This is a genomic window from Streptomyces sp. NPDC086554 (genome assembly GCF_040686095.1).
GTDB lineage: Bacteria > Actinomycetota > Actinomycetes > Streptomycetales > Streptomycetaceae > Streptomyces.
Genome location: NZ_JBFBJK010000008.1, coordinates 260,536 through 317,164, shown reverse-complemented (window position 1 = coordinate 317,164; position 56,629 = coordinate 260,536). Strand labels below are relative to the sequence as shown.

Genomic DNA, 56,629 nt, shown 5'->3' with positions numbered 1-56,629 from the left:
CTGGAAGAACCCCAGGAGGATCGCCGTCGCCGTGACCTTGCCGTCCCGTTCCGGCCGCCACTCGGTGACCGCTCGCCGCAGCAGGGCGATGCCCCGGTCGCAGCCCGCCGCGTCGCCGCGGGCCGCGGCCCGCTCGTAGAGCAGCCGCCCGAAGCCGTCGAGGAACTGCGGCAGCAGCTGCTCCTTCACCCCGGGCCTTGCGAGGAGCGTCTTCAGTTCGACCTCGCCCGCCGCCGCGTGCGCGTGGTCCTGCCAGGAGGTCCAGATCAGGATGCGGGCGAAGACGGCGTTGCACTCCGCCTCCCGGACCCACGGCGGTTCCTCGCCGGTGCGCTGCCGTGCGTCGCGGACCGCCGTGCCGAACGCGTCGCGGGCCTCCTCCAGTTCGTCCCGGTCGACGGTAAGACGACCGTGGATGAGCAGGACGACGCCCAGCCTGTGCCGGACGAGCGGCAGGTCGATGGAGGGCGGCGCGGCTTCGAGCACCGCCCGGCAGTGGACGGCTGCGGCCACCGCGTCATCGGCGCCACCGCCCAGCAGGCAGCGTTCGAGCCGCAGGCGGCTCAGCGTCTCCCACAGGTTGACGGCCTGTTCACTGCCCGCCTCCAGGACGCCGTCGGCGTCCGAGCAGCGGCGCAGGGCCTCGTGCAGCAGCTCGGCCCGCTCCTCGCGGGGCGCGTCCTGCGGGGCCCGCGTGTACCGCTCGGTCGCGCAGAGGGCCAGCAGGTGGGTCCCCAGGACGCGGACTTCGTCGTACGCCGGATCGTCGGCGGACAGCGACCCGGTGCCGGAGAGCAGCAACTCCCAGCAGTCGTCGATGAGTTCGCGCGACGGCTCGATGTCGTACTGGAAGGCCCGCACGTGCGCGTACACGATCCGCCAGGCGGGCCAGTCGCCGTCCGTGCCCGGTGCGGCGAAGGCGAGCCCGAAGGCGTCCGCCGCGAGGTACAGGTCATCCGTTCCGGAGGCGCCGCCGGAAAGCAGGTGGATGCGGTAGCTCAACTCACCTGCGTACGCACACAGTTGGGGTGCGCCGGGGTCGTCGGACGCCAGCCCCGCGAGATGGTCGAGGAGCTCGGTGCGCTCCGCTTCGAGCTCCGCCAGGGTGTTCTCTTCGGGCACGGGGAACCTTACGTATCGAGAGGGCTCAGGGTGCAAGTCGCGCATGGTACGGCTGCAGAACGGAGTTGAGCCACTGCTCGCCCTCCGCCGTGCCGAAGTCCACGCCGCTCTCGTCGACGGGCTCGACGGCTCCCCGCGGGCACCGGTCCCCGAACAGCAGCACCGTCCGGTCACCCGGCTCCCGCTTCGACGACCAGACGAAGCCCTGCGCCCACGGGTCGGTGTGCCGGCGGATCCAGTGTGCCCAGTCGCGCGTGTACGCGTAGTCGATCGCCTCGGTCTGCACGAGCCAGCTGTCCTGGTGGACGGCGGCCAGGTCCTGCGCGGTCATCAGCGACACCACGGTCACGTCGGTGGTGAGCCGGAGCGTCGACAGGCGCCGCCCCTCGACGCTCACGCGCGGCAGCAGCCGAGGGCCGCCCGCCGGGTCGAAGGGGAGGGAACGCAGCAGGGTCTCGCAGACCGCGGCCGCCGGGCTGAGGCCCGCGTAGAGGTAGCCGTAGGGGTCACAGGCCGTGCCGTCGAAGCGGCCGCCGCCGTAGAGGCAGTGCGCGGGGTGCGGGTTGAAGGCGGCGGCGTCCCGGTGGGACTTGTGTACGCGGTGCAGGAGCGTGCCCCGCGCGAGGGTGACCTTGGCGGGGGCGCCGTTCATGGCTTCCGGCGGGCGGTAGTTGGGCACGGTCACTCACCCTCCATCAAGAACCGCGCGGTGTCCGCGAGTTGGCGGTCACGCCCGGAGCCGAGGAGCTTCGCGGGTGGCGTGCCGAGCCAGGCGTTGGCGGAGAGCCACCAGTCGGCGGCGCCCCACGGGTCCCGGTCGGCGGCGAGCAGCGCGTTGACTTCAAGGACGACCAGCCAGGGCATCGCGTCCTCGGAGAACTGGAAGCTGGGCAGGCGCGGCAGGCCGCCTGCGCCCGGCAGCCGGATCAGCTCGGGGGCGAACGGATTGCCGCCGTGCCGAAGCACCGTGTCGGCGTCCAACGCCGGTGCCGCGAGCAGGCGTTCACGGACCGGGCCGAGCACGGGGCCGACCATGCGGTGCCCATCGATCAGGAGCACGGCGAGGTCCTCGACGCGGAACCCCTGATAGCTGAGGCCATCGCCGGTCATCCCTTCGAGCTCGGCGTCCAGGGTGAGCCGCGCCTCTCCCCCGGCCCCGAACTCCTCCGGCAGCCGCTCACGCAGCAGCGCCGCCGCCCGCTCTGCCGCGTCCCGCCGGGCGTCGTCGTCCGTGCCACGGCCGCGTACGACGTCGAGGTACGCGGCGAGGCGGTCGCGCAGCGGCTGGTCGAGCCGGTCGGCGATACGGTCCCAGAGCGCGGCGGCGGCCGCGAGCACGGCGTACGGATTCACGGGTTCCCCCTGTCGTCGTGGACACCCCCGGCGTCACGGACACCCCCGGCGTCACGGACACCCCCCGCGTCACGGACAGGCCCAGCGTCACGGACACCCCCCGCGTCACGGACACCCCCCGCGTCGCGGACAGGCCCGGCGTCACGGACACCCCCGGCGTCGCGGACAGGCCCGGCGTCACGGACACCCCCGGCGTCACGGACACCCCCGGCGTCGCGGACAGGCCCGGCGTCACGGACACCCCCGGCGTCGCGGACACCCTTGCCGCTGTGGACACCGCTGCCGTCGCCGCCGAAGCCCCTGCCGTCCCCGACACCCGGCCTGGCATACCCGGCAAGGAGGCGCTCGATGAGGTCGGCGCGCGCATGGCGGCGTACGACGAAATGGATGTCCCATCCGGCGCCGCGGGCGAGTTCCGCCTCCACGGCCGCCCACAGCGCGCCGAAGCTCTCCAGCGGCGGGAGGCCGCCGCGGCCCGCGCCCAGCAGCGGCAGGCAGATGGAGGTGAGCGGCGGGTCGCTCGCGCGGGACTCCTCGGCGAGCAGTGCAAAGGCGCGGGCCACGCCGCGGGTCACATCGGCGGGCTGTACGTCGTAGTCATTGGTCTCGGGGCGGGGCACGGCCACCGCCACGTGGTAGATCCGCCGCACACCCTGCCCTGCCAGGGCTCCGGACGAGGTGGCGACGACGGTGCCCGGCAGGGCCGCCCGGCCCGGTGCTCCGTGCCGGGCGGCCCACCCCCGTAACTCATCGTGGACATGGTCCTCGACGAGTCCCCCCGCCGGGTCCTTGAGGGCGCCGGCCCGCCGCAGCGTCGCCGAGACCGACGACTTGTAGGCGGCGGGCAGCGCGAAGTACGTGTTGGACGGCGAGACGACGACGTCGACGTCCCGCAGCAGGTCCACGGAGTGGACGTGCACGGTGACGGTGACGGCGCGGCCGTGCAGCGCGAGCCGCAGCTCGCGGTGGGCCGCGGGCAGCCGGGACGGTTCGCCGGTCGTGGTGTCATCGCGGACCCGGCCCGCGATGCCGACGAGCTGCTCGGCTATCTGCCCGAGCACCATCAACTCGTGGTGTTTGCGGAAGCGTTCGACACTGACCCCGTACACCTGGGCCGCGCGCCTGCGCCGGTCGGCGGCCGGCCAGTCGCGGGTGCCCTGGGCGAGTCCGAGGCTGTACTCGGCGGCGGTCTGGAGGCTGCCGCCGCCGATGCCCGCGACGGCGGTCCGCAGCAGCCGCTCGACGGCACCGGCGGACAACTCGCCGTTGGCAGCGGGCAGTTGACCGGCGATGCGGATCAGCTCGGGCGTGTCCGTCTCGCGCAGTCTGACGATTCCGGCCCGCCGCACCTTCCTCACCTCCTCCAGTACCAATCCGTGATCGGGCATGTGAGGAGGGGGTGACATGGCGGCAAGGATCGCACCGGCGTCACACCCGTCACAAGCCCGTTCGGTTCTCCCCTCGCCTTCCATTGCACAGCGGCGGCCGGTCGGACTCCGGGCACGCGCAGGGCGGAAACCGGTCGTGCGGGGGCTTCGCCCAGGTGCGGTGGCGGCGGAAAAGGACGACGATGGACCTTATAGAGGCCGCGACGCGATCACCATCCCTGAGGGGGCATGGAGATGCGTCATGCGCGTCCACAAGGTTCGCCCCGACATCAGCGCCCTGAGCGACAGTCTTGAAGTACCGGGGATCGGACACATCCCCGTCAACGCCTTTGTGCTGCACGCCTCCCAGCCCGTGGTCGTCGACACCGGCCTCGGGCTGCCCGACCGGAACTTCCTGGAGTCGCTCGCTACCGTCATCGATCCCGCCGACGTCCGCTGGATCTGGCTCACCCACCCGGACCGGGACCACACCGGCGGGATCTTCGATCTGCTCGTCGCGGCGCCCAAGGCACGGGTCGTGACCACGTTCGCGGGCGCGGGGATCATGTCCTGTGAACGTCCGCTGCCGCTCGACCGCGTCCATCTGCTCAACCCGGGGCAGTCGCTCGACGTCGGCGACCGCACCCTCACGGGGTTCAGGCCGCCGCTCTTCGACAACCCGGCCACGGTCGGCTTCTTCGACAGCAAGTCAGGGGTCTGCTTCAGCTCCGACTGCTTCGGCGGGCCGATGGCCAGCGAAGAACTGGCACAGGCCGACGACGTCCGCCAGGTCCCCGTCGAGGATCTGCGGGCCGCGCAGCTGCTCTGGGCGACGGTCGACAGCCCCTGGGTGCAGGTCGTGGACCCGGTGAAGTTCCTGGACAGCTTCAAGCCGCTGCGGGACGGCGCACCCGACCTCATCCTCTCCACCCATCTGCCGGCGGCCCGCGGCATCTCCGGGACGATGATGGACACCCTGGGCTCGGCGGCCGGCGCGGCACCGTTCGTGGGGCCCGACCAGGCGGCTCTTGAGCAGATGCTGGCCGGATTCGAGCCCGCGGGCGGGCACCCGGTCGCGACGTGACGGGCAGGCACCCGGTCGCGACGTGACGCGTCATGACGAGGGCGCTGCTAGACGAACAGACTCACCACAGCCGCCACCGCGAACCCGGCCACCGAAAGCACCGACTCCAGGACCGTCCACGTCTTCAGCGTGTCCCGCTCCGAGATGCCGAAGTACTTCGCCACCATCCAGAAGCCGCCGTCGTTGACGTGCGAGGCGAAGATCGAACCCGCCGAGATCGCCATGATGACCAGGGCCACGAACGCCTGGGAGTGGTCGCCCTCGGAGAGGAGGGGGGCCACGATGCCCGCCGTCGTGACGATCGCGACCGTCGCCGAGCCCTGAGCGACGCGAAGGACCAGGGAGAGCAGGTAGGCGAGGACGATGATCGGCAGGCCGACGTCCTGGAAGGTGTCCGAGAGGGCCGCGGCCACGCCGCTCGCCTTGAGGACCGCGCCGAAGACACCGCCGGCGCCGACCACCAGGAGGATGTTGCCGACCGGCTTCAGGGACGAAGTCGACACCGTCTCAAGGGACTTGCGGGACCAGCCGCGCCGGATGCCGAGCAGGTAGTACGCCATCAGGAGCGCGATCGTCAGGGCCACGAACGGGCTGCCGAAGAACTCGATCACCGAGCGGAAGGAGTGGGGTATCCCCTGCTCGGAGCTTGTCGAAGAGCTTGGGGAAGGGTCGAAGGCGATCGACGAGAACGTCGCGAGGAGGATCAGGAGCAGCGGCGTACCGATGATCGCGAAGACCGTGCCGAGCGGCACCGGCTTCTCGCGCGGCTCGACGCCGGCGGCGCGCTGCTCGGCGACGACCGCCGCCTTCGCCTCGTCGGCGGCCTCGACCATGTCCTGCGGGACGGGCACGAAGATGCGCTTGCCGACCCAGGCGGAGAAGACCCAGGCGGCAAGGACGGCCGGGATGCCGCAGACGATGCCCATGAGGATGACCCAGCCGAGGTCCACGTGCAGGAGTCCCGCTGCCGCCACCGGGCCCGGGTGCGGGGGCAGGAACGCGTGCGTCATCGACAGGCCCGCGAGAAGGGGGAGGCAGTAGAGCAGGATCGACTTGCCGCTGCGCTTGGCCGCCGCGTAGACGATGGGGGCCAGGACGAAGATGCCTACGTCGAAGAAGACCGGGACGCCGAAGATCAGGCCGGTCAGGCCCATGGCCAGGGGCGCGCGCTTCTCGCCGAACATGCCGAGCAGGCGGGATGCCAACACCTCGGCGCCGCCCGACACTTCGAGGATCGCGCCGAGCATCGTGCCGAGGCCGATGATGATCGCCACATGGCCGAGGATGCCGCCCATGCCCGACTCGATGACCGAGACGGCGTCGGACTTCTGGACGGTGCCGAAGAGTTCGGTGACGGAGAGTCCGGCCGAGAGGCCGACGACTATGGAGACCGCAAGCAGCGCGACGAAGGGCTGCAGCCTGACCTTGATGATCAGGAAGAGGAGCAGGACGATGCCGAGCGCGGCGACGGTCAGCAGGCCTGCCGTGCCGTCGATCAGGGTGAGGATTCCGCCGGTGTGGGGTGGGGGCTCGGCGGGGGCGGCGGCCGCGAGAGCGGCGAAGGGGGACGGGGACATCTTTGACCTCGTAAGTGCATACGGCTTTCAGGGCAGGGGGGATCACGGCGCGGCGCCTTGGGGGGAGTTGGCGCCGCGCCGTGAAGACGTACGGCTTGCGGGATGCTCAGAACGTCGGGCGGATCAGCCCAGGACGGCGAGCGCGTCGATCTCGATGAGCAGGCCCGCCGGGAGACCGACGTAGACCGTCGTACGGGCCGAGGCGGGGGCCTTGAGGCCCTGCTCCTCGAAGTACTCGTTGTAGATCTTGTTCATCTCCGCGAAGTGGTCGACGTCCGTGAGGTAGACCCGCATCATCATCACGTCGTCCCAGGTCGCGCCGCCCTCTTCGAGGATCGCCTTGACGTTGGCGAACGTCTGGAGGGTCTGCTCGCGCAGGGTCGGGCCCGCGGGGGTGGGGGCCTTGCCCTCCTCGGCGGGGAGGAAGCCGACCTGCCCTGCGACCTGAAGGATGTTGCCCTTCTTCACGCCGTGGGAGAACTTCGCGGGCGGGGTGGTGTGGGTGGCCGGGGTGAGGGCTGTCTTCACGGTGTTCTCGGTCATGGCTGGTTCAGGCTTCCTTGAGGGGTGACTTGCCGGAGTACTCCCGGCTGATGGCGTCCGCCGTACGGCGCACCAGCGGGAGCAGCGTGAGGAGTTCCTCGGCGGTGACGACGACATTCGGCGCGGAGACCGACATGGCGGCGACGACCCGGCCGTCCGCACCGCGGATGGGGGCCCCGATGCAGTTGATGGACTCCTCGTGGCCACCGAGGTCGGTGGCCCAGCCCTGTTCGCGCACTTTCTCCAACTCCCGCAGGAAAGCAGCGGCGTTGGGCGTCGAACGGGACGTGTACGTGGGGTAGTCGAGCTTCTCCGCGATGGCGCGGCGCTCGGCTTCGGGGAAGTCGGCGATGAGGAGCTTGGCGACGGCGGCGACCGTGATGGCCACCGGCTTCCCGATCCGCGAGTACATCCGCACCGGATAGCGGCTCTCGACCTTGTCGATGTAGAGGACTTCCTGCTCCTCGTAGACCGCGAGGTGCACCGTGTGGCCGCACTTCTCGTTGAGCGCGAGGAGGTGGGGGTGGGCGATCTCGCGTACGTCGAGGTTCTCGACGGCCTCCTGGGCGAGCGCGAAGAGACGGGCGCCCAGGCGGTAGCGCTGGTCGGACTGGCGGTAGACCAGGCCGTGTTCGTGGAGCGTGCGAAGGAGCCGCAGGGCGGTGGACTTGTGCACGTCGAGGCGTTCGGCGACCTGGCCGAGGTCGGCGGGGCCCTCGGCGAGCAGCGGCAGGATGGACAGGGCGCGGTCGACGGTCTGGCTCATGACGTAAGTACCTCCTGCGCGACTGCGTGGGCGGCGGCTGCGGTCCAGCCGGGGCCGAGGTGCAGTCTCTCCCAGGCGGCGGCGTCGAGGGCGGCGAGGTGGTCGGCGTGGTCCCGGGAAGGGGGCGTGGCGAGGTCGCCGGGGACGGTGAGGGCGGCGGCGGCCATGAGGTGGCCGTGGCGCAGCCGCTGCCCGATGGGGAGCTTGCGGAGTGTGGCGGAGAGGAACCCGGCGGCGAAGGCGTCCCCGGCCCCGACGGCCGCGACGACGTCTACGCGCGGCGCGGGCTCCTCGTAGCGGGTGCCGTTGCCGCCGAACGCGACGGCGCCGTCGGCTCCCCGCTTGACGACGAGGAGTTGCGGCTCGGGCAGGGCGGCGCGGATCGCGTCGGGGCCGCCGGTGATGCCCCAGGCCTCGGCGGCCTCGTCCTCGCCGACGAAGACGACGTCGGCGTCGCGCGCGAGGTCGAGGAGCACCTCGGCGCCGCCGTCCGGCCACAGGCCCGGGCGGTAGTTGACGTCGAAGGAGACGCCGTCCGCTCCCGTCGCGGCATCCGTCAGCGCGCGCAGCAGGTCCAGGCAGTCCGCCGAGAGCGCGGCGGTGATGCCGGACAGGTGCAGGAGGCACCCGGAGCGCAGTGCGGCCTGGTCCACGTTGGCCGTGGACATCGCGGATGCGGCGGATCCGGCGCGGTAGTAGAGGACCTCGTGGGCGTCGGTGTCGCGGTCGTCGGCGGTGCGGAAGTAGATGCCGGTGGGGCGGTGCGGGTCGCGGGCGACTGCGGACGTGTCCACCCCATAGCGGGCGATCGCCTCGACGAGATGGTCGCCGAAGCCGTCGGCGCCGACCCGGCTGACCCAGCGGGTGCGGTGGCCCGCGGCCGCGAGCGCGCAGACGACGTTCGACTCGGCGCCGCCGATTCCGCGATCGAAGGAGGGGACGTCGGCGAGGCGGCCCGCGCGGGTGGGCAGGAAGGTGACCATGGACTCGCCGAGCGCCACTACATCGACGGCGCCGGCGCCGGTGCCGTCCGCGTAGCCCAGTTCTCCGTGTGCGGTCACTTTCGTCCAAGCCCCTTGCTGCTCCTGATCGGCTTTCCTGATCCGTTGACCCGGTGTTGGCTGGGATGTTAGACAGCAGTAAGCGACATACGCAATGACCGTTGCACATCCTGCAACGCACCTTTTCGAGGAGGCGCACATGGCCGCCGACAACGCCGACAGCACCGACAGCACCGTCGAAGGGGCGATCTCCCGACTGACCGCGGAGCTGGACCGGCTCACCGAGGAGCGGGTCGACCACCGCTTCAAGGCGCTGCCGCCGGACGCGGACGGCCTCACGGTCGGCGAGCTCGCGGCCCAGCGCCGCAACCTCTTCACGGGCGGCTTCACCACGCCCGTCCTCGCGCTCTCCGCCGAGCGCCTCGAGCACAACCTCGCGCTGATGGAGACGTACTCGGAGCGGCACGGCCTCGCCTTCGCCCCGCACGGCAAGACGTCCATGGCGCCGCAGCTCTTCGCCCGGCAGCTGGAGCGCGGCGCGTGGGGCATCACGCTCGCCGTCCCGCACCAGGTGCGGGTCGCGCGCGCCTTCGGCATCGAGCGGATCTTCCTCGCCAACGAACTGGTGGACGCGGCGGCGCTGCGCTGGCTCGCGGCGGAGCTGGACTCCGACCCCTCCTTCCGCTTCATCTGTTACGTCGATTCCGTCCCCGGCGTCGCCCTGATGGACGCCGCCCTTCGCGAGGCGGGTGCGACGCGTCCGGTCGACGTCGTGGTGGAGCTCGCCGCGGGCGACGGCGCGCGGACCGGCGTACGGACCGAGGACGAGTGCTTCGACATCGCCAACGCCGTCGCGAGCGCGGACACGCTGCGGCTCGTGGGTGTCGCCGGGTACGAGGGCGAGGTGCCGGACGCCACGCCGGAGCGGGTGCACGCATGGCTGCGCCGGCTCACGTCCCTCCTGGCCGAGTTCGACAAGACGAACCGGTTCGCCGATCTGGACGAGGTCGTCGTCAGTGCGGGCGGCAGTGCGTGGTTCGACGCGGTGGCGGACGTGTTCGCCGAGATCCCCGAACTGTCGGTGCCGGTCCTCAAGCTGCTCCGCTCGGGCGCGTACGTGTCGCACGACGACGGTCACTACCGCCACCTGACGCCGTTCAACCGCGTCCCGCAGGAGGGTGCCCTTGAGCCCGCCTTCCGGCTGTGGGCGCAGGTGGTCTCCCGGCCCACGCCGGAGCAGGCGTTCGCCAACGCGGGCAAGCGGGACGCGGCGTACGACCTTGATCTGCCGGAGGCGCAGGTCGTACGCCGGGACGGTGCGGACCGTCCCGCGACCGGCGTCACGGTCACCGGGCTCTCCGACCAGCACGCATGGATCCGAACGGACTCCTCGGCGGAGCTCTCCGTGGGCGACTGGATCGGCATGGGCCTGTCGCACCCGTGCACGTCCTTCGACAAGTGGCAGCTGATCCCTCTGGTCGAGGCGGACGGAACGGTCACGGACTACATCCGCACCTATTTCTGACGTGGGCGTCTAGGGGGCTCTCATCCCGCCCACCCGCCCATTACCCCGGGTGATGGGTGGGTGGGCGGGAAAATCCCGCGCCGAAGGCGCGGAAAGCAGACCACGGCGGAAAGCCGTCGACGGCGAACCACCCACACAAGAGAGAGGCACCCCCATGGACCTGGTCATCCAGGACGCCCGCGTCATCGACGGCACCGGGGGTGCCTCTTACCGCGCCGACGTCGGCATACACGAGGGCAGGATCAGCGTGATCCAGACGGAGGGTGGTGGCCCCCGCCCCTCGGGGTCCACCACCCTCGAAGCCCAGGGGCTCGCCCTCGCGCCCGGTTTCATCGACATGCACGCCCACAGCGACCTCGCCCTCCTCCGCGACCCCGAGCACACCGCGAAGGCCGCCCAGGGCGTCACCCTGGAAGTCATCGGCCAGGACGGGCTGAGCTACGCCCCGGTCGACGACCGCACCCTCGCCCAGGTCCGCCAGGCCATCACCGGCTGGAACGGCGACGGCAGCGACATCGACTTCGACTGGCGCACGGTCGGCGAGTACCTGGACCGCCTGGACCGCTCCCACGGCGGCCACGGCATCGCGGTGAACGCCGCCTACCTCATCCCGCAGGGCACCGTCCGCATGTACGCCCTCGGCTGGGACGACCGCCCCGCCACCCCCGCCGAGCTCGACCGCATGAAGCAGCTCGTGGCGGAAGGGATGCGGGAAGGCGCCGTCGGCATGTCGTCCGGCCTCACCTACACCCCCGGCATGTACGCGGACGACTCCGAACTCACCGAACTCTGCAAGGTGGTGGCCCGGTTCAACGGCTACTACTGCCCGCATCACCGCAGCTACGGCGCCGGCGCGCTCCAGGCGTACGAGGAGATGGTGAACCTCACGCGCACCGCGCACTGCCCCCTCCACCTGGCCCACGCCACGATGAACTTCGGCGTGAACAAGGGCAAGGCACCGGACCTGCTCGCCCTCCTCGACGAGGCCCTCGCGCAAGGGGCGGACATCACGCTCGACACGTACCCCTACACCCCCGGCTGCACAACTCTCGTCGCCATGCTGCCCAGTTGGGCCGGCGAAGGCGGCCCTGACTCCATCCTCGCCCGCCTCCAGGACGACGAGACCGCCGAGAAGATCCGCCACCACATGGAGGTCATCGGCGCCGACGGCTGTCACGGCGTACCCATCGAGTGGGACACGATCGAGATCTCCGGGGTCAGCGATCCCGGCCTGGCCTCCTGCGTGGGCAAGACGGTGCAGCAGTCTGCGGACGCCCGCGGCGAGGAGCCCTGGATCACCGCCCGCCGCCTGCTCATCAACGACAAGCTGGGCTCGACGATCCTCCAGCACGTCGGCCACGAGGAGAACGTCCAGGCGATCATGCGCCACCGCGTGCACACCGGCGGCAGCGACGGCATCCTGCAGGGCTTCAAGCCGCACCCGCGCGCGTACGGCACATTTCCGCAGTATCTCGGGCGCTACGCACGGGAGTTGGGCGTCATGTCCCTGGAGGAGACCGTCGCCCACCTCACCTCACGCCCGGCCGCCCGCCTCCGCCTCCCCGACCGGGGCGTCGTCCGCGAGGGCTACCGCGCCGACCTCGTCCTCTTCGACCCGGAGACGGTCGCGGCGGGCTCCACCTTCGACGCGCCCCGCACCCTGCCCGCCGGAATCCCGCACGTCCTGATCGACGGCAAGTTCGTCATGCGGGACGGTCGGCGCACGGACGTCCTCGCGGGCCGCGCGGTACGCCGCACTCCCTGAGGTCGATCTTGCTGTCTAGGCCGCGTGCCCTTCGAACCAGAGCGAACCGAGGTCGTGACCAGGGGTGAGGCGCACGTCCGAGTCGAGGGCCGCCGCAAGCAGCCTGAGCAGCTCCAGCGTCGGAGCGGTTCCGCCCTCTTCGATGCACTCGATGTCGTCCTGCTCCATGCCGGTGCGTTCGGCGAGCTGCGCCGAGCTCCACCCGAGCTCGGTCCGGCGGTCGTAGAGAGCCTTGCCGAAAGCCAGCGCCTCACGAATGGCAATCCGCTCCGGATCTTGCGTCTCGACGCCCGACGGAGTCCAACGGCTGTGCTGCCCGACCATCACGCCTTCCTCTCATACGTCGCGGTCACCGGTCCATGATGCTCGCTCTCACAGACTTTCTGGGCACGCACGGCCCGTCACACGAGGTGCCACATCCCGCAATCGAAGGCGCAACTCCCAGACTGGCCCTTCGAGATGATCGGCCCAGGGGCCACCCAACGCGGGCCCGAGCTCCGCCAGCAGTCCGACCGTCTCATCCACACGCTTGAAGTCATGGTCACTGAGACTGTCCAGCCACGCTCGCACCTCTGGCTCGATCTCGAAGCCGTGCAGGTCACTCATGCGATGAGCAACCCGGAGACGAGGGATACGTCACGCACGGCAGCGCCAGCTCGATCCACACCGTCTTGCCGATCCCGTACGGCCGGGGGTACGACCCCCACGCGTCGGCCAGCAGCTCCACCAGGGCAAGGCCCCGACCCGACTCGTCGTCCGGCCCCGCCTGCCTCGGGCACGGCAGCACGTCACTCGCGTCCGCCACCTCCACCCGGAAGACGTTCCCGTCCAGCACGCACCGCGCCCCGACCTCACGCCCCGCCGGGACTCGCCCATGCCGTACGGCGTTGGTCATCAGCTCGCTGAGCAACAGCACTGCCGTGTCCGCCACGTCGTCCGGGACCTTCCAGGCCCGCGCCTGCTCGGCCAGCAGTGACCGTGACCTGCCGACGCTGCGCGGATCGCGCGACAGCCGCCACTCAATCTCCCTCGGTAGAGGGGAAGTTGTGCGTTCCATGCCTCATACGCTGCCGGTCCGGGCATAGCCTTCTGGAGTATCGACACGGGTACAGAACGTAACCGTACCCACCGTGCACCAGAGGGGCGGGCGCGATGACCGAGGTGAACTCACAGCCGCCGATGGCCTGGCGTTACTGCGGCAACCAGGTCAAGCGGTGGCGGGAGCAGGCAGGGGTCACCCGCGAAGAGCTGTGCAAAGAGACCGGCTACCACTACGAGTACGTCAAGTCGATGGAGAACGGCAGACGCAAGCCGACGCTACGTCTGCTCCAGATCGCCGACGAGATGTGCGATGCGCATGGGCTGTTGCTGTCGGCGCAGGACTATCTAAAGCCGGAGCCGTTTCCGGCGCGGTCGCAGGAGTACATGCAAGCGGAAGCGGAGGCGATCGCTCTGCACTTCTACGCACCGCTGCTGGTTCCGGGACTCCTACAGACCGAGGAGTACGCGCGTGCACTGATCGCCGCGAGCTGTCCACCGCTCGACGACGAGACCATCGACGCCAGAGTGAGCGCCCGGCTCATGCGACAGGAGGCGTTCGCGCGGAGGCCCACCACCGCGTTCGGATTCGTGATGTACGAAGCGGCGCTGCGCACTTTGGTTGGAGGCCGCGATGTAATGCAGCGTCAGCTCCTCCACCTTCTGGAAGTGGGGGCACTGCGCAATGCGTCGATCCAGGTGCTACAAGTCGACCGGTGCAGTGGCCCCGCACTCAACGGATCTTTCGCACTGCTGGAGACCATCGATCACGAGCAACTCGCCTACGTCGAGGCGCCCGAGACCAGTGCCCTCTACTCCGATCCCGCCAAGGTCAGTGAGCTGAGTCAATCGCATGGCATGATCCGAATGCAGGCTCTCGGAGTCGAAGATTCGGCTCGGTTCATCAAGGAGTTGGCGGAGGAACTATGAGCGTTCGACTTACGTGGTTCAAGTCCAGCTACAGCGACAGCCAGGGCGCGGAGTGCGTCGAAGTAGCCCTGGAATGGCACAAGTCCAGCTACAGCGATGACCAGGGCAGCAACTGCGTAGAGATAGCCGCCTGCCCCCACACCATCCACATCCGCGACTCAAAACTCGGCGAAACCAGCCCCACCTTCGCCGTCCCCGCCACCGCATGGGCTCACTTCACGGCCGAGCTCCGGGACGCGGGATCCGAGCGCCTTTTCTGAGGAATGGGCGGTGGGTCTCGACCCACCCTCCCTCCCAAGTACCCCGCTCGCCACGGGAGATGACTTTTCGTGACCGGCTTGCCACGCGCCGTCGCCAAGCTCTAGCGTTCGGATAACGAACGACCCCGGCCGGTGCTACCAACACCAAACCGGGGTCTGACCTCCAAGATCGCAGGAGCCGATCTCGTGGCTATTGAAGAGCCTAACCCTGCCCTGCCCACCCCCGCGCACCCCCTGGCCAAGCCCGGCTACGGCAAACACTCCGTGCCCGGCCAAGCCCGCCGCCGCGAGGGCGACTTCGCTCATCTCCCCGTACGCGAGGCCTACCTCGCCGCGTACATCGACCGGCTGCCCGAAGGCGCCGCGATCGACATCAAGACCCTCGCCAGGGAGCAGCCCCGCTACGGCCAGCAGGCCGTACAGACGGCGCTCAACTCACTTACCGCCGCCGGTCATTACCGGCGCGTGCGCGTACCGCTCGGGGACGCGCTGACCCAATGGGTATTCCGCACGTACTTCAGCCGCACCGCCCGCGACGCCGAGTGGTGGACCCGGTTCCTGACCGGCGACGTACCGGATGGTGATACCGATACCGTCCCCGATCCGTCGGCACGGAAAGTGCGTTCGGAGGCGTACGACGCGCTCGCCCGGCTCGGGACGGCCGACAACCGGCTGACGCTCTCGGCGGCCGAATGCGCCGCCCTCGAAGAGCTCGCCGCGCAGTGGCTTGCGCGCGGGGCCACGCGGGAGGGGCTGACGCGCGCCCTCACCGCCGGGCTGCCGGATCAGGTGCACTCCCCCGGCGCGTTCGTCCGCCGCAGGCTGCGCGACAAGCTGCCGCCGCAGCTCGCCGCCCGGCGTCAGGTCCTCGTGGAGTGCACGGGCTGCGGCGTGCCGGGCCTCCCCGAAAGGCTGCCGTACGGGCTCTGCAAGGGCTGCCGGGGGCAAGGCGGCGGAACCGGGCTTGAGCAGGGCCCCGCCACCGCGCTGCCGCCCCACGAGGTACGGCGTCGAGTGGCGGCACTCAGAAGCCGTACAAGGCTCTAGGATCCGCGATTTCCCTAGCAATGAAGGAAATTGGTCAGCAGTGGGTCAGCACTTCCGCCCTCTCGTTGCCCGCGCCGAAGGTCGAGCGCGGCAGCGACTTTGGTCGACGGGTGCGAGGCCTTCGGCCGATACGCCGCTGACCGCATGCCGTACAGGCTGGCGGTATGACACCAGCACCGATCGCCCGCCGGACCCTGCTCGCTGGCACCGCGGCTCTTGCCACCGCGGCCCTGGGCACCGCTTGCGCCGCCGACCACGCGCGTGCCCGTACGACGTCCACCGACGCGGCGGCGTCGCCGCGGACAGCCGGATCGCTCACCTACAAGGGAGTCAACTTCGATACGGACCGGGATGTCTGGCGCACGGAGTACGTCCGCCGGGAGATTGCGGCCATCAGGGAGCAGCTGCACTGCAACGCGATCCTGCTGCTTGGCCACGACCTCGACCGGCTGACGGAGGCCGCATCGATCGCGGCCGCGCACGGCCTGTTCGTCTGGTTCGAGCCGCGGCAGTTCGACAAGGACGCGGAGCAGACCCTCGCCTTTCTCGGCTCGGTGGCGCGCGCCGCCGAGCGGCTGCGCACCCGACACCCCGGCGTGGGCATCGCGCTCGGCACCGAGCTGACCATCTTCATGTCGGGCCTGGTGCCGGGCAAGGACTACAGCGAGCGCGGCCAGGCCCTGGCGCGCCCCGAGTCGGCCGGCTACCAGGAGCGGCTCAACGCCTTTCTGGACCGGGCACTGAAGACCGTACGGCCGTTGTTCCAGGGGCGGGTCACGTACAGCTCGGGGGAGTGGGAGGAGGTCGACTGGCGCGGCTTCGACGTCGTGGGGGTCAATCTGTACCGGAACGCGGACAACAAGGCCACCTACACCAAGAAGCTGCGCGCCCTGCACCGGCACGGCAAGCCCGTCGTCATCACCGAGTTCGGCTGCTGCACCTTCACGGGGGCCAAGGAGCAGGGCGGGGCGGGCTTCAACGTGGTGGACTGGGAGCGGGTACCGCCGGTGGTCAAGAACGGCTATGTGCGTAACGAACGGGAACAGGCCGACGAGGTCGGCGAGTTGCTGGACCTCTACGCGGCCGAGCGGGTGCACGGCGCGTTCGTCTACAACTTCATCGCCCCCGACTCGCCCTACTCCCCGCAGCGCCGCCACGACCTGGACATCGCCAGCTTCGCGCTGGCCAAGACCTTCCCCACCGGGACGCGGCGCGGCTACGCGGAGACCGGGCAGTGGGAGCCCAAGCGGTCGTTCCACACGGTGGCCCGCCGGTTCCGGTGACACCTGTCGTGAACCCTACAAAGCCTTCCGTCCGTCTCGTACAACTCTTCGACTCCCTGGAGTGTCTATGGCACCGTCAAGCACAGCTCCAAGGAGTGAACCCTCATGCCCCTGCCCTTCCGCACCGTCGCCGCCGCCGCGGCCGTCACCGCGCTGACCGGCGGTCTCTTCGTCGCCGGTCCAGTGGCGTCGGCGGCCGCCGCTCCTGCCAAGCTCGCCGACGACTTCAACGGTGACGGGCACCGGGACCTCGCGATCGGCGCGCCGTACAAGGCCGTCGGCGGGGCGGAGGCCGCGGGTGAGGTGGTCGTGGCCTTCGGGACGGCCGACGGTCTGGCCACCACCGGCAAGGTCTCTCTCACCCAGAGCTCTGCGGGAGTGCCTGGTACGCCGGAAGACAGTGACCATTTCGGGATGTCGATCGCCGCCGGCGACCTCGACGGTGATGGCTACGCGGACCTCGTCGTGGGCGCCGACGGCGAGGACGTGGAGGGCTATGAGGGCCAGGGCAGCGTCACCATCCTGTGGGGCGGCACCAAGCCGTTCACCAGCAGCACCACGACGACCGTGGAGAACCCGCAGCAGTGGCAGGCCCACGGCTACGACGTCGCGGTGGGGGACTTCACCGGTGACAGCGGCGCGGACCTCGCGGTGATCGAGCCGGGCGGGGTCGTCGTGTACAAGGGCGGCTTCGCCCGGGAGAGCAAGCCGGTGCCTGCGTACACCCTCACGGTCCCCGGCGCGGGTCTCCGGTACACGGAGGCCGCCGTGGGCGATGTCAACGGGGACGGCAGGGACGACCTGGCGGTGACCGGCGACGCGGGCACCGGACGTCCGGGCACCGACATCTTCACGGGCCAGGAGGGACGCCCGAACCGGATCCAGCGCGTGGACGACGGAGACACCGCCGTCGCTTTGGGCGACATCAACGGCGACGGCTTCGACGACATGGCCTCTTCCCTGACCTGGCCCCAGTTCTTCTCCGTCGACGACCCCAGCAACGGTTCCGGCTATGTCACCGTCCGCCTGGGCAGCCCGACGGGCTTCAGCGACCCGGTGACCCTGCACCAGAACAGCACCGGTGTGCCCGGCGCCAACGAGGACGGCGACAACTGGGGCGCCTCGGTGGCGATCGGTGACATCACCGGCGACGGCAAGGCCGAACTGGTGGTCGGCGCCAACGGCGAACAGCTCGGAGACCTGGACAACGCCGGTGACGTGACCGTGTTCCGCGGTTCCGCCTCCGGTGTCTCGCAGTCCGGGGTCGTGCGCATCTCCCAGGACACCACCGGGGTTCCGGGCGCCGCCGAGGCCGGTGACCTCTTCGGCGCACGGGTCCGGATCGCCGACTACGACAAGAACGGCAAGGGCGACCTGGCGGTGACAGCCTCCTTCGAGAACAACCGCAGTGGTGGCCTGTGGACCCTGCCGGGCACGTCGTCCGGCCTCACCGGTTCCGGTTCCAGGTCCCTCAGCTCAGCCGAATTCGGCCTCGCGACCGGCTCACGCTTCGGCGAGACCCTCCAGGACTGACGACGGCTACCTCTGAGCGGCGGCCGGGCGTGGCAGCTTGCAGCCCGGACGGTTCAGGTCGATCTTGCTGTCGTGGGTCACGCACGGCACGATCCCGTACGTCTGCTGGGCGTAGTTGATGCCGTGGCGGACGGTCACCTTGCCGTTCTTGTCGACCTCGCAGGGGTTGTTGAGGGTGCAGCGCTCCCCGTCCTCGTTGCCCGTGTTGTTGACCGCCGTGACCTTGCCGGTCTTGTGGTCGATCACGGGCGAGCCCGAAGTGCCGCCGATGGTCTGGCACTCGGGGGTGTAACGGACCGAGTCCTTCCAGGTCCACTCGCCTTCCTTGAGGCGGTAGACGAAGCCGTCGATCTTGCAGGTGTACGTCTGCTTCCAGTAGCCGGAGACGACGGTGATCGCCCGGCCCTTGACCGGGTGGTCGTCCTCGATCTCCAGTGCCTTGATGCCGTACTTCTTCGCGATCTCGCCGTAGCTGGTGGTGAGTTGGTACAGCGAGATGTCGGTGTCCGTCATCGTCGCGTACGAGATCTTGCTCGCCTTGAGCGTCGCCTTCTCGGCGCCCTTGGCGTCGAGGAGCTTGAAGGTGCGGGTGGAGGGTTGGTCGACGATGACTTCACCCGCCGCCGGGAAGCCGGTCTCCAGACAGTGGCCGTTGGAGAGGACGAGCGCCGGGTCGTCCGCCTTGGACTGCGGCATGCGGACCACCGATCCCGAGCAGTTGCTCAGCGCCACCGTTCCGGCGAAGTCGACGGCCTTGGCGGCCGGTTCGGCCTGCGGCTCGGATGCGCCGTCCGGGGCCGCGATCGCCGGTGCGGTGCCGAATCCCACGAGAGTGAGGGCGAGTAATCCGCCCGCGAGAGCCTTCTTCATGTGGAGCCCCCCTGTACGTAGATGTGGACGTACAAAACACCCATGCCGCGCGCTGTTGTCATGGGCAGCGTCATTCTTCGGGGGGCCGCGCGCACGGACAAGAGGTGCGAGCCCTTGCGTTACGCCCGCGGGGCAGTACGGATCACACGCTCATCCGTACCGCCCCGCGGCCAGGTTCAACTCACGTCACTACTTGGGCAGTTCGCAGCCCTCGCGGCTCAGGTCGATCTTGTTGCCGGGGGCCACGCACGGCACGATGCCGTACGTCTGCTGGGCATAGTTGATGCCCTTGCGGACCGTGACCTTGCCGTTCTCGTCGACCTCGCACGGGTTGTTGTCCGTGCACTCCTCGCCGTCCTCGTTGCCGGTGTTGTTGACGGCGACGACCTTGCCGGTCTCGTCGTCGATCACCGGCGAGCCCGAGGTCCCGCCGATCGTCTGGCACTCGGGGGTGTAGCGGACCGAGTCCTTCCAGGTCCAGTTCCCCTCCTTCAGACGGTAGGCGAAGCCGTCGATGCTGCACTTGTACAGCTTCTTCCAGTAGCCGGACGCGACGGTGATCTTCCGCCCCTGCTCCGGGCGCGCCGCGTTCAGCTCAAGCGCCTTGATGCCGTACTTGGACTCGATGTCGCTGTAGGTACTGGTCAGTTCGTACAGCGAGACGTCCGTGTCGGCCATCGTGCCGTACGCGACCTTGCTCGCCTTGACGGTCCCGGCATCGCTGCCGTCCGCCTTCAGAAGGGTGAAGCTGCGCGACGACGGCTGGTCGACGACGACCTCACCGGGCGCCGGGAAGCCGCTCTCCAGGCAGTGGCCGTTGGACAGGACGAGCGCGGGGTCTTCCGGCTTCGAGTCGGGTACGCGCACGACGGAGCCGGAACAGTTGCTCAACGCGACCGTCCCCGCGAAGTCGACCGCCTTGGGCTTGGCGGGGCGTTCGCTGCTGACAGCCGCCGCGGGCACCGCCGTTGCTCCGAGGAAGAGCACGGCGAAGCACGCACCGACGAGAGGCTTGTTCATGTGGGGGGTCCCCTCTTGATGACCATGACCGTGTGACCGAAGTTGCTTCGGCTTTGTCATGCGCATTGTTGGGGTCCCCGGCCGTGAGGGCAAGACCACAAACGGACACAACTCACCGCTGACAGAACACTTTTCAGCAGCGGGTCGAAGCGCCCACCTGTCCGGTGAAGTTGTCGTTCGACATCCAGCCCGATGTGCTCGTGCCCGCCACCTGGACGTAAGTCCAGTCGTGGCCATGGGCGTTGACGACCGAGCAGTGGAAGTTGAGCCGCGTGCCGCTCTGGATCGGGGTGACGGAGGAGCAGCTCTGGTAGGGGCCGGTCACGAGGTGGTAATCGCCGGCCAGATAGGCGTACGTTCCCGGATTCGGGTTCCGGTGGCTCCAGCCGCTGCAACTCTTCGACACCGAGCTGGGCTTGGCGGTGGGCGAGGCGGGCGGTTGCGGCTCCGTGCCGCCGCCGTCGGCGTCGCCGGTGGGTCTCGCCGACGAGCCCGCCTCGCCGTCCTCGCCGCCCTCGCCGTCCTTCCCGGTCTCGCTCGGCCGCTCCGACGGCGTGCGGGACGGCTTGCCCTGCGGGTCCGCCGACGACGAGGGGCTAGGCTTCCGCTTTCCGCCGCCCATGCTGCCGCGGCTCGGCATGTCGCTGCCCTCGGTCGCGCCGGGGCGGCTCGGCTCCGACTGCGCCTCGTCGCTCTTCTCGCCGTCGTCCTTGCTCATCACGGCGTACGTGATGCCGCCGCCGGCCAGCACGACGGCGGCGGCCACCGCGGCGACGACCGTGCGACCACGGCGCCGCGCCCGCCCCGCGGCCCGCCCGGCCGCACGCCCACCGAGCTGCGGAAGCGTACTGGCCAGACCGCCGGGGGTCGGATAACCGCCCTGGGGTGCGCCCGGGGCCGGATGGCCGACCTGGGGTCCGCCCGGCGCTGAATGCCCGACCTGGGGTCCACCGGGGGCCGGATGCCCCACCTGCGATCCACCCAAGGCCGGATACCCGACCTGCGATCCACCCGAGGCCGAATGCCCCACCTGCGATCCACCCAAGGCCGGATACCCGACCTGGGGTCCGCCCGGGTCTGAATGCCCCACCTGCGATCCACCCGGGGCCGGATACCCCACCTGCGATCCACCCAAGGCCGGATACCCGACCTGCGATCCACCCGAGGCCGAATGCCCCACCTGCGATCCACCCGAGGCCGAATGCCCCACCTGCATCGCGCCGGGTGCCGGATGGCCGTTGGCCTGCATCGCGCCGGGCACAGGCTGACCGGCCTGTGGCGGCTGCGGGAACGGTGCGGCGGGCGCGGCGAAACCGGCTCCCGGGGGAGGCGGCTGGACGGCGCCGGCGGCCGCGGCCGGTGGCCCAAAGTTCACCGTGCTGCCCGCCGCCACCAGCTCCAGCATCTCCCGCGCCTGAGCCGCCGCGGGCCTGCTCTCCGGGTCCTTCGCCATCAGCGCCCGCAGCACCGGCGTCAGCGCCCCCGCCCGCTGCGGCTCAGGCAGCGGCTCGGTCACGATCGCCGCGAGCGTGGACCACACCGACGTACGGCGGAAGGGCGATGTGCCCTCGACCGCCGCGTACAGCGTCATGCCGAGCGACCAGATGTCCGACGCGGGGCCCGGCTCCCTGCCCTGCGCGCGCTCCGGCGGCAGGAAATCCAGCGAGCCGACGAGCTGGCCGCTGCGGGTCAGCTTGTCGATGGCGCCGCTGTCGAAGTCGCCGGCCTCCATGCTGGCTATGCCGAAGTCGGTGAGGACGACGCGGCCGCCCTGTTCGAGCAGAACGTTGCCGGGTTTGACGTCCCGGTGCAGTACGCCCGCCCGGTGCGCGGCGTCGAGCGCGTCCATCAGCTTGGCGCCGATCGCGGCGGCCTCGTGCGGCTCAAGCGCGCCGCGCTCGGCGAGCACGTCGTCGAGGGACGGCCCGTCGACCAGCTCCATGACGATGACCGGAAGGCCGTCCTCCTCGGTCACGTCGTGCACCGTGACCACGCCGCCGTGCCGGATCCGGGCGGCGGCCTGCGCCTCCCGCTGCATCCGGACCCGCAGATCGGCCAGATCGCCCGCGGACGCGTCGGTGAAGGCCCGCAGGATCTTGACCGCGACCTCCCGGTTGAGCAGCTGGTCCACCGCCCGGGCGACCACGCCCATGCCACCGCGTCCGATCGTGGAGGTGACCCGGTACCGCCCTCCGAGCACCTTCCCGACCAGCTCTCCGCCGTTCGATTCCCCCGCCGTCACCGCACGCCCCGTTCCGTAACCGGTCGTCAACTCCCGTGCCTGAAAGGGAGTCTGGAAGGGATAAGAGTAGAGGCATGAGCACATTGGGTGAGCCGCACACCAGAGGTACGGCCGGGACCCGTTCCGCCCGCCCCTCCGGAGGTCCCGGACCCTGGCGGCATCCCCCGCCCCCGACGTGTCCTAAAACACTGAGCGGGTACCGTCACACGGCCGTAAGCTCGCGGACATGCAGGTCATCCAGTCGACGAAGCTCGCCAACGTCTGTTACGAGATCCGGGGCCCGGTGCTCGAGGAGGCGATGCGGCTGGAGGCGGCAGGCCACCGCATCCTCAAGCTCAACACCGGCAACCCCGCCGCCTTCGGGTTCGAGTGCCCGTCCGAGATCCTGGAGGACGTCCTCCGCAACGTGGGCTCGGCGCACGGCTACGGCGACGCGAAGGGGCTGCTCGCCGCCCGCCGCGCCGTGGTCATGCACAACCAGACCCTGGGCATCGAGACCGACGTAGAGCACGTCTTCATCGGCAACGGCGTCTCCGAGCTCATCGTCATGGCCATGCAGGGCCTGCTCGACGACGGCGACGAGGTCCTCGTACCGTCGCCGGACTATCCGCTGTGGACGGCGGCCGTCTCGCTGTCCGGCGGCACGGCCGTGCACTACCGCTGCGACGAGCAGGCGGACTGGATGCCGGACCTCGCCGACATCGAGCGCAAGGTGACCGACCGCACCAAGGCGATCGTGATCATCAACCCGAACAATCCGACGGGCGCCGTATACAGCGAGGACATGCTGCGCGGCCTGACCGACATCGCGCGCCGCCACAACCTCCTGGTCTGCTCGGACGAGATCTACGACAAGATCCTCTACGACGGCGCGACGCACACGCCGACCGCCGCGATCGCCCCTGACCTGCTGACCCTCACCTTCAACGGCATGTCGAAGGCGTACCGGGTGGCGGGCTACCGGGTCGGCTGGATGGCGATCTCGGGCCCGAAGGCGCACGCCTCCTCGTACATCGAGGGTCTGACGATCCTCGCCAATATGCGCCTGTGCGCGAACATGCCGGGCCAGCACGGCGTGGTCGCGGCGCTGAGCGGGCGGCAGACGATCAACGACCTGGTCCTGCCGGGCGGCCGGCTCCTGGAGCAGCGGGACGCCGCGTACGACCTGCTCACGCAGATCCCGGGCGTGAGCTGTGTGAAACCGAAGGGGTCGCTCTACCTCTTCCCGCGGCTCGACCCGAAGGTCTTCAAGATCAAGGACGACCGCCAGATGGTGCTCGACCTGCTGCGGGCCGAGAAGATCATGGTCGTCCACGGCACCGGCTTCAACTGGCCGGAGCCCGATCACTTCCGCATCGTCACGCTGCCGACGGCGACGGACCTCACCGAGGCGATGAACCGGATCGGCAATTTCTTGGACGGCTACAGCCAACCGTAGGCACCCAAGCCCAAGAGCGACCCGACTCAACTTTAGACAGAATCTAAGCTAGGATGGGCTTCAAGCTACCCGCCTGGAGGCCATCCCATGTACGAGCCGATCCGCACCAAGTCGGTCCACGCCATGGCCGACCCCGGCGATTTCCCGCACCGCTCCCGCGAGGAGGAGCTGGACATCCAGCTCGCCGGGCATCTGGCCGCGCTTCTCGCCGTCACGGACGAGCTGCGGGGTCTCGCGCCCTCCGCCGAGTTGGACGCCGCCGCCGAGCAGCTGGCCCGTGAGGTCACCCGGCTCCGGGGCGGGCTTGCGCCCGTTCGGGCCTCGGTGGCGGTGGCCATTCATGAGCCGCATCTCGCCGCTTTGCATCAGCGTGCGCATGCCCTCGCCGGGCGGGCGCTGGTTGTGGCGGCGTCCCGTGCGGATACCTCTGCGGCGATTCTCGCCGCCCACCGCATGGACGCGCACGAAGGCGCGGCCCGGCTGGTGGGCGCCCACTAGGTAGCCGCTGGTGGTGCTTGCGCGGCTGCGGGTGCTTTGTGGCTGGTCGCGCAGTTCCCCGCGCCCCTTCCGGGGCGGGGCCCGTATACGGCCCCGGTCCGAACGCCTCGAGGCGTTCGGACCGGGAGCCACTCAACCCGCTAGCTGATCACTCGTACCGTCGCCTCCGCCGATGAGGCCTCGTGCAGGGCATCGCCCTCGTAACGCACCGCGTACACCGTCCTGCCCCGCTTGCTCGGCAGGTCCTTGACGCGGAACGTGCCGTCCGCGGCGACCGTGGCCGACGTCAGTTCGCCCGTCGTGCCGAACCGGTCCGTGCGGGTCACCTTCAGGCTGACCCCGGACGGCAGCGCGCGTCCCTGAGCGCTCAGCTTGCCGGTGATCTCGACGCCCGCCGCGCGGCTGGCCTCCGCCGGTGCCGTCAGCGCGATCGACGTCGGGGCCTTGGCCACGTCCAGTGTGACCGTGACGTCCTCGGCAGGGCGGTGCGTGACGTCGCCGAGGAACCGCAGCGTGTACGTCGACTCCCCGAGGCGGTCCGGCACGTCCAGGACGGTGAAGCTGCCGTCGGCCGCGACCTTGGCGGCCGCCACCTCCTGCGTGCCGTCGGCGTCCTTGCGGACCGCGGTGACCTTCACGGGCTCCGCGGGCGCGGGCCCGTCCAGCTCCAACTTGCCCCGGATACCGAGCGGTTCGCCTACGACGGCCTGCGTGGGCGTGGTGGTGAGCGCGCCCGTGAAGCGTGAGTCGTACTGCGCGGCCGGCGGCTGGATGATGTGCAGCCAGTACTCGCTGCCGGCCGCATTGGTGGTCACGGCGAACAGCCGCGCCCCGTCCTTGGACCAGTCGAGGCCGCGCGGCACGACACGGTTGCCGTCGAGCGGGCCCTCGAAGGCGAACTCGAACGGTGTCGTCCCGTCCGCCGGGTCGGCGGGCTGGATCAGCAGATCGGCGGTGCTCCCCGTGGCGGCAGCGCCGCGCGCCACGTACTTTCCGTCGCCGCCGAACGCCACCGCGGAGGCCTTGGCCCCCTCGGGCAGCGCCTGATAGGGCGTGCCCGCGTCCGACAGGTCCCCGGAGTTCAGCAGCCGGGTGCCGTACGCGGCATCCGCGACCGCCACCCGGTTGCCGTCGGCGCTGACCGCCAGGTCCTTCAGCTGCAGCGCACCCTTGCCCTCGCCGTCGGCGAAGCGGCGTACGGCGTCGCGCACGGGGTTGTCGCCCTCGGTGCTGAAGGAGGCCAGGGCCGGGTCGGCCTCCTTGGGTCCGGCCTCCTGCCCCATGAAGAACCGCTTCGCGCCCGCGGGAGCGGCCTCCAGGTTCAGCCTGCCGACGGCGTTCCAGCCGGTCCGGGTGAGGGCGCCGCCGACCAGGCCGTCGACGTCGCTCCGCGCCTCGGCGCACTCGGACACGTAGTTCGCGTTCTGGGTCGTCCACCACGCCGTCTCGCCCGTCACGGCGAGTTCACGGCCGCAGGTCTCTTCGTAGGCGCTGGTGACACCGGTCCGCTGGAGCGTCGTGGTGTCGTACGTGGCGATGCGGCTGCGCTCGCCGGTGTACAGGGTGTTGCTGTCCGCGCTCAGCGCAAGGCCCGACACCCGGGTCTCCGTGGTCCACTGACTGATCTTGTGGCCCTGGAAGTCGTAGACGGCGACGATTCCGGTGTTGGAGTAGTAGCCGCGGTTGTTGTCCGAGACGAAGACCCGCTCGTGCACCGAGTCCACGGCGATCGCCGAGTACGAGGAGATCGGCAGCTTCACGACCTCGTCCGACGGTGTGGCGGCGTACGCGGCGGGCGTGCCGACGGCGACGATTCCCGCCGAGCCGAGCACCGCCGAGACGGCGACGGCAGTCGTACGTCTCAGACGCTGATTCTTCTTCAACTTGGCCCCCCACAGGCTCTTTTGACGGCCCGTATCGATCGACGGACCGCCTTGTGGGGACATTGAAACATGTGTGGCCTATGTGAAGGCGATGTACAGGAAAGGTGACTCCGTACACAGGAGCGTGTGCCGTCGCAGCACGCGGAAGGGCCCCGCACGCCGTTGTGCGGGGCCCTTCCGGGAATGCGGGGCGCGTCAGCCGAGGCGGCGCACCAGCTCGCGGTACTCGTCCCACAGCTCCTTGGGCGTGTGGTCGCCGAAGGTGTTGAGGTGCTCGGGGACAAGCGCGGCCTCCTCGCGCCAGACCTCCTTGTCGACCGTGAGCAGGAACTCCAGGTCGGCGGCGGGAAGTTCGAGGCCCTCGGTGTCCAGCGAGTCGACCGTCGGCAGGATACCGATGGGGGTCTCGACGCCCTCGGCCTTGCCGTCGAGGCGGTCCACGATCCACTTCAGGACGCGGGAGTTCTCACCGAAGCCGGGCCACACGAACTTGCCGTCCGCGTTCTTGCGGAACCAGTTCACGTAGTAGATCTTCGGGAGCTTGGACTGGTCCCCCTTGGATGTCGCAGTGGCGCCGACCTTGATCCAGTGGGCCATGTAGTCGCCCATGTTGTAGCCGCAGAACGGCAGCATGGCGAACGGGTCGCGGCGCAGCTCGCCGACCTTGCCCTCGGCGGCGGCGGTCTTCTCGGAGGCGACGTTCGCGCCGAGGAAGACGCCGTGGTTCCAGTCGAAGGACTCGGTCACCAGCGGTACGGCGGACGCGCGGCGGCCACCGAAGAGGATCGCCGAGATCGGCACGCCCTTGGGGTCCTCCCACTCCGGCGCGATGATCGGGCACTGCGAGGCCGGGGTGGTGAAGCGCGCGTTCGGGTGGGCGGCCGGGACGCCGGACTCGGGGGTCCAGTCGTTGCCCTTCCAGTCGGTGAGGTGCTTCGGAGTCTCCTCCGTCATGCCCTCCCACCAGACGTCGCCGTCGTCGGTCAGCGCGACGTTCGTGAAGACCGAGTTGCCCCACAGCGTCTTCATGGCGTTGGCGTTGGTGTGCTCGCCGGTGCCGGGTGCGACGCCGAAGAAACCGGCCTCGGGGTTGATCGCGTACAGACGGCCGTCCTCGCCGAAGCGCATCCAGGCGATGTCGTCACCGATGGTCTCGACGGTCCAGCCGCGGACGGTCGGCTCCAGCATGGCGAGGTTCGTCTTGCCGCAGGCGCTCGGGAACGCGGCCGCGACGTACTTGCTCTCGCCCTGCGGGGGCGTGAGCTTGAGGATCAGCATGTGCTCGGCCAGCCAGCCCTCGTCGCGCGCCATGACGGAGGCGATGCGCAGGGCGTAGCACTTCTTGCCGAGCAGGGCGTTGCCGCCGTAGCCCGAGCCGTACGACCAGATCTCGCGGTCCTCGGGGAAGTGCGAGATGTACTTCGTGGAGTTGCAGGGCCACGGCACGTCGGCCTCGCCATCGGCCAGCGGGGCGCCGAGCGTGTGGACGGCCTTCACGAAGAAGCCGTCATCGCCCAGCTCGTCCAGGACCGGCTGGCCCATGCGGGTCATGGTGCGCATGGAGACGGCGACGTACGCGGAGTCGGTGATCTCGACGCCGATCGCGGACAGCGGCGAGCCGACCGGGCCCATGCAGAAGGGCACGACGTACATGGTGCGGCCGCGCATGGAGCCGCGGAAGACGCCACCCTTGCCGTCCGAGCCCGCGAAGATCTCCCGCATCTCGGCGGGGGCCTTCCAGTGGTTGGTCGGGCCTGCGTCCTCCTCCTTCTCGGAGCAGATGAAGGTGCGGTCCTCGACGCGCGCGACGTCGGTCGGGTCGGAGGCCGCGTAGTACGAGTTCGGGCGCTTGATCGGGTCGAGCTTCTTGAACGTGCCCTTGGCGACGAGCTCCTCGCACAGGCGCTCGTACTCGGCCTCGGAGCCGTCGCACCAGACCACGCGGTCCGGCTGCGTGAGCTCGGCGATCTCGTTCACCCAGGAGACGAGCTCCTGGTGGTTGGTGGGAACGGTGTCCACGGAAAGGGGAGCCGCGATGTCGCGCGCCACGATTGCTCCTATATGAGGGGTTTTAGGTTTGTTGCCCCGTGGGGGCTGCGACCCGGACGCTTCACGTGTTGATCCCTCTGGCGCTCATCCGGTGCCGACCGCACTCATTTGATCATCCGACGCTTCCGCGCATATGTCCAGAGTGCCTCACACGTGAGCGGCGTGAGCATCGCCACTCGCCCAACCGGGCTCCCGCGCGCGGATGCGTCACTTGTACGCTCGGGTATCGCCGTGACCATCGCCACTTGTGGGCATCGGGCCTGCCCCGGTTGATGTGTAACTTACGGTTGCGTAGGTACGATGCCCGTCATGACCGCTCCCGTCCCCGACGCGATCACGAACTCCCCGGCCACAAGCCCCGATTCGTCCGCGCCCGCCGCCCCCTCGCTCCCGGCGAAGCCGAAGATGCGCGGCTGGCTGCACGCCGGCATGTTCCCCGCAGTGGTCGTCTCCGGCCTGGTGCTCACCGCGCTCGCGGACTCCACCCGCGGCCGGATCGCCTGCGGCATCTTCGCCCTGACCGCCTGCCTGCTCTTCGGAGTGAGCGCGCTCTACCACCGGGGCAACTGGGGCCCGCGTGCGGACGGCATCCTGCGCAGGCTCGACCACTCCAACATCTTCCTGATCATCGCGGGCACCTACACGCCGCTGACGATGCTGCTGCTCCCCGAGGCGAAGGGGCAGTGGCTGCTCTGGGGCATCTGGGGCGCGGCCGTCGCGGGTATCGCCTTCCGCGTGTTCTGGGTCGGCGCCCCGCGCTGGCTCTACACGCCGTGCTACATCGCGATGGGCTGGGCCGCCGTCTTCTTCCTGCCCGACTTCATGCGGACGGGCGGCATCGCCGTGCTCGTCCTGGTGATCGTCGGCGGGCTGCTCTACAGCGCGGGCGGCGTCATCTACGGCATCAAGCGCCCCAACCCCTCCCCCCGCTTCTTCGGCTTCCACGAGGTCTTCCACTCGCTGACCCTCGCGGCCTTCGCCGTGCACTACGTCGGCATCTCGCTGGTGGCCTACCAGCACGGCTGACCCACCCCTCCGCCACGTCAGTGGCCGCGGCTCTCCAGCCGCGGCCACTTTTTTGTGCGCTCATGGCACCCTCAGCATTGACAGTGACCATCTTTTGAGAGCTACTCTCATTTCATGGCCACCGTCACTGACGAGTCCGCTCAGGACCGCAAGGACCCCCGCCGCTGGTGGGCGCTCGCCGCCCTGGTCGCGAGCATGCTCGTGCTCGGTTTCGACATGACGATCCTCAATGTCGCGCTGCCGACGATGGCCGGTCAGCTCGGCGCGAGCACCGGTGAGCAGCAGTGGATGGCGGATGCGTACGTCGTCGTCTTCGCGGCTCTGATGCTCCCGGCCGGACTGCTCGGCGACCGCTTCGGACGCCGCAGGATGCTGATCACCGGCCTGGGGATCTTCCTGGTCGGCTCCCTCATAGGAACCCTCGCCGACGACGTCTCCCTCGTCGTCGTGGCCCGCGCGGTCATGGGCGTGGGCGGCGCGCTCGTCATGCCGCTCGCCCTGGCCGTACTGCCCGCGCTCTTCGCTCCCGGCGAGCGGACCAAGGCCATCGGCATCGTCTCGGCCGCCTCCGCGCTCGGCGCGCCGCTCGGCCCGATCGTCGGCGGCTGGCTCCTCGACCACTTCTGGTGGGGCTCGATCTTCCTCATCAACATCCCGATGGTGGCCATCGGGATCACCGCCTGCGCCTTCCTGCTCCCCGAGACCACCGACCCGGCATCCCCCAAGGTGGACGTCGTGTCGACCGCGCTCACCGCGGCCGGTCTCGGCGCGCTCATCTACGGGATCATCGAGGCGCCGGTGCGCGGCTGGGGCGACCCGCTGGTGCTCGGGATGCTGGGCTGCGCGGTGCTGCTGCTCGCCGCACTGGTCCTGCGGGAGCGGCGCGTGCCCCGGCCGATGCTGGACATGTCCCTGCTCCGCAATCGCGGCTTCTTCCTCAACACCATCGCGGCGACGCTCGTCATGTTCGTCCTGTCCGGCCTGCTGTTCGTGCTCCCGCCGTATCTGCAGGCGGTGCTCGGCCACGACGCGTTCGGCACCGGTCTTCGGATGCTGCCGATGATGGGCGGTCTGATCGTCGGCGCGCGGGGCGCCGAGCCCGTCGTACGCTGCTTCGGGCCGCGGGCGGTGATCAGTGGCGGGCTCGTCGTCCTCGCCTTCGCGGCGATGCTCGGCAGCCGTACGACGGTCGACTCCGGTTACGGCTTCACCGCGCTGTGGCTTTCCATTGCCGGGGTCGGCTTCGGCTTCGCCGTCGTACCGGCCATGGACTCGGCGCTCGGGGCGCTGCCCGTCGAGCGCGCGGGCTCGGGCACCGGGCTCCTGATGACCGTGCGGCAGGTCGGCAGCGCGATCGGCATCGCCCTGCTCGGTTCGCTCCTTTCCGGCGTGTACGTCGACCGGCTCGACACCGGGTCGCTGCCGGCCGCGGCGGCGGACACCGCGGGCGAGTCGGTGGTGGCCGCCCACGCCATCGCCGACCGTCTCGGACTGCCGGGGCTCGTCGAATCCGCCGACTCCGCGTACGTGACCGGAATGAGAGTCGTCCTGTGGGTCAGCGGTGTGGCAGCCCTGGTGACGGCGCTCCTGGTGGCCGCGCTGATGCGGCCCACGGAACCCGCCGCGGCCGCGGACAAGACCCCGCGGGCCGCGGATGCCCGACAATGAACGTCATGAAGGAAGTAGGGCTCCGGGAGCGGAAGAAGCTCAAGACCCGCATCGCGATCCGTGAGGCGACGTACGGGCTGATCCGCGAGCAGGGGTACGAGGCGACGACGGTCGAGCAGATCGCGGAGGCGGCGGAGGTCTCGCCCTCCACGGTGTTCCGCTACTTCCCGACCAAGGAGGACATCGTCCTCACCGACGAGTACGACCCGCTCCTGGAGGACGAGCTGCGGGCCCGCCCCGCCGACGAGCCGATCGCGGAGTCGCTGCGGCACGTGCTGCGCAGGGCGGTGGTCCTCGGCTTCGCCGACGAGCCGGAGGTGTCGCGCCTTCGCACCCGCCTGATGATCGAAGTCCCCGCCGTACGTTCCCGGATGCTGGAGAGCATGTCGGTCACCGGCCGCATGCTGTGCCGGGTCATCGCGGAACGGACCGGGCGCGACGCGGACGAGCTTGAGGTGCGGGTCTTCTCCATGGGCCTGGTCGGGGCGCTGTCGGAGGCGGCCGCGTACTGGGCGGAGCACGATCACCGGGACGACCTGGGTCAACTGGTGGACCGCACGCTGGACATGCTGTCCTACGGCTTCACCTCGTGGGGCGGCGGAAAATCCCCCGAGGCGGACTGACCCGCCGTGCCATCCTGACCCCATGAACGGTCCGGAGATCCTTATCGACTTCGCCCCTGAACTGGGGATGTTCGTCCCGCCCGAGCGAAGGAACGGCCCCAGCAAGGTCGTTACCGACGGCGCGTCCACGCTCGGGCACGTCGTCGAATCCCTCGGCGTCCCGCTGACGGAGGTGGGCGCGCTGCTGGTGGACGGCGCGGAGGTGTCGGTCTCCCATATCCCCGCGGCGGGCGAGAAGGTCTCGGTCCGCGCCGTCCCGCGCCCCCAGCGCGTCCCCGGGGCCCCGCTCCGTTTCCTGCTCGACGTCCATCTCGGCACGCTGGCACGGCGGTTGCGCCTCCTCGGCGTCGACGCGGCGTACGAGAGCACGGACATCGGCGATCCGGCGCTTGCGGCGCGCTCGGCCGCCGAGCGCCGCGTCCTGCTGAGCCGTGACCGGGGCCTGCTGCGCCGCCGTGAGCTGTGGGCAGGGGCGTACATCTACAGCGACGTCCCCGACGCCCAACTCCGCGACGTCCTGGGCAGGTTCGCTCCTGCCCTGCACCCGTGGACGCGGTGCACGGCATGCAACGGTGCCCTGCGGGCGGCGTCGAAGGAGGAGGTGGCGGACCTCCTGGAGGGTGGTACGCGGGGGACGTACGACGTGTTCGCGCAGTGCGTGGAGTGCGAGCGGGTGTACTGGCGGGGCGCGCACCACGACCGCCTGGAGCGGATCGTGGCGGGGGCGATGGCGGAGTTCGCCCCCGGCGGGCAGGCGGGCGGGAACTAGACCGCCGCCCCAGCTGCCGACGCGCCGTCGTCGGCCGCGCCGCCGTACCGCCGCTTCGCGGCGAAAGCTTTCCCGCCCACCCACCCGATGCCCGGCAGTTACCCGCCCGTCCGGCGCTCGGACCTCAGCCCGACAGCTGTGCCGCCAGCTCCCCCACATCAGTGGTCGGCGCGTCGCAGACGAACCGGCGGCAGACGTACGCCGCCGGAAGCCCCCCGACCAGCCCCCTCCCCGCGAGCAGCGGCAGCTCGGAGCCCTCCGCGGGGCCCGCCGCGACGACAGCGCCGGGCGCAGCCCCCAGCAGTGCCGTCCGATGCAGCTCCCCGCCCACCGGCCCGACCACCGCCACCTCCCGGGGACCGTCAAGCACCGCCTCCGCCACGGAAAGCCCGTGCCCGATGAACCGCGGGGCCCGCGGCCCGAGCCCCTTCACAACCCCCAGCGCCCGCTCCGCCGCAGCCCGATGCGGCTCCGCCCCGGTCTGCGCCGCGTACGAGAGCAGCGCACCGGCCGCCGCCGTCCACCCGGACGGCACCGCGTTGTCCGTGGGGTCCTGCGGCCGCCGAATCAGCCGCTCCGCGTCCACCGCCGTGTCGTACAACGTCCCCGAATCCGCGTCGAAGAACTGGCCGAGAACGTGGTCGAGCAGGAAGCCGGAGAATTCGAGCCACACACCCTCCCCCGTCACCGAGGCCAGCGCGAGGAACCCCTCCGCGACATCCGCGTAGTCCTCAAGGACCCCCGCATTGGTGCCCACGCGCCCGTCCTTCGAGGTACGGGACAGCCGCGCCCGGTCGTCCATGTGCACCCGCACCAGCAGATCCCCGGCCGCCACCGCCGCCGCCACCAGGTCCGGCCGCTCGAAGTACGCGCCCACCTCGGCGAGCGCGGCGATCGCGAGCCCGTTCCAGGCGGCGACCACCTTGTCGTCACGGCCGGGCGCGGGCCGCTCACCGCGCGCCGCGAGCAGCCGCTCCCGGATCGACGCGAGGCGGGAGGAGTCAGCCAACACCCCGTCGTCCTGCGGGAGTTGAATGACGGACGCCCCCTCCTCGAAGGTCCCTTCCTCCGTCACCCCGAAGTGCACCGCGGCGAGTTCCGCGTCCGCCGCGCCGAGCACCTCCCTCAACTGCTCCGGCGTCCACACGTAATACGCGCCCTCGACATGCGCCCCCGTCGCCGGGTCCTCACTGTCCGCGTCGAGCGCGGAGGCGAACCCGCCCTCGTTCGTGCGCAGTTCGCGCACCATGAAGTCCGCCGTCTCCAGGGCCACCCGCCGGGCAAGACCTGAGCCGGTGGTGCGCCACAGGTGGGCGTACACACGGCAGAGGAGGGCGTTGTCGTACAGCATCTTCTCGAAGTGGGGCACCACCCAGTCACGGTCCACCGAGTAGCGGGCGAAACCGCCGCCCAGCTGGTCGTAGATGCCGCCGCGCGCCATCCGCTCGCAGGTGTCGGCGGCCATCTGCAGGGCGCCCTCAGCGCCCGTGCGGGCGTAATGCCGCAGCAGGAACTCGACGACCATGGACGGCGGGAACTTCGGCGCGCCGCCGAAGCCGCCCCGCGTCGCGTCGTAGTCCCGCGTCAGACCGAGCAGCGCCTGGTTGAGCTCCTCCTCGCCGGGCAGCTCGTCGGCGCCGAAGGCCAGTTGACGTTCCGACAGGTCCCGCACGATCTTCCCCGCGACCTCGGCGACCTCGCCGCGCCGGTCCGTCCACGCCCGCCGGACCCCGTCGGCGACCTGGAGAAAGGACGGCATGCCGTGCCGGGGCTCGGGCGGGAAGTACGTACCGAAGTAGAAGGGCTCGGCGTCGGGGGTCAGGAAGACCGTCATGGGCCAGCCGCCCTGGCCCGTCGCGGCCTGCACCGCCTCCATGTAGACGGCGTCGACGTCGGGCCGCTCCTCGCGGTCGACCTTGACGCTCACGAAGTGCTCGTTCAGGAACGCGGCCGTGTCGTCGTCCTCGAAGGACTCGTGCGCCATGACATGACACCAGTGGCAGGCCGAGTAGCCGACCGACAGCAGAATGGGGACATCGCGGCGACGCGCTTCCTCGAAAGCCTCCGGTCCCCAGGGCCACCAGTCGACCGGATTGTCAGCGTGCTGGAGCAGATAAGGCGAGGTCACGCCACCCAACCGGTTCATGCGAACCAGCCTCTCACACCACCGAGTCAGATCCGTCAGATCCAGTGGCGGCGGGCCGCCTCTACTCCCGCCTGGAAGCGGCTGCGGGCCCCAAGTCGGTCCATGAGATGGGCGATGGTGCGGCGGCTCGTGCGCACGGACAGGCCGGTGCGGCGGGAGATGCCGTCGTCGGTGAGGCCTTCGGCCAGGAGCACCAGCGTCTCGCGTTCGCGCTCGTTCAACTCGGCGGGCTCAGCAGGCTCAGCGGGCCCGGCGGGGGCCGTGGGCGTGGGTTCGTAGCGGTCGGGGCGGGTCGTGCGGCCCGTACCGCGGGCCCACATCTGCTCGAAGAGCGCGTGGTACGAGGCGACAAGGCCCGCGCCGCGCAGCAGGACACTGGCGGCCCCCGGCGCGCGAGCGCCACTGGCGGAGACTATGGCGAGCTCGCGGTCGATGAGCACCATCCCGGTGGGGAGGTACGGGACCGCGCGGAGCTGCACGCCGGAGGCGGCGAGGCGCAACGTGTCGGCCGTGTAGGCGGGTTCGGGGCGGGCTTCGGTGAGGTGGAGGGCGCGCACGCGGACTCCTCGCCGTACGAGCTGCGCGCTGAGGGCGACCGCGCGCTCGCGGACCCTGCGGTCGTAGGGGCGCCTCGGCAGGACGAGGCGGAGTTCGCGCGCCGTGTGGGGTCCCAGTTCGCCGAGGTGCTCGACCAGGTCGACCGAGCTCGTCAGCGGACGTACGCCCACATCTGGAATTGCATATTCCGGTATTCCCGCTATCGCAATCTCTGCAGGCGCAGCCGTGTCTATCACTTGACCCCCGTCAAGAAAAAGCAAAGATTAAATTTGGGCGAAGAAGTTATTGCACATGCTCGCCCACCGACTCCGGGAGGAGGGCACCGTCGGCCTCATCTCCCTTTCGGAGGAGTAAGACTGCAGATGTCGGATCAGGGCTGTCAAGCGGCACAATTTTGCCGGTACAGGACCCCACCCCTTTGTGTAGAGTGGATTGCGCAAACAGCACCTAAGAAGGCAGCAATGTGACGAAGCGCACTCGGGAACAGTAGGCGGGCAGGAGGACCTGAGAGGTGACCATCAACTCGCTCGCGGATATGGCAGGCAGGGAGAGGCGGAATTCACCGCCCTGTCGGAAGGCTATGATGCGGGGTCCGCTGTCCCAGAGGTCGCGGCATTCAGGGCTCCGAAGCGCGCTCGTCAGTAAATCATTAAGAATTGGGTCGTCCGGGTATCCCACGAGCGCGAACCTCAGCTGCGCGAGATAGAGCGTGGCATGTGCCGGCCAGTCCACGATCTGCTCACGGGATTCCGGTGACTCAAGCACCCACCGCATCAGGTTCGCGCCCTTCGTCCGCACCCAGGGGAACCACTCCGCCATCTTGTCGTTGTAGCCGATGACATTCCATGAGTGATCGATGAGATAGGCCGGGAATCGTGACTGGGCCGACACGAACTCCTTGAGCCGGTCCATTTTTATCTCGGCGTGCTCCTGGCCGCCCTTGTCGACGATCTCACTCAGCGCGTTCCAGAACAGCGCGGCACGTTCGTGCGGCCCCAGTTCCAGCGCATCGGCCAGGCTCGTCAACGTCTCGTGCGAGAGGGACATCGGAGTCCCGGTTTCCAGGGAGCGGTACCAGCGCTCGCTCACTCCCATACGAGCGGCCACTTCCTTCTGCGGCAGTGGCTTGCGGCGCCCGTTCTTCATTCCCGCCTCGGCCCGCCAGGCACGCAGCAGGGACGACAGGCTGGCAAATCCCGATCGAAGGTCGGCTATGGCAGGCCTCTCTGAATTATCCATGCTTTTCTTCATTCCCTTTTCGTTCCGGGAGGGCGTCAAAGGGACGACGGTAGCACTTGCTGTGTACATGAAAGGGGCGAGCCCGATGGGGCACCTCACGGACATACGCCGGAACACCGGGCGGCGCGTCGTGGTCACCGGCCTGGGGGCCATCACACCGCTGGGGGCGGGTGTCGACGCGCTCTGGCAAGGGCTTCTGGAGGGCCGTTGCGGCGTCCGCCCCCTCGACGACCCCGCCTTCGCCGACCATCCGGTGCGCATCGCGGGGACCGTGCCCGTCGACCCCGCCTCGCTGCTGCCGAGACAGCGGGCGCGACGGATGAACCGTGCCGCCCAGTTCGCGCTCCTGGCCGCCCGGGAGGCCTGGCAGGACGCCGGGCTCGCGCCGGGCGGCACCGAGGAGAGCGGTCTCGCCCCGGAGCGGGTCGGGGTGTCGGTGGGCAGCATCATCGGCGGTGCCCCCGTACTCGTCGAGGGGGACCGGCGCCTGCGCGAGCGGGGGCTGCGCGGCGTCTCGCCGCTCACCGCCCCGATGACCGTGCCCTCGCAGGCCGCGTCGCAGATCTCGCTCGACCTGCGGATCACGGGCGAGGCGCGCACCGTCGTCAGCGCGTGCGCCTCGGGCACCGAGGCCATCGGCGAGGCCATCGACCGTATCCGGTACGGGCGCGTGGACGTCGCGCTCGCCGGCGGTGCCGAGGCCCCCGTCATCCCCGCGGTGATGGCGTCCTTCGCCGCCATGCGCGCGCTTTCGACCCGCAACGACGAGCCGCTCGCGGCCTCACGCCCCTTCGCCAAGGACCGCGACGGCTTCGTGAACGGCGAGGGCGCGGCCGTGCTCCTGCTCGAGGCGGAGGAGCACGCTCGCGCGCGGGGCGCCCGTATCTACTGCGAGGCCGCGGGCTGGGGCCTGTCGGCGGACGCGTATCACCTGGCCGCGCCCGATCCGACGGGCAGCGGCATCGCCCTCGCCGTCCGGCGTGCCGTGGAGGACGCCGGGGCCCGCCTCGGCGACGTGGTCCATGTGAACGCGCACGCCACCGCCACCGTGGAGGGCGATCTCGCGGAGGCGGCCGGGCTGCGCGAGGTCTTCGCCGCCGTGGCGGGCGGGGACGGGGCGCCGCCCGTGCCGGTGACCGCGCCCAAGGGGAACCTGGGTCATCTGCAGGGCGCGGCCGGCGGTGTCGAGGCGGTCGCGACGGCTCTCACGCTCCACCACGGAATCATTCCGCCGACCGTCGGCTGCGACGATCTCGACGACGCCATCGGGCTCGACGTAGTCCGCGGCCACTCCGTCGAGCTGCCCGGCTCCGGTGATGTGGCCCTGAGCAACTCCTTTGGTTTCGGCGGGCACAACGCGGTTCTCGCGCTGCGCCGGCGCTGAGACCGGGTCGAGGGCGCGGAGCGACCCAGACTTTCCCCTTTTTTGCCCGTTCTTCCTTTCCCTTTACCTGTTCGTGAACGTTCTACTTACCTTCGCGAACAGGCCTTTCCACGCCGTGGCAGCATCAGGCCAGCCCGCTGATTTCATGCCGACGTTGATGTTGACTTGAGTCGTGCTCGGATCCATTAGTTTCGACGGCGACTACGAGAATGAACAACTCACCCGGAGAATGGGCATAGAAATACTCACCTGTGAACCCGGTCTCGTTTCGGGCACCATGCCCGTGTCCGGGAATCGCCAGCCGGTGGGAATTCTGCACGGCGGCGCGAACGCGGTCTTCGCCGAAACCCTCGGCTCGGTGGCCGCATTCCTGTACGCGGGGCCCGGCGGGCACGCCGTGGGCGTCGACCTTTCCTGTACTCATCACCGGTGGGTCTCGTCAGGAATGGTCACCGGGATATGCATACCCCTGAACGAGCGGCAGACGGTCGCCTCGTACGAGATCGCCATCTCCGACGAATCCGGCAACCGGACCTGCACGGCCCGGCTCACCTGTGCCATCCGGCGAGGCGGTGCCCGGAGGCGCACCAGCCTCCGCAAGGCGCCGGCCGTGCGGTTGCCGCAGGACCACTCACTACCGACGGAGCTCCGATGACAGCGAGTTCGGCGCAGACCGTACTGACTTCCGTGGACGACTATCTCGGCCCGGCCGACCGGCGCTTCTTCGGCCGGGGCTTTCGCCGGGTCCAATACGACATCGGCGATGCCCGCGTCGCGCGTACCGGCAATGCCGTCGAGGCGCTCGCCACGGTGGGCGTCGCCTATCCCGCCGACTGGTCGACGAAAGCCGCGGGCACCGATCTGCGCCCGCACTTCAGCACCATCGACGGCCTCGTGGTCGCCGCCCAGCTGGCCGAGGCGTGCCTCACAGGACCCGGCGCCGATCTGCGCGACGCCTGGCTGCGCAAGGTGCGCCTGACGGCGGGCAGCAGCCCGCAGGAGGACCTCGACCGGATCCCGGCGCGCGCGACGCTGCGCCGCACCGAGCCGGTCGTCGCCGACCCGGCGCGCGCGGTGTCGGTGGTCGACTGCGCCATCGGCACCATGCGGGTGCGGTGCGAGGTGGAGCACGCCCGGGTCGGCGGCCCGGTCCGGGAGCGGACGTACACCGGTCTCGACGCGCTGCTCGGCGCCCCGGCGGACCGCTACTTCGGTACGGGGTTCACCGCGCGCCGCCAGCTCATCCGCGACGTGACCGTGGACCAGGAGCGGCTGCGCGCTTCGGCGGGGCTCACGGTCGCCGACGAGGACGCGACCACCCTGCCCACGGCGGGACTCGAGGGGGCCTACCAGCCGTCGGTCTCCATGGTGGACGCCTTTGTGACGGCGCTTCAGCTCGCCCAGATCATGCTCTACGACCTGGACGGCGTGCGCCGCCAGGACAGCGAGACCCTGTGGATGCGCCAGACCACCATCACCGCGTCCCGCCCCGACCGCCCCCGGCAGGGGGTGCCGGTGACGACGTACCTGGCCGACCCCGGCCTGCTGCGGATGGGCGGCGGCACCTGGCGCACCCTGGACGTCGTCGCCGAACTCGCCGGGCTCCGGGTGCGTTCCGCCGTGGCCCACCGGCTCCCGGAAGGACACGTGGCGGCATGAGCGACGACATCAGCAGTGGCACGAGTGGCATGACACGTACGGCCGTGATCGCCGGTGTCGGCGGCTACGTGCCGCCGCGCGTGGTGACCAACGACGAACTGGCCCAGCGCCTGGACACCTCCGACGCGTGGATCCGCACCCGGACGGGCATCGCCCAGCGCCATGTCATCGACCCCGGTACGACCACCGGTGACCTGGCGGTCGAGGCGGGCCTGCGGGCCCTGAAGAACTCGGGGGCGGACGGCGCCGACCTGGTCGTACTCGCCACCACGACACCGGACCGCCCCTGCCCTGCCACGGCACCGGCCGTCGCCACCCGCATCGGGCTGCCCCATGTCGCGGCCTTCGACGTGGCCGCCGTCTGCTCCGGCTTCCTGTACGCCCTGCAGACCGGCGCGGCCGCCATCGGCGCGGGCTTCGCCGAGCGGGTCCTGGTCATCGGCGCCGAGACGTTCAGCACCCTCCTCGACCCGGCGGACCGCACCACCGCCGCCATCTTCGGCGACGGCGCGGGCGCGGTGGTCCTGCGGGCGGGCGAGCGGGACGAGCCGGGCGCCGTACGGGACCTCCACCTCGGCAGCGACGGCGGGATGGCGGACCTGATCACGGTGCCCGGCGGCGGCGCCGAGCAGCGCTCGCGGGGCGGCTTCCCCGGCCCGGAGGACCTGTACTTCCGCATGGAGGGCAAGTCGGTCTTCTTCGCCGCGGTACGCCGCATGGCCGAGTCCTCACGGACGGTGCTCGACCGCACGGGCTGGCAGGTGGCCGACGTCGACCGGATCGTGGCGCACCAGGCGAACACCCGGATCATCCACGCCGTCGCCGAACAGCTCGGCCTGCCGCCGGAGCGCGCCGTCCTGAACATCGAGCGCGTCGGCAACACGTCCGCCGCCTCCATCCCGCTGGCCCTCGCGGACGGCATGGCCGACGGCGCCCTGAAGGCCGGCGACCGGGTGCTGCTCACCGCCTTCGGCGGCGGCGCCACCTGGGGGGCGGCCACCCTCACCTGGCCCGACCTGCCCCGGGCCTGACCCCGTACTCCGGAGCTCATCGACGCACTCCGCAGTTCATCGACCAACTTCCGTACCCACACCATTAGTTGAGGTGCCCCATGACCGGTTCCGTGACGACGATGATCACCGAGATCCTCACCACCAAGTTCGAGGTGTCCCCCGAGGACGTCTCCCAGGACGCCGTCTTTGACGACCTGGCGGTGGACTCCCTCGCGCTCCTGGAGATGTCACTGCTGCTCGAGAAGCGGCTCGGCGTCTCCATAGAGGAGGGCGTCCTGACCGCCGAGCAGACCGTCGGGGAGGCCGCCGAGGCGGTCGAGGCGCTCGGCTGCGCCCACAGCGCCGCCGCCTGAGCCGGCGCCCCGGCCACGCCCGTGCGCATCGTCCTGCTCCGCCATGGAGAGACCGCCTACAACGCCGCCGACCGCTTCCAGGGCCAGGCCGACGTCCCGCTCAACGAGACGGGCATACGGCAGGCGCAGGAGGTCGCGCGCTCCCTGACCCCCGACAACTGGGGCTCGGTGTACTCCTCTTCGCTGTCGCGCGCGGCCCAGACGGCCGCGTACGCGGCGGGCCGCCTCGACGTCCCGCACCTGCGCCTCGACGGGCTGCGGGAGCGCCACCTCGGCACGCTCGACGGCCTGGACCGGACGGAGTTCGCCCATCTCCACCCGGGGGCCCTGCGGAGCCTGGTCGCCGCCCCCGGCTACGCGCCGCCCGGCGGTGAGAGCGGCCACGCCGCGCGGGCCCGCTTCTGCGCGGCGCTCCGCGAGATCGCCGAGGCGGGCCGGCGCGGGACGTCGCGGCCCGTCCTCGTGGTGACGCACGGCGGTGTCCTGAACCTGCTGGCCCGTGCGCTGGGCGGCGGCGCCGACGCGCCCGACGGCATGGTCGGCAACGGCCGCGCCCTGTGCCTGGCGACCGCGTGGACCGCCGACGGACGCCCGCGCGTGGCCCTGCGCCAGTGGGACGTGGCGCCACACGAGTGCGAGCACCCGCCCCCGCCCTTTCGCCCCCTCACCTTCGTCGGCCTCGACGAGCTGAGCGCCGACGCCCTCACCACCAAGGAAGTGACCCCTACATGAGCATCGAGATCACCGTCCTGTTCGACGTCGTGCCCGAGCGGATGGAGTCCGTCGTGGACGCCTTCGGCGAGCTCGCCGCCGCGACCCGCGAGGAGGAGGGCGCGCTGCGCTTCGACGCCTGCCTCTCCGAGGGGCATCCGCACACCGTCGTCCTCGTCGAAGAGTGGGCCGACCAGGCCGCCATCGACCTGCACATGAAGGAGGAGTACACCGCGGCCTTCCTCGCCAAGGTGGACGGCGCCTTCCGCAATCCGCCGCACGTCCACCGCCTGCGTCCCCTCGGCTCCTGACCGGCCCGCCAAGGAAGGTCCCCGTGAACAGCGACACCCAGCGGCCCCGCGTCCTGATCGTCGGTGCCGGACCCGTCGGGCTCGTCCTCGCCTGCGAGCTGCTCCGGCACGGCGTACGGGCCGACATCATCTCCAAGACCCGCAGACAGAGCCCGCACTCCCGGGCGACGATCCTGTGGCCCCGCGTCCTTGAGCTCCTCGACCGCGTCGGAGTGGGCCGCAAACTGGTCGAGAGCGGTCACTACTTCGACCAGATGAACTACTACTCCAACAAGAAACTCATCGGCCTGATCCGGTTCGACCGGCTGCGCGGCGCCGGATACCCGTTCGCCATCACCATCCCGCAGTGGCGCACCGAGGCGGTCCTCGAAGAGCACATGACGTCGCTCGGCGGGACGATCGACTACGACCACACGCTCGTCGGCGGTGCACAGGACGCGCGGGGCGTCGAGTGCGAACTGCTGCTGCCCGGCGGCACGTCGCAGACACGTACGTACGACTTCGTGGTCGGCGCCGACGGCTACAGCAGCACGGTGCGCGAGGCGTTCGGCTTCGAGTTCGCGGGGCGGACCCTGCGGACCCGGCTCGCCATCACCGACGCCGAGATCACCGGTGAGACGACCAGCAGCGAGGCCGCGTACTACCTCACGCGGCACGGCAACATGGTCCTCGCGCCGCTGGGCGGCGGGGTGTTCCGGGTCGGCGCGAGCGTGCCCGACGGCTTCACCGGGGACTCCCCGGACCGCGCCTTCTTCGAGAAGCTGCTCGCGGAGCGCGTGCCCGGCAACCGGCGGCTCGGGGCCATGAACTTCAGCGGGATCTTCACGGCGCACGTCCGCTCGGCGAGCACGTACGGCAGCGGCCGGGTCTTCCTCGCGGGGGACTCGGCGCACGCCATGAGCCCGTCCGGGGCGCAGGGCCTCAACACCGGCATCCAGGACGCGGTCAACCTCGGCTGGAAGCTGGCCGGTGTGGTCCGCGGCGACTACCGCCCGGAGCTCCTCGCCAGCTACGACACCGAGCGCCGCCCGGCCGTCGACGCGGTCGCGGGGCTCTCCACCCGCCTGGCCCGCATCGGCCTGTACTCGACGTGGCACCAGAGCCTGGCCCGCGACGCCGTGTACCGCCTCGGGACCGCTACGCAGACCCTGGAGAAGGTGCTCGCGCCGAAGCTCGCCCAGCTCGACACCCACTACGGCCCGCGGCCCCGGCGGGGCACCCTCGTCCCGGGCGAGCGCCTCCCGCTCGGCTGGGAGTCGTCGAGTACCGCGCCCTCACTGGCCGTCGACCGCTACACCGTGCTCCTGTGGCCCGGCCTCGCGTACCGGCACGAACGCTGGACCGAGGCCGTGGCGCGCCTGCGGACCGAGGTCACCACGGCGGCCGTCACGGACCTCGGCGGCCGCCCGCCCGGCGACCTCCTCGGCAAGCTGGGCCGCACGGCCCAGGCCCTCGTCGTCCGCCCCGACGGGCACCTCGACTCGCTCGTGCCGCTCGACGACCGGGCGCCCGACACGGCCGTACGGGCGGTGACCCGCGCCCTCGGCCGGCATGTGACGGCGCAGATGCCCGCCACCCCGGCCCCGGCGCTCACCGGCCTCTCCGCATAGCCGGCCCCTGCCGCCCTCCCCCTTCACCTCAAGCACTGTCCACCACCCCACCCGATCAAGGGAGTTCACCATGGCACCGCGCGTCACCCTCACCGAAGTCGCCGACATGACGCCCGACCAGCGCGCCGTCTACGAGAAGTTCGAGTCCAACCTGACCCGTGCGCTGCTCCTGACCAAGAACTCGGCCGCCGCGCACCTCGCCCTCGGCGGCACCTTCACCGTCGGCCTGCTGAGCCTCCTCGACCGCGAGGTCGTCGTGCTGCGCGTGGCCAAGCTGCGCGACAGCGAGTTCGAGCGGCTGCTGCACTACCCGCTCGCCCGCAAGGCGGGCCTCGACGACATCGAGATCAAGGCCATCGAGGACGGGCTCCTCGACGAGATGGAGCCCTCGCGTGCGGCCCTGGTCCGCTACGTCACCGAGTGCATGCAGGACCACAAGGCGAGCGAGCAGGCCTTCTGGGCGCTGCACGAGCACTACTCGCAGAACGAGATCGCCGAGGTCACCCACCTCGCGGGCCACAGCGCCATGACCGCCATGTACCTGGCCAGCCTGGACATTCCGCTGGACGAGGGCATCGCCTCCTGGGGGCGGCTCACCGAGGTGCAGGACGAGGTCAAGGGCTCCTAGGGCCCCTCGCCCGTCACCCGGGGCGGCCGGACGCGCGTACCAAGCCGCGTCCGGCCGCCTCGGCGGTCCACCACTCGCGCACGAGAACGCGCACGACATCTCTTGGGAGAGAAGGAACGTGAAGTACGTACGCCTCGGCTCCAGCGGCCTCAAGGTGCCGCGCCTCGCCCTTGGCTGCATGAGCTACGGCGAGCCCGGACTCGGCACCCATCCGTGGTCGCTCCCCGAGGAGGAGAGCCTCCCGTTCTTCGCCCGGGCCCTCGACCTGGGCATCAACTTCTTCGACACCGCGAACGTCTACTCGCTGGGCACGAGCGAGGAGTTCCTCGGCCGGGCCGTGCGCAAGCTGACGCGGCGCGAGGACGTCGTCATCGCCACCAAGCTGCACGGAAAGATGGACGAGAGCCCGCTGGCCGGAGGCCTGTCGCGGCAGGCGATCATGCGGGAGGTCGACGCGAGCCTGCGGCGCCTCGGCACCGACTACATCGACCTGTACATCATCCACCGCTGGGACGACGAGACGCCCGTCGAGGAGACGATGGAGGCGCTCCACGACGTGGTGAAGGCGGGAAAGGCGCGGTACATCGGCGCCTCGTCCATGCACACCTGGCAGTTCGTGAAGGCCCAGTACGTCGCCGACCTGCACGGCTGGACGCGGTTCGTGAGCATGCAGAACCACTACAACCTCATCAACCGCGAGGAGGAGCGCGAGATGCTCCCGTACTGCCTCGCGGAGGGCATCGGCGTCACTCCGTGGAGCCCGCTGGCCCGCGGCAGGCTGACCCGGGACTGGGACGTCGAGTCGCCGCGCACCGCGGGCGACCCGATCCAGGACCTGTTCTACGGACCGACCGAGGCCGCCGACCGCCGGGTCGCCCAGGCCGTCGCCGACATCGCCGCCGAGCGCTCCGTGCCGCGCGCCCAGGTGGCGCTCGCCTGGGTGCTGCGGCAGCCCGCGGTGACCGCTCCCGTCGTCGGCGCGACCAAGCCGCACCACCTCACCGACGCCGTGGCCGCCCTCGACCTGGAGCTCGACGAGGCCGAACTGGCCCGCCTCCAGGCCCCATACGTACCGCACGCCGTCGTCGAGTACGCCTGACCGGTACGCCTGACCGGTACGCCTGACCGGCGGGCCGCTCTTCCCTCGTATCCCCCTCCTCCCCGTATCCCGTTCCGCCCTATGGGAGTTACCCCGTGACCTCCACCCTGGTCTCCCCGGAGACCGTCCGACCACTCATGACCAACCGGCAGGTGGCCGCCCTCGTCCTGCTGCTCACCTCACAGTTCCTGATGGCCGCCGACTTCAGCCTCCTGAACGTCGCGCTGCCCTCGATCGGCGTCGAACTCGGCTTCACCCAGGGCGGATTGCAGTGGATCGCCACCGCGTTCGCGCTGTGCGCCGCGGGCTTCACCCTGGTGTTCGGGCGCGTCGGTGACTACGCCGGACGCCGCCGTGTCTTCATCGGCGGCATGGCCGTCCTCGCGGTCGCGTCGGCCGCCGGCGGGTTCGCGCAGTCGCCGACGCCGCTGCTCGTGGCCCGTGCGCTGCAGGGCCTGGCGACCGCGGCGATCACACCGGTCTCGATGGCGCTGCTCACCACGACCTTCACGGAGCCCAGGCTGCGGGCGAGGGCGCTCGGGCTCAACAGCGTCATGATGAGCTCGGGGTTCGTCTTCGGCTCCATCTTCGGCGGCTCGCTCACCGATCTGCTGTCGTGGCGGTGGGCCTTCTTCATCAACATCCCGGTGGCGGTGGCGGCGATCTGCCTCATCCGCTTCGTGGTCCCGGAGAGCGTCTCGGACGAGCGGCGCTCGTTCGACACCCCCGGCGCCGTGCTCATCACGGCCGGGATGTTCGGGATCATCTACGGCGTGACGGACACTGCGGCGGCCGGATTCACCGCCCTCAACTCGGCGTCCCTGCTGGGTGGTTGCGTACTGATCGGCGTCTTCTGGGCGGTGGAGAAGCGCACCACCGACGCCCTCGTCCCGGTGCGGGTCCTGCGCATCCCGGACGTGGCCATCGGCAACGCGACGGCGCTGTTCATCTTCGGCGGCGAGACCGCCCTCATCTATTTCACCGGGATCTACGTCCAGGACGTGCTCCACTACTCGCCGCTGGCCTCCGGTCTCGTACTCCTCGGCATCGGCGTGGGACAGATCCTCGCGGGCAGCTTCGGGCCCCGGGTCATCGAGGCCGTCTCCCCCAGGACCCTGCTCGGTCTCGCGGTGGCCGGTCAGGGCGCGTTCATGCTGCCCATGGTCTGGGCGACCGAGGATCCCGGCTGGCTGGCCTGGGTGATCGCGGCACAGTTCGTCAACGGCGCCTTCTCGATGCTCGCGCTGATCTCGTTCATGATGATCGCGACCTCCGCGGTGAGCGTGGACCTTCAGGGCATGGCCACCGGTGTGGCGACGCAGAGCCAGCAGGTCGGGCAGACCATCGGCATCCCCCTGGTGAGCTCCGTCTTCGTGGCCTCGGCGGGCGCGGCCGCCGCCGGGTCCGGCGGGCAGCTGCACGGCATCCATGTCGCGCTGCTCGTGGACGCGCTGACGCTGGTCGGCGTCGGCGCCCTGGTCTTCCTCGTGTTCCGGCTGCGCGGCCACGCGGCGCCGGCCACCGTCGAGGAGTGAAGGAGCAGGCGTGCTAGAGCTGCGTGAGATCGAATGCCTCATCACCCTCGGCGAACAGCTCCACTTCGGGCGGACCGGCCGCGAGCTGCACATCTCGCAGTCGCGGGTCAGCCGCACGCTGCGGGACGCGGAGCAGAAGGTCGGCGGCCAGCTCTTCGACCGGACGAGCAGGCACGTCCGGATGACCGCCCTGGGCAAGCTCCTGATCGACCGGCTGCGGCCGCTGTACGAGCAGTTGACCGATGTCTACGCGGACGCGGCCGCCCAGGCGCGCGGCGTCGCGGGTTCCACGCGGCTCGGGTTCACCGGTGCCGCGGGCGGCGGGTACGCGGCCGAGCTGATCCGGGCCGCGCGCACCTACGCGCCCGAGTGCCGCGTCATCCTGCGCGAGGTGCCGTGCGGCGATCTCCTTGGCCCGCTGCGGCGCGGTGAGGTGGACGTCCTGGTGGCCCGACTGCCCGTCGAGGAGCCCGACATGACGGTCGGGCCCGTCCTCGGCCGGGAGATCCGGGTGCTCGCCGTCGCGCTCGACCACCCCCTGGCGAGCCGGGCCTCGGTCCGCATCGAGGAGATCGCGGGCGCGACCGTGTTCCGGCTCGCCGGCACGGCACCCGACTACTGGCGCGACCACCACGTGCCCCTTGTGACACCGGCGGGCCAGGCCCTGCACCTCGGCCAGGAGGTGCAGACCTGCCAGGAGATCCTCTCCCTGACGGCGGCAGGACAGGGCGTCGCCCCGCTGGCCGAGTCGGTGGCGCGCCACTATGCGCGGCCGGACATCGCCTTCGTACCCATCCGGGATCTGCCGCAGACGTCGGTGGCCCTGATCTGGCGCACCGCCGAGGAGAACGCGCGGGTTCGTGCGCTCGCCTACTGTGCCCGCCAGATCGGCGGCGCGCAGGACGTCCCCGTACCGGAGTCGTCTCCGGTTCCGGCCCCGGCGGGGAGCTAGACCGGGCGTCGCGCGACGGAACCGGTGGACAGAGCTTCTGTCCACCGGTTCCGTCATGTCCCGGTCTAAGCAGGCCAGTTGGGGGACCGTCCCAGCATGGCAAGGACGTGGTCGAGCGGCCGCTCACCGCTCGGTTCGGGGAGGCCGGGGCGGAAGGACGCGCCCGGCTCGCGGCGGTTCTGCCCGTCCGGAACCTCTTGTGCGTACGGCAGGACGGCGGCGAGCGTCTCGTCGTCGAAGGGGGCGGGCACGCCCAGGGACGCGGCGACGTCCCAACCGTGCACGACGTAGTCGACGAAGTGGAAGCCGATGGCCGTGCGGGCCGGGAACATCTGGCCGCCGCGCACCTCCGGCAGCCAGAATTCGCCGTCGAGCACGCCCTCGCGGGCGAACGCCTCGGTGACCCGCGCCGACGAGGCCCGGAAGGACCCCGCCGGGTCGTCGTCGATCTCCCGGTCCGCCCAGACCGAGGCGTCGCTCGCCTCGCCGTCGGCGGCGGCCGCGAAGCCGTGGTTCTGGCCGGTCATATGGGCCAGGAGCTGCCGCAGCGACCACTGCGCACAGGGCGTCGGCAGGCTCAGGTGCTCGGGCCCGACCTGGTCGACGATCTTCTCGGTGACCTCCAGGGCACGGCGGTCGAAGGGGCGGATGTCAGTCATCGGACTCATCTCTGTACGGGGTCACTTGGGCAATGAGCGGCTCTGGCCGCGGAACTCGGCGATCACCTTGCCGTCGGCGCGGCGGACGGTGACGTCGTAGATGCCGTTCGCGCCGAACCGGGAGCGCTCGACGGCCTCGGCGACGAGTTCGTCTCCGGCCGCGGCCGGGCGGAGGAACGACACCTGGGCGGCCTGCGCCACGGTGGTCGCCCCCCGGGTGTTGCACGCGTAGGCGAAGGCCACGTCGGCGAGCAGGAAGAGATAGCCGCCGTGCGCCGTGCCGTGGCCGTTGACCATCGTGGGGGCGAGGCGCAGATGGGCGGCGGCCCGGCCCTCGGCGATGCCGTCGACCTTGATGCCGAGCTCCTGGCAGGTGCGGTCCTCGCGGTACATGGCGTCCGCCCTGCTCTGCGGCGTCTCGGCCATCTGCCCCTCCTCCACTGGTAGTTGCCGGGACATCAGCCCGCGTACGCCTCGATGATCTCCGAGGCGGCGCGCTGTCCGGAACGGATGGCGCCCTCCATGAGGCCGAAGAACTCGGTGCTCGTCTCGGTGCCCGCCCAGTGGATACGGCCGTGCGGCGTGGCAAGGCGCGGTCCGAAGCCGACCCAGTCGCCGGGGCCGAACAGTGCGGCGTAACAGCCCCTGCTGTACTCGTCGTTGATCCAGTCGGTGACGTGGTGGGCGGTCGGTTCGGGCAACTCGGGGAAGAGCCGCCGGGCCTGGGCGACGGCCAGCTCACGCTGCTCGTCCGGGGCCAGGGCCGCGTACTCCTTGGCCTCGCGCCCCGTGACGAACCCGGTCAGGATGCCGACGCCGTCGCCGGGCGGGGAGTCGTCCACCGTGGACAGGAGCGGTCCGTCGGCGCTCACCGACCAACCGGAGAGCCCGTGGTCGCGCCAGAGCGGGCGCGGGTAGATCAGATGCACCTTGACGGCGCAGCCCGGCACGGTGGAGTCGCCGGAGCGGCGGAAGGGCAGCCCCGGGCGGTACTCGATGGCGTCGGCGAGCAGCGGCGGCACGGCGACGATCAGGGAGTCGGCCTCGTGGACGCCGCCGTCGGTGTGCACGCGTACCCCGTCGCCGGTCTCCTCGACGACGCGCGCGGGCTCGCCGAGCAGGACCCGGTCGCCCAGTTTCGCGGCGAGCAGCTCGCTCAGCTGGTGGGCGCCGCCGTCGACGCGGTCCTCCTGTGCCCCGCCCGCGAACGCGTTGAGGTAGCGGATGCCGCCGCCGGAGCAGAGGTAGAAGGCCATGTGCAGGACGGACACGTCGGCCGGGTCGGCGGCCATCATCTCGCCGAGGAAGAGCGGGAAGAAGAGGCGGGCGTCGGCCTGGGTGACGTTCTGCTCGATCCAGTCGAGTGCGCTGATCCGGTCCAGGCGCGCGGCGTCCGGGGTGAGCCAGGGGGCGTCGGCGCGGACCGCCTTGGTCACGTCGTCCAGGAGGTCGAACAGCTCGCCCAGGGCGACGGGGCTCAGCGGCGGGAAGCGGCCTTCGGTGCCCTGCGGGGCGCCGCCGAGGGAGAACCTGCTCTGCCCTTCGGTGGTGGTGGGCGCCGTGGTCAGGCCGAGCCGGGCCATGAGCGACTTCAGCTCGGTGTGGCGCTCGCCGAGGTAGGCGGCGCCGGCGTCGGCCCACTGCCCCGGCGCCACCTCGATGCCGTGGGTGCGCCCGCCGACCCGGTCGCGGGCTTCCAGAACCTTCACCTCCCGTCCGGCGGCGGCGAGTTCGGTGGCGGCGGTGAGCCCGGCGAGTCCGGCTCCGACGATGAGGGTGCTCACGCGGTCACGCTCGCAATCAGCTCGGCCACGCCCTGCGGCGTGGGGTGGTCCAGGAAGTCGGCGATGGTCAGCTCGGGGCCGAGGTCGCGGGCGATGGCGCTGATCACGCGGGTGGCGAGCAGGGAGTCCCCGCCCAGGTCGAAGAAGTCGGACCCGGCGTGCACGGCGTCCGTCTCCAGGACGCGTCGGTAGATCCCGGTCACGTGGTCGACCGTGTGGGTCCCGGTGGTGGGCATGTGTGTGTCTCCTCGGGTTCGCCGGCTCAGGCGCCGGTGGTGTAGCGGTGGTGGGTGCGGCGGCGGTCGACCTTGCCGCTCGCGGTGTGGACGAGCTCCGGCACCACCGTGATGCGGTTCGGCCGGAGGTGGCTGGGGCTGTGCTCCCGCAGATGGGCGCGGAGCGCGGACACGAGGCCCTCCGCGTCGCCCTGCCGGCCGGGCGTCACATAGGCGACCACGGTGGTGTGGTCACCGGCGCGCACCCCGGTGGCGGCGGCGGACGCGACGTCGGGGTGGGCGCAGAGCTGCGCCTCCACCTCGGCCGGGTCGACGCGGATCCCGCGGACCTTGATCTGGTCGTCGAGCCGTCCCTCGTGGTGGAGGGCGCCGTCGTCGTCGCGCCGGACCCGGTCACCGGTGCGGAAGTACCGCCCGGCCGCGAGGGCGGGGAAGCGCTCCGTGGTGGTCTCCGGCAGGTCCAGGTAGCCGAGGGCCAACGCGGGGCCGCCGATGAGGAGTTCACCGTCCTCGCCGATCAGCTCGCGGACGTGCGGCAGGGCCCGCCCGATGGGGGCGGAGCCGTCGGCGCGCGCCCGTGCGCGCGGGCCGTGCAGCTCGGCGGCGTGCGTGACCAGGGTGGTCTCCGTGCAGCCGTACGTGTTGACGAGCCTGATCCGGTCGGCGCCCGGCAGCGCCCGCCAGTTCTCGAGCCGGGCCCTGCTGGTCGCCTCACCGCCGATCACGACGGTACGCACGCTCTCGGGCAGCGCCTCGCCGCCGGCCTCGGTCAGGTGGTGGACGAGCTCGTGCCAGAAGGCCGTGGGCAGGTCGAGGACGCTGACGCCGATGCGGTCGAGCATGCGCAGAAAGCGGGGCAGGGAGCCCGCGTAGGCGTCCGCGTCGAAGACCAGCGTCGCGCCACGGGTGAGGGCGGGCAGGATCTCCTCGAACGACGTGTCCCAGTTCAGCGAGGCGAACTGCAGCACCCGGTCGCCGGGGCCGACGTCGAACAGCGCCGCCAGCGATTCGACGGCGGCCGCGATGGCCCCGCGCGGGGTCACCACCGGCTTCGGCTTCCCGGTGGATCCGGAGGTGAAAAGGACGTACGCGGGGTCGTCCGGATCCGGCTGCACGGGGAGTGCGTCCGCCTTCAACGGGGCGGCGGCGTCGGGGTGTTCGGGGCCGATGACGGGCGGGCCGAAGGGCTCCGGGTCCGGCCGGGTGCCGAGCACGGCCGCGCAGCCCGCCGCTTCGGCCAGCTCCTTCTTGCGCTCGGCGGAGAAGGCCGGGTCGATGGGGCAGTAGGTGCCGCCCGCGGCGAGGACGCCGAGGAGGGCCGCGACGGTGCCGGCGGAGCGGTCGATGAGCACGCCGACGGTGCCGGGCCTGGGGCCGAGGGCGGCGGCCACGCGCCGTACGCGGGCGGCCAGTTCGGCGTAGGTCGCGGGGCCGGTGGCGTCGATGACGGCGACGGCGTCCGGGTACCGGTCGGCGGTGTGCAGGAAGCGGTGGAGGACGTCGGGGGCGGCGTCCGGAGCGGTCTCCGGGGTGTTCTCGGGCATGGCGGGTCTCCGGTGGTCCTGTGGTCCGGTGGTCAGCGGTGGTCGGCGGCCGGGACGGCGGGCGGGGCGGGCTGCGGATCGGGCGTCCTGAGGTGGGGCACCTCGGCGGCCGCGCGCTTCTCCCTGCGCTCCTGGGCGAGGAGCCCCGCGCAGGCCACGACGGCGAGGACCATGACCGAGACGCTGTAGACGGTGGTGGTCGGGCCGAGCCCGAACCGCTGCACGGCGAGGCCCGCGATCACCGCGGGCACGCTGAAGCCCAGGTAGCACACGACGTACATGGAGGCCACGAGCCCGGCGCGCTCATCGGGTCCGGCCAGCGGCGCGATCGTCTGGAAGGCGCCGAGGAACCCGGTGCCGAAGCCGTACCCGGCGATGACGATGCCGGTGAAGAAGAGCGCCGGGGACGGGACGGCGAGGGCACCGAGGGTGGTGCCGACGCCGATGAGGAAGGCCACGAAGCCGAGCGTCATGGTGCGGCGCGGCGGGTGGTTGCGGCGCAGCAGCGAGCCGAGCGCCCCCGCCCCGGTCTGGGCAAAGATGACCAGGCCGCCCACCAGATGGCCGCCGAGGTGGAGGGTGCGGGCCGCGATGGACGGGCCGAGCGACATGTACAGGCCGCCGACCGCCCAGACCGCGAACAGGCACGGCGCCACGGTGAGGAACAGCGGCCTGATGCGGCGCGGCACCGCCATGCGCGGCACCAGCGAGGCCGCCGCGCCCGGCCGTTTCGGCGAGGTCTCCGGCAGCAGCGGGACGATCAGCGCCGACAGCACGAACGCCACCAGGAGCAGCGCGTAGACCAGGGTCTTCGGCGCGGGCGCGTACTCGACGAGGAGCCCGGAGCCCAGGCCGCCGAGGGCCAGGCCGACGACGGGCGCGAGGCTGTTGACCAGCGGGCCGATGCGGGGCCGGTCCGGGGGCTGCAGGTCGAGCATGGCGGAGCTGGTCGCCCCGGTCGCGGCGCCCGTGGCGAGCCCCTGGACGACACGCGCCGCGAGCAGCGGGCCGACGCCGTCGGCGGTGATGAAAAGGAGCATGCTCACCACCTCGACGACCAGGGCGGCCCCGAGCACCTTGCGGCGCCCGACGTGGTCGGAGAACCCGCCGACCACGAGCAGCGCCACGAGCAGCGCGATCGCGTACATCGCGAAGACGGCCGTCAGCATGATGGCGGAGAAGCCCCACTCGGCCTGGTACACCCCGTACAGCGGCGAGGGCGCGCTCGACGCGAAGAGCAGCAGGGCCTGGACCGTGGCGATCAGCCAGAAGGTGAACCCGCGGGACAGCTCGGGGAGTTGGCGCGTACGGCTCATGAGGTCCCCTCGCGGGCCAGCCGGGCGAGCACCCTCGCGACCAGGTCGTCGGCGGCGCCGAGGTACCCCTCGGGCGCAAGGAGCTGCTCGGCGTCGGCGGGGAGCCGGCCGTGCAGCTCCGGGTGGTCGGCGAGCGCCTTGGCGAAGGTGACCTCGCCGGTGGCGGCCCGGCGGGCGCACACGGCCAGGACGCGCTTGGTCTCGGCCTTGCCCAGGAGCGGGGCGAGCACGGCGTTGAGCCGCTCGGAGACGACGGCGCCCTCGGTGAGCTCCAGGTTGCGCCGCATGCGGGCGGGGAACACCTCAAGGCCTTCGGCGAGTTCGGCGGCCGTGCGCGCCGCACCCGCCGTGAGCCGCAGGGCGTCGCGCAGCGGCTGCCACTCGGCGTGCCAGGCGCCGGGGGCCCGCTCGTCCTCGGCCAGCATGCTCAGCGCGAGGACGGAGCTGTGCGCGGGGACTTGGCGGGCGGCCGCCACGATGAGGGTGGCGAGCACCGGGTTGCGTTTCTGCGGCATCGCGGAGGAGACGCCGCGGCCCTCGGCGGCGGGCTCGGCGACCTCCGCGATCTCGGTGCGGGAGAGCACCTGCACGTCCAGGGCGAACTTCCCAAGGGCGCCGGTGACTTGACTGAGCAGCCAGCCCAGGTCGCACAGCGGGGTGCGCAGGCTGTGCCAGGGCACCGAGGGCTCGCTGAGCCCCAGTTCGGCGGCGAAGCGCTCGGCGAGCTCGACGCCGTGGCCACGGCGGTCGGCGGCGGTGCCGCGCGCGTACTCCTGGTAGGCGGACAACGTCCCTGCCGCGCCGCCGAGTTGGGCGGGCAGCGAGGCCGCTGTGCGGCGCACCCGTTCCCTCGCGTCAAGCACGGAGTCGAGCCAGCCCGCCGCCTTGAGGCCGAAGGTGGTGGGCACCGCATGCTGGGCGAGAGTGCGCGCGGCCATCGGCGTCGCGCGGTGCAGCCCCGCCAGGTCGCCGAGCGCGGCGGCCACCCGCCCGAGGTCGCCGCCGATGCCGTCCAGGGTGCGGACGGCGAGCAGCATCGTCGCCGAGTCGAGGATGTCCTGGCTGGTGGAGCCCAGGTGCACCTGGTCGGCGACGTCCGGCGCCACCTCCCGTACCGCCGCGGTGAGTTCCTGCACCAGGACGACGACGGGGTTGGCGGCGCCGCGGGAGCGCTCGGCGAGCGTCGGGGCGTCGATCCGCAGGGTGCGGGCGACCTCCGTGATGACGTCCGCCGAGCGCCCGGGGATCACCCCGAGCTGCGCCTGAGCGCGGGCGAGCGCTCCCTCGGCCTCCAGCATGGCGGCGATCCAGGCCTGCTCACTCAGGGCCTCGGGGGCCCGGCCCGTGGCCCAGACCGGGTTGAACAGGCCGGAGTCCGTCCCGGTCTCTCTGTCGCGCGTCGGGGGGTGAACAGGCACGGGGCATTCCTCTTTCTGTGCTTGTTTCTGTACTTGTGGGGGTTACCAGGTGGCGCCGGCCAGCGCGGCGGACGGGCGCCGCTGCTCCAGGTCGACGGTGAGGCACTCGCGGGCGATCGCGTCGGCGTCGCCGAGGATCACGGAGTCGACCCCGGGCCGGATGCCCGCCGCCGTGGCCCAGTGCACCGTCTCGGTCGGCACCCCGTACGCGAACCGGTAGGGGTGCGGCCGCCCCGCCGCGTCCACCAGGCGGTTGGGCCGCTGGGTGACGGTCAGGCCGCCGGTCTCCACGTGCCCGTCCGTGCCGGTGGGGATGAGATACGGGCGGCAGGCCCCGCGCTCGCGCAGGTCCCGCAGGAGCGGGTCGGAGGTGCGCCGGATGTCGAGGTCGGGCAGCCGGGCCTCGATGAGCGAGGTCACCCGCCGCTCGGAGCCGGGGACTTCGCGGGAGCTGACGACGAAGCCGTCCGGCGCGGCCGCGATGTGCAGGCCAGGTCCGGCCATCTCCACCACGCCCGCCTCGACCAGCGCGATCAGTTCCTCGATGCGGCTGTGCGGCGGGCCGATGGACACGAAGGCGTTGAGCGGCGTGTACCAGGACTGCAGCCCCTTCCGGTACGACTCGCCGGTGATACCCGCGTGGTCCACCACGAGCCGCACCTCGTTGCGCAGGTCGCGCAGCACGTCGAGGGCGGCCTTCAGGGGGCTGTCGACGTTGCCGTCCCGGGCCTCGGCGAGGTCCTCGCGCAGATGGCCGACGAGCCAGCTCTGGTACGCGGCGGGGCTCGCGAAGACGCGGTCGCCGTACGGGCGGGCGACGCGGTCCCAGTCCCAGAGCTCGTCGGCGCCGATCCCGTGGCGCGCCAGGAGCTCATCGTCCGCGGGGCCGCTGACCGGCAGCGTGGTGTACTCGGCCAGGAACGCCTTGGCGTCGCCGGGGCCGCGCCGCCGGGAGATCAGCGTCGCGTAGTACACGGCGGTGACCTCGCGGTCGACCAGCGGCCAGATGTGCCGCCGGAACTCGATCTGTTCTCCGTCCTGGCGCCGCCCGCGCAGGGCGGCGATCCGCGCCGGTGTCAGGACCGCGGGCACGTGCCGCCCGAAGGGACCCTTCTGGTTCTCGCCGCGCGCGTGGTACGGAACGCCGCGCCGGGACCCGGCGACGATCCTGGGCTCCTTGCCGGAAGGCCGGTAGCGCAACGTACCGCCCTCCTTGCCGTCTTTGCCCTCTGCGCCTTCTCCGCCTTCTCGGCGGAACTCCCCGCCCCGGCCCACCGTCAACAGGGCGAGGACGTCGAAGAAGTTCAGCCCGAGCCCGCGCAGCGCGACCCGCTCGCCGGGCGCGACGAAGGCCAGATCGGCCTCGGCCGGGTTGCCGGGCGGTAGATAGCCGAAGCCGTGGGCACGGGCGTGCTCCCGGAGGCCGGCCATCTCGGTGTCCGCGCACACCGGCATGTCCGCATGGCCCTGCGCGAGCACGACGCAGTCAAGGAGGAGGCTGGTCCCGTCGTCCAGGGTGACGATCTGCGCCCGCGTCTCGGTCTCCGCGAGCCGCACCGCTCGGTTGCGGTGCAGCCGGATGGAGATGTGTTCCGGGGCGGTGCGGACCAGCTCGTCCAGGACCCACGCGAGGTAGTGGCCGTAGAAGGCCCTTGACGGATAGGTGTCGGGCCCCAGGGCGGCCGCCTCCCGGCGGGCCCGGTCCGGCAGGGCGCCCGCAGGCGCCGACGGCACCACGGACTTGGCCCACTCGTGCAGGCTTGGCCCGGTTCTGATCGGCCCCTCACAGGCGACGCTCGGGTCGGTGAACATGGTGACCTGGGAGGCCACCGTGTTCATCAGGAGCTCCGCCGGCTGTGAGGTGCGCCAGACCCGGCCCCCGATCCCCAGGTAGGGGTCCACCACATGGATCACCGCGGGCTGCCCGGACTCGGCGCCGTTCGCCCACAGGCGCTCGACCACGGAGAGACCGCGCGGTCCCGCGCCGATCACACCGATGGTCCTGGTTCGTTCGTCGTATTCCACTGCTCTCCCGTCCACTCCCCCGCTCCCGTCCTTCAGGCGGCCGGTCCGCCGGCGAGGGCGGAGGCGTGGCGCGTGCGGAGCTCGCGCTTGAGGACCTTGCCGGTCGGGCCGGTGGGGAAGTCGGCCTCGCTCTCGGCCACGGACACCGCCGCGAGGGCGTGCAGACCCG

53 protein-coding genes and 1 pseudogene (2 of these 54 running past the window's edge) are annotated in these 56,629 nt (G+C 71.0%); 26 read left to right on the top strand and 28 right to left on the bottom strand.

Annotated elements, in window-relative coordinates; genetic code table 11:
- The 4 genes in view from AB0O76_RS16125 to AB0O76_RS16110 are tightly spaced (at most 25 nt apart) and all read right to left on the bottom strand, a layout consistent with a single transcriptional unit that may run on beyond the window.
- Positions 1–1,122, bottom strand: partial view of a CHAT domain-containing protein gene (locus AB0O76_RS16125; protein ID WP_365490595.1) — the 5' end (the start) only. The gene continues 3,030 nt to the left of window position 1, outside the view; 1,122 of the gene's 4,152 nt are visible here — the first part of the coding sequence; it begins with the start codon at positions 1,120–1,122; its stop codon lies off the left edge, out of view.
- A 25-nt stretch (positions 1,123–1,147) separates the two neighbouring features.
- Positions 1,148–1,807 carry an RES family NAD+ phosphorylase gene (locus tag AB0O76_RS16120; protein ID WP_365490592.1) on the bottom strand — a complete coding sequence of 220 codons (660 nt, stop codon included), beginning with the start codon at positions 1,805–1,807 and terminating at the stop codon, positions 1,148–1,150.
- Positions 1,804–2,475, bottom strand: a complete 672-nt coding sequence (locus tag AB0O76_RS16115) for a hypothetical protein (protein WP_365490589.1) — start codon at positions 2,473–2,475, stop codon at positions 1,804–1,806. Before AB0O76_RS16115 ends, AB0O76_RS16120 begins: the two co-directional genes overlap by 4 nt.
- On the bottom strand, positions 2,472–3,863 hold the full coding sequence (locus tag AB0O76_RS16110; protein WP_365490586.1) for a hypothetical protein: 1,392 nt from the start codon (positions 3,861–3,863) through the stop codon (positions 2,472–2,474). The genes AB0O76_RS16115 and AB0O76_RS16110 overlap by 4 nt, the downstream gene beginning before the upstream one ends.
- A 241-nt stretch (positions 3,864–4,104) precedes the next feature.
- Here AB0O76_RS16110 and AB0O76_RS16105 point away from each other — a divergent pair, with 241 nt between their 5' ends.
- A complete protein-coding gene (locus AB0O76_RS16105; RefSeq protein WP_365490583.1) occupies positions 4,105–4,926 on the top strand; it encodes an MBL fold metallo-hydrolase in 822 nt (273 codons plus the stop codon).
- Positions 4,927–4,973: 47 nt separating this feature from the next.
- Here the strand turns inward: AB0O76_RS16105 and AB0O76_RS16100 are convergent, their stop codons facing one another.
- The 4 genes from AB0O76_RS16100 to AB0O76_RS16085 all read right to left on the bottom strand — a co-directional run bounded on the left by AB0O76_RS16100 (position 4,974) and on the right by AB0O76_RS16085 (position 8,873).
- Positions 4,974–6,503: a gluconate:H+ symporter gene (locus AB0O76_RS16100; RefSeq protein ID WP_365490580.1), complete on the bottom strand. Its 1,530-nt coding sequence runs from the start codon at positions 6,501–6,503 to the stop codon at positions 4,974–4,976.
- A gap of 123 nt (positions 6,504–6,626) precedes the next feature.
- Positions 6,627–7,046, bottom strand: a complete 420-nt coding sequence (locus tag AB0O76_RS16095) for a RidA family protein (protein WP_365490577.1) — start codon at positions 7,044–7,046, stop codon at positions 6,627–6,629.
- A 7-nt stretch (positions 7,047–7,053) separates the two neighbouring features.
- Positions 7,054–7,812: an IclR family transcriptional regulator gene (locus tag AB0O76_RS16090; protein ID WP_365490574.1), complete on the bottom strand. Its 759-nt coding sequence runs from the start codon at positions 7,810–7,812 to the stop codon at positions 7,054–7,056.
- Positions 7,809–8,873: a sugar kinase gene (locus tag AB0O76_RS16085; RefSeq protein WP_365490571.1), complete on the bottom strand. Its 1,065-nt coding sequence runs from the start codon at positions 8,871–8,873 to the stop codon at positions 7,809–7,811. Before AB0O76_RS16085 ends, AB0O76_RS16090 begins: the two co-directional genes overlap by 4 nt.
- Positions 8,874–9,012: 139 nt before the next feature.
- On the opposite strand from AB0O76_RS16085, the gene AB0O76_RS16080 reads away from it, so the two are divergent.
- Together AB0O76_RS16080 and AB0O76_RS16075 are read left to right on the top strand one after the other, a co-directional pair.
- Positions 9,013–10,338, top strand: a complete 1,326-nt coding sequence (locus AB0O76_RS16080) for an amino acid deaminase (protein WP_365490568.1) — start codon at positions 9,013–9,015, stop codon at positions 10,336–10,338.
- Between the two features lie 154 nt (positions 10,339–10,492).
- Complete coding sequence (locus AB0O76_RS16075; protein ID WP_365490565.1) at positions 10,493–12,103, top strand: D-aminoacylase; 1,611 nt, start codon at positions 10,493–10,495, stop codon at positions 12,101–12,103.
- Between the two features lie 15 nt (positions 12,104–12,118).
- Here the strand turns inward: AB0O76_RS16075 and AB0O76_RS16070 are convergent, their stop codons facing one another.
- From AB0O76_RS16070 to AB0O76_RS16060, 3 genes are read right to left on the bottom strand one after another with little or no spacing between them, the layout of a single operon-like run.
- Complete coding sequence (locus AB0O76_RS16070; protein WP_365490562.1) at positions 12,119–12,427, bottom strand: helix-turn-helix domain-containing protein; 309 nt, start codon at positions 12,425–12,427, stop codon at positions 12,119–12,121.
- A gap of 48 nt (positions 12,428–12,475) precedes the next feature.
- A complete protein-coding gene (locus AB0O76_RS16065; RefSeq protein ID WP_365490559.1) occupies positions 12,476–12,709 on the bottom strand; it encodes a type II toxin-antitoxin system RelE/ParE family toxin in 234 nt (77 codons plus the stop codon).
- Positions 12,702–13,160, bottom strand: a complete 459-nt coding sequence (locus AB0O76_RS16060; RefSeq protein WP_365490556.1) for an ATP-binding protein — start codon at positions 13,158–13,160, stop codon at positions 12,702–12,704. Before AB0O76_RS16060 ends, AB0O76_RS16065 begins: the two co-directional genes overlap by 8 nt.
- A 95-nt stretch (positions 13,161–13,255) precedes the next feature.
- Between AB0O76_RS16060 and AB0O76_RS16055 the strand changes: the two genes are divergently transcribed.
- The 5 genes from AB0O76_RS16055 (at position 13,256) to AB0O76_RS16035 (ending at position 18,194) form a co-directional block, all read left to right on the top strand.
- On the top strand, positions 13,256–14,071 hold the full coding sequence (locus AB0O76_RS16055) for a helix-turn-helix transcriptional regulator (RefSeq protein WP_365490553.1): 816 nt from the start codon (positions 13,256–13,258) through the stop codon (positions 14,069–14,071).
- On the top strand, positions 14,068–14,331 hold the full coding sequence (locus AB0O76_RS16050; protein WP_365490550.1) for a DUF397 domain-containing protein: 264 nt from the start codon (positions 14,068–14,070) through the stop codon (positions 14,329–14,331). The genes AB0O76_RS16055 and AB0O76_RS16050 overlap by 4 nt, the downstream gene beginning before the upstream one ends.
- A gap of 186 nt (positions 14,332–14,517) precedes the next feature.
- Entirely contained in the window at positions 14,518–15,378 is an 861-nt protein-coding gene (locus AB0O76_RS16045; RefSeq protein WP_365490547.1) for a hypothetical protein, read from the top strand.
- 164 nt (positions 15,379–15,542) lie between these two features.
- Complete coding sequence (locus AB0O76_RS16040) at positions 15,543–16,661, top strand: abortive infection protein (protein ID WP_365490544.1); 1,119 nt, start codon at positions 15,543–15,545, stop codon at positions 16,659–16,661.
- Positions 16,662–16,766: 105 nt separating this feature from the next.
- Positions 16,767–18,194 (top strand): FG-GAP-like repeat-containing protein, encoded by a 1,428-nt coding sequence (locus tag AB0O76_RS16035; protein ID WP_365490541.1) that lies wholly within the window; start codon positions 16,767–16,769, stop codon positions 18,192–18,194.
- Between the two features lie 6 nt (positions 18,195–18,200).
- On the opposite strand, the gene AB0O76_RS16030 is transcribed toward AB0O76_RS16035, so the two are convergent.
- The 3 genes from AB0O76_RS16030 to AB0O76_RS16020 form a co-directional block, all read right to left on the bottom strand.
- The gene (locus AB0O76_RS16030; RefSeq protein WP_365490538.1) at positions 18,201–19,064 is read right to left on the bottom strand and encodes a serine protease; all 864 of its coding nucleotides are present in this window, start codon (positions 19,062–19,064) and stop codon (positions 18,201–18,203) included.
- A gap of 189 nt (positions 19,065–19,253) precedes the next feature.
- On the bottom strand, positions 19,254–20,084 hold the full coding sequence (locus AB0O76_RS16025) for a serine protease (RefSeq protein ID WP_365490535.1): 831 nt from the start codon (positions 20,082–20,084) through the stop codon (positions 19,254–19,256).
- A gap of 133 nt (positions 20,085–20,217) precedes the next feature.
- Positions 20,218–22,326: a protein kinase gene (locus tag AB0O76_RS16020; RefSeq protein WP_365490689.1), complete on the bottom strand. Its 2,109-nt coding sequence runs from the start codon at positions 22,324–22,326 to the stop codon at positions 20,218–20,220.
- A 226-nt stretch (positions 22,327–22,552) separates the two neighbouring features.
- Between AB0O76_RS16020 and AB0O76_RS16015 the strand changes: the two genes are divergently transcribed.
- Together AB0O76_RS16015 and AB0O76_RS16010 are read left to right on the top strand one after the other, a co-directional pair.
- The gene (locus AB0O76_RS16015) at positions 22,553–23,764 is read left to right on the top strand and encodes a pyridoxal phosphate-dependent aminotransferase (RefSeq protein WP_365490532.1); all 1,212 of its coding nucleotides are present in this window, start codon (positions 22,553–22,555) and stop codon (positions 23,762–23,764) included.
- An 87-nt stretch (positions 23,765–23,851) separates the two neighbouring features.
- Positions 23,852–24,262, top strand: a complete 411-nt coding sequence (locus AB0O76_RS16010; RefSeq protein ID WP_365490529.1) for a hypothetical protein — start codon at positions 23,852–23,854, stop codon at positions 24,260–24,262.
- A gap of 140 nt (positions 24,263–24,402) precedes the next feature.
- Here the strand turns inward: AB0O76_RS16010 and AB0O76_RS16005 are convergent, their stop codons facing one another.
- Together AB0O76_RS16005 and AB0O76_RS16000 are read right to left on the bottom strand one after the other, a co-directional pair.
- A complete protein-coding gene (locus AB0O76_RS16005) occupies positions 24,403–26,145 on the bottom strand; it encodes an Ig-like domain repeat protein (protein WP_365490526.1) in 1,743 nt (580 codons plus the stop codon).
- Between the two features lie 195 nt (positions 26,146–26,340).
- Positions 26,341–28,194: a phosphoenolpyruvate carboxykinase (GTP) gene (locus AB0O76_RS16000; RefSeq protein ID WP_365490523.1), complete on the bottom strand. Its 1,854-nt coding sequence runs from the start codon at positions 28,192–28,194 to the stop codon at positions 26,341–26,343.
- 309 nt (positions 28,195–28,503) lie between these two features.
- Here AB0O76_RS16000 and AB0O76_RS15995 point away from each other — a divergent pair, with 309 nt between their 5' ends.
- The 4 genes from AB0O76_RS15995 to AB0O76_RS15980 all read left to right on the top strand — a co-directional run bounded on the left by AB0O76_RS15995 (position 28,504) and on the right by AB0O76_RS15980 (position 32,280).
- Positions 28,504–29,220: a hemolysin III family protein gene (locus AB0O76_RS15995; protein WP_365490520.1), complete on the top strand. Its 717-nt coding sequence runs from the start codon at positions 28,504–28,506 to the stop codon at positions 29,218–29,220.
- 114 nt (positions 29,221–29,334) lie between these two features.
- Complete coding sequence (locus AB0O76_RS15990; RefSeq protein ID WP_365490517.1) at positions 29,335–30,888, top strand: MFS transporter; 1,554 nt, start codon at positions 29,335–29,337, stop codon at positions 30,886–30,888.
- A gap of 5 nt (positions 30,889–30,893) precedes the next feature.
- On the top strand, positions 30,894–31,511 hold the full coding sequence (locus AB0O76_RS15985; protein ID WP_365490514.1) for a TetR family transcriptional regulator: 618 nt from the start codon (positions 30,894–30,896) through the stop codon (positions 31,509–31,511).
- Positions 31,512–31,533: 22 nt separating this feature from the next.
- Complete coding sequence (locus AB0O76_RS15980; RefSeq protein WP_365490511.1) at positions 31,534–32,280, top strand: Mut7-C RNAse domain-containing protein; 747 nt, start codon at positions 31,534–31,536, stop codon at positions 32,278–32,280.
- A 124-nt stretch (positions 32,281–32,404) separates the two neighbouring features.
- On the opposite strand, the gene AB0O76_RS15975 is transcribed toward AB0O76_RS15980, so the two are convergent.
- From AB0O76_RS15975 to AB0O76_RS15965, 3 genes are all read right to left on the bottom strand, one after another.
- Entirely contained in the window at positions 32,405–34,426 is a 2,022-nt protein-coding gene (locus tag AB0O76_RS15975) for a thioredoxin domain-containing protein (RefSeq protein ID WP_365490508.1), read from the bottom strand.
- A gap of 35 nt (positions 34,427–34,461) precedes the next feature.
- The gene (locus AB0O76_RS15970; RefSeq protein WP_365490505.1) at positions 34,462–35,154 is read right to left on the bottom strand and encodes a LuxR C-terminal-related transcriptional regulator; all 693 of its coding nucleotides are present in this window, start codon (positions 35,152–35,154) and stop codon (positions 34,462–34,464) included.
- Between the two features lie 277 nt (positions 35,155–35,431).
- Positions 35,432–36,235 carry a helix-turn-helix transcriptional regulator gene (locus AB0O76_RS15965; RefSeq protein WP_365490502.1) on the bottom strand — a complete coding sequence of 268 codons (804 nt, stop codon included), beginning with the start codon at positions 36,233–36,235 and terminating at the stop codon, positions 35,432–35,434.
- Positions 36,236–36,344: 109 nt separating this feature from the next.
- On the opposite strand from AB0O76_RS15965, the pseudogene AB0O76_RS15960 reads away from it, so the two are divergent.
- From AB0O76_RS15960 to AB0O76_RS15905, 12 genes and pseudogenes are all read left to right on the top strand, one after another.
- Positions 36,345–37,607: pseudogene (locus AB0O76_RS15960) on the top strand (beta-ketoacyl-[acyl-carrier-protein] synthase family protein); the annotation flags it as partial.
- A 229-nt stretch (positions 37,608–37,836) separates the two neighbouring features.
- On the top strand, positions 37,837–38,262 hold the full coding sequence (locus tag AB0O76_RS15955) for a hotdog fold thioesterase (protein WP_365490686.1): 426 nt from the start codon (positions 37,837–37,839) through the stop codon (positions 38,260–38,262).
- Positions 38,259–39,266 (top strand): AvrD family protein, encoded by a 1,008-nt coding sequence (locus tag AB0O76_RS15950; protein WP_365490499.1) that lies wholly within the window; start codon positions 38,259–38,261, stop codon positions 39,264–39,266. The genes AB0O76_RS15955 and AB0O76_RS15950 overlap by 4 nt, the downstream gene beginning before the upstream one ends.
- Positions 39,263–40,297 (top strand): beta-ketoacyl-ACP synthase III, encoded by a 1,035-nt coding sequence (locus tag AB0O76_RS15945; RefSeq protein WP_365490496.1) that lies wholly within the window; start codon positions 39,263–39,265, stop codon positions 40,295–40,297. The genes AB0O76_RS15950 and AB0O76_RS15945 overlap by 4 nt, the downstream gene beginning before the upstream one ends.
- Before the next feature lie 80 nt (positions 40,298–40,377).
- Positions 40,378–40,632, top strand: a complete 255-nt coding sequence (locus AB0O76_RS15940) for a phosphopantetheine-binding protein (RefSeq protein WP_365490493.1) — start codon at positions 40,378–40,380, stop codon at positions 40,630–40,632.
- A gap of 21 nt (positions 40,633–40,653) precedes the next feature.
- Positions 40,654–41,364, top strand: coding sequence for a histidine phosphatase family protein (locus AB0O76_RS15935; RefSeq protein WP_365490490.1), 711 nt, complete (start codon positions 40,654–40,656; stop codon positions 41,362–41,364).
- Positions 41,361–41,654 carry a putative quinol monooxygenase gene (locus AB0O76_RS15930; RefSeq protein ID WP_360776897.1) on the top strand — a complete coding sequence of 98 codons (294 nt, stop codon included), beginning with the start codon at positions 41,361–41,363 and terminating at the stop codon, positions 41,652–41,654. Before AB0O76_RS15935 ends, AB0O76_RS15930 begins: the two co-directional genes overlap by 4 nt.
- Positions 41,655–41,677: 23 nt before the next feature.
- Positions 41,678–43,264, top strand: a complete 1,587-nt coding sequence (locus AB0O76_RS15925) for an FAD-dependent monooxygenase (protein ID WP_365490487.1) — start codon at positions 41,678–41,680, stop codon at positions 43,262–43,264.
- 70 nt (positions 43,265–43,334) lie between these two features.
- Positions 43,335–43,892, top strand: a complete 558-nt coding sequence (locus tag AB0O76_RS15920) for a hypothetical protein (protein WP_365490484.1) — start codon at positions 43,335–43,337, stop codon at positions 43,890–43,892.
- A 118-nt stretch (positions 43,893–44,010) separates the two neighbouring features.
- Positions 44,011–44,991 carry an aldo/keto reductase gene (locus AB0O76_RS15915; RefSeq protein WP_365490481.1) on the top strand — a complete coding sequence of 327 codons (981 nt, stop codon included), beginning with the start codon at positions 44,011–44,013 and terminating at the stop codon, positions 44,989–44,991.
- A gap of 95 nt (positions 44,992–45,086) precedes the next feature.
- Positions 45,087–46,526, top strand: coding sequence for an MFS transporter (locus AB0O76_RS15910; protein ID WP_365490478.1), 1,440 nt, complete (start codon positions 45,087–45,089; stop codon positions 46,524–46,526).
- 10 nt (positions 46,527–46,536) lie between these two features.
- Positions 46,537–47,478: a LysR family transcriptional regulator gene (locus AB0O76_RS15905; protein ID WP_365490475.1), complete on the top strand. Its 942-nt coding sequence runs from the start codon at positions 46,537–46,539 to the stop codon at positions 47,476–47,478.
- Positions 47,479–47,543: 65 nt separating this feature from the next.
- Here AB0O76_RS15905 and AB0O76_RS15900 read toward each other — a convergent pair whose 3' ends face one another.
- The 9 genes in view from AB0O76_RS15900 to AB0O76_RS15860 are tightly spaced (at most 42 nt apart) and all read right to left on the bottom strand, a layout consistent with a single transcriptional unit that may run on beyond the window.
- Positions 47,544–48,137: a TIGR03086 family metal-binding protein gene (locus AB0O76_RS15900; RefSeq protein WP_365490472.1), complete on the bottom strand. Its 594-nt coding sequence runs from the start codon at positions 48,135–48,137 to the stop codon at positions 47,544–47,546.
- Positions 48,138–48,158: 21 nt separating this feature from the next.
- Complete coding sequence (gene paaI, locus AB0O76_RS15895; protein ID WP_365490469.1) at positions 48,159–48,563, bottom strand: hydroxyphenylacetyl-CoA thioesterase PaaI; 405 nt, start codon at positions 48,561–48,563, stop codon at positions 48,159–48,161.
- A 32-nt stretch (positions 48,564–48,595) separates the two neighbouring features.
- A complete protein-coding gene (locus tag AB0O76_RS15890; protein WP_365490466.1) occupies positions 48,596–49,921 on the bottom strand; it encodes an FAD-dependent oxidoreductase in 1,326 nt (441 codons plus the stop codon).
- Positions 49,918–50,157, bottom strand: a complete 240-nt coding sequence (locus tag AB0O76_RS15885) for an acyl carrier protein (RefSeq protein ID WP_360776914.1) — start codon at positions 50,155–50,157, stop codon at positions 49,918–49,920. Before AB0O76_RS15885 ends, AB0O76_RS15890 begins: the two co-directional genes overlap by 4 nt.
- A 26-nt stretch (positions 50,158–50,183) precedes the next feature.
- A complete protein-coding gene (locus AB0O76_RS15880; protein WP_365490463.1) occupies positions 50,184–51,701 on the bottom strand; it encodes an amino acid adenylation domain-containing protein in 1,518 nt (505 codons plus the stop codon).
- Positions 51,702–51,733: 32 nt separating this feature from the next.
- A complete protein-coding gene (locus AB0O76_RS15875) occupies positions 51,734–53,017 on the bottom strand; it encodes an MFS transporter (protein ID WP_365490460.1) in 1,284 nt (427 codons plus the stop codon).
- Positions 53,014–54,435: an adenylosuccinate lyase family protein gene (locus AB0O76_RS15870; protein ID WP_365490457.1), complete on the bottom strand. Its 1,422-nt coding sequence runs from the start codon at positions 54,433–54,435 to the stop codon at positions 53,014–53,016. Before AB0O76_RS15870 ends, AB0O76_RS15875 begins: the two co-directional genes overlap by 4 nt.
- A gap of 42 nt (positions 54,436–54,477) precedes the next feature.
- Complete coding sequence (locus AB0O76_RS15865; RefSeq protein ID WP_365490454.1) at positions 54,478–56,460, bottom strand: FAD/NAD(P)-binding protein; 1,983 nt, start codon at positions 56,458–56,460, stop codon at positions 54,478–54,480.
- Positions 56,461–56,492: 32 nt separating this feature from the next.
- Positions 56,493–56,629 carry the 3' portion of a class I adenylate-forming enzyme family protein gene (locus tag AB0O76_RS15860; protein ID WP_365490451.1) on the bottom strand. Its footprint extends 1,576 nt past the window's final position, so the window shows 137 of its 1,713 coding nt (coding positions 1,577–1,713); the start codon falls outside the window, past its right edge; its stop codon occupies positions 56,493–56,495.

Coding starts and splice junctions, on each gene's coding strand:
- AB0O76_RS16055 (WP_365490553.1), top strand. CDS start 13,256: ATGACCGAGGTGAACTCACAGCCGCCGATGGCCTGGCGTTACTGCGGC.
- AB0O76_RS15900 (WP_365490472.1), bottom strand. CDS start 48,137: ATGACTGACATCCGCCCCTTCGACCGCCGTGCCCTGGAGGTCACCGAG.
- AB0O76_RS16035 (WP_365490541.1), top strand. CDS start 16,767: ATGCCCCTGCCCTTCCGCACCGTCGCCGCCGCCGCGGCCGTCACCGCG.
- AB0O76_RS16075 (WP_365490565.1), top strand. CDS start 10,493: ATGGACCTGGTCATCCAGGACGCCCGCGTCATCGACGGCACCGGGGGT.
- AB0O76_RS15985 (WP_365490514.1), top strand. CDS start 30,894: ATGAAGGAAGTAGGGCTCCGGGAGCGGAAGAAGCTCAAGACCCGCATC.
- AB0O76_RS15920 (WP_365490484.1), top strand. CDS start 43,335: ATGGCACCGCGCGTCACCCTCACCGAAGTCGCCGACATGACGCCCGAC.
- AB0O76_RS16095 (WP_365490577.1), bottom strand. CDS start 7,046: ATGACCGAGAACACCGTGAAGACAGCCCTCACCCCGGCCACCCACACC.
- AB0O76_RS15880 (WP_365490463.1), bottom strand. CDS start 51,701: ATGCCCGAGAACACCCCGGAGACCGCTCCGGACGCCGCCCCCGACGTC.
- AB0O76_RS16010 (WP_365490529.1), top strand. CDS start 23,852: ATGTACGAGCCGATCCGCACCAAGTCGGTCCACGCCATGGCCGACCCC.
- AB0O76_RS15940 (WP_365490493.1), top strand. CDS start 40,378: ATGACCGGTTCCGTGACGACGATGATCACCGAGATCCTCACCACCAAG.
- AB0O76_RS16015 (WP_365490532.1), top strand. CDS start 22,553: ATGCAGGTCATCCAGTCGACGAAGCTCGCCAACGTCTGTTACGAGATC.
- AB0O76_RS15945 (WP_365490496.1), top strand. CDS start 39,263: ATGAGCGACGACATCAGCAGTGGCACGAGTGGCATGACACGTACGGCC.
- paaI (WP_365490469.1), bottom strand. CDS start 48,563: ATGGCCGAGACGCCGCAGAGCAGGGCGGACGCCATGTACCGCGAGGAC.
- AB0O76_RS15980 (WP_365490511.1), top strand. CDS start 31,534: ATGAACGGTCCGGAGATCCTTATCGACTTCGCCCCTGAACTGGGGATG.
- AB0O76_RS16070 (WP_365490562.1), bottom strand. CDS start 12,427: ATGGTCGGGCAGCACAGCCGTTGGACTCCGTCGGGCGTCGAGACGCAA.
- AB0O76_RS16090 (WP_365490574.1), bottom strand. CDS start 7,812: ATGAGCCAGACCGTCGACCGCGCCCTGTCCATCCTGCCGCTGCTCGCC.
- AB0O76_RS15995 (WP_365490520.1), top strand. CDS start 28,504: ATGACCGCTCCCGTCCCCGACGCGATCACGAACTCCCCGGCCACAAGC.
- AB0O76_RS15990 (WP_365490517.1), top strand. CDS start 29,335: ATGGCCACCGTCACTGACGAGTCCGCTCAGGACCGCAAGGACCCCCGC.
- AB0O76_RS15975 (WP_365490508.1), bottom strand. CDS start 34,426: ATGAACCGGTTGGGTGGCGTGACCTCGCCTTATCTGCTCCAGCACGCT.
- AB0O76_RS16105 (WP_365490583.1), top strand. CDS start 4,105: ATGCGCGTCCACAAGGTTCGCCCCGACATCAGCGCCCTGAGCGACAGT.
- AB0O76_RS16040 (WP_365490544.1), top strand. CDS start 15,543: ATGACACCAGCACCGATCGCCCGCCGGACCCTGCTCGCTGGCACCGCG.
- AB0O76_RS16060 (WP_365490556.1), bottom strand. CDS start 13,160: ATGGAACGCACAACTTCCCCTCTACCGAGGGAGATTGAGTGGCGGCTG.
- AB0O76_RS15930 (WP_360776897.1), top strand. CDS start 41,361: ATGAGCATCGAGATCACCGTCCTGTTCGACGTCGTGCCCGAGCGGATG.
- AB0O76_RS16050 (WP_365490550.1), top strand. CDS start 14,068: ATGAGCGTTCGACTTACGTGGTTCAAGTCCAGCTACAGCGACAGCCAG.
- AB0O76_RS15875 (WP_365490460.1), bottom strand. CDS start 53,017: ATGAGCCGTACGCGCCAACTCCCCGAGCTGTCCCGCGGGTTCACCTTC.
- AB0O76_RS16030 (WP_365490538.1), bottom strand. CDS start 19,064: ATGAAGAAGGCTCTCGCGGGCGGATTACTCGCCCTCACTCTCGTGGGA.
- AB0O76_RS15950 (WP_365490499.1), top strand. CDS start 38,259: ATGACAGCGAGTTCGGCGCAGACCGTACTGACTTCCGTGGACGACTAT.
- AB0O76_RS16100 (WP_365490580.1), bottom strand. CDS start 6,503: ATGTCCCCGTCCCCCTTCGCCGCTCTCGCGGCCGCCGCCCCCGCCGAG.
- AB0O76_RS15955 (WP_365490686.1), top strand. CDS start 37,837: ATGGGCATAGAAATACTCACCTGTGAACCCGGTCTCGTTTCGGGCACC.
- AB0O76_RS16065 (WP_365490559.1), bottom strand. CDS start 12,709: ATGAGTGACCTGCACGGCTTCGAGATCGAGCCAGAGGTGCGAGCGTGG.
- AB0O76_RS15885 (WP_360776914.1), bottom strand. CDS start 50,157: ATGCCCACCACCGGGACCCACACGGTCGACCACGTGACCGGGATCTAC.
- AB0O76_RS16025 (WP_365490535.1), bottom strand. CDS start 20,084: ATGAACAAGCCTCTCGTCGGTGCGTGCTTCGCCGTGCTCTTCCTCGGA.
- AB0O76_RS16110 (WP_365490586.1), bottom strand. CDS start 3,863: ATGCCCGATCACGGATTGGTACTGGAGGAGGTGAGGAAGGTGCGGCGG.
- AB0O76_RS16080 (WP_365490568.1), top strand. CDS start 9,013: ATGGCCGCCGACAACGCCGACAGCACCGACAGCACCGTCGAAGGGGCG.
- AB0O76_RS15965 (WP_365490502.1), bottom strand. CDS start 36,235: ATGAAGAAAAGCATGGATAATTCAGAGAGGCCTGCCATAGCCGACCTT.